The sequence below is a fragment of the Streptomyces sp. AK010 genome, from assembly GCF_014207295.1.
In the GTDB taxonomy this organism is placed as follows: Bacteria; Actinomycetota; Actinomycetes; order Streptomycetales; family Streptomycetaceae; genus Streptomyces; species Streptomyces massasporeus.
In genome coordinates this window covers 1-50,914 of record NZ_JACHCX010000033.1, presented here as the reverse complement: position 1 = coordinate 50,914, position 50,914 = coordinate 1, and the positions used below count along the sequence as shown (strand labels likewise).

Annotated in this window: 34 protein-coding genes; 14 read left to right on the top strand and 20 right to left on the bottom strand. The window is 69.1% G+C overall.

Going from position 1 to position 50,914, the window contains the following annotated elements; genetic code table 11:
* Positions 1-4: 4 nt before the first annotated feature.
* The 5 genes from HDC93_RS35765 to HDC93_RS35745 form a co-directional block, all read right to left on the bottom strand.
* Entirely contained in the window at positions 5-715 is a 711-nt protein-coding gene (locus tag HDC93_RS35765) for a hypothetical protein (protein WP_185014979.1), read from the bottom strand.
* 99 nt (positions 716-814) lie between these two features.
* The gene (locus HDC93_RS35760; protein WP_185014978.1) at positions 815-2,284 is read right to left on the bottom strand and encodes a UvrD-helicase domain-containing protein; all 1,470 of its coding nucleotides are present in this window, start codon (positions 2,282-2,284) and stop codon (positions 815-817) included.
* A gap of 75 nt (positions 2,285-2,359) precedes the next feature.
* Entirely contained in the window at positions 2,360-2,845 is a 486-nt protein-coding gene (locus HDC93_RS35755) for a hypothetical protein (RefSeq protein WP_185014977.1), read from the bottom strand.
* Positions 2,845-3,732, bottom strand: a complete 888-nt coding sequence (locus HDC93_RS35750) for a DUF6083 domain-containing protein (RefSeq protein WP_185014976.1) — start codon at positions 3,730-3,732, stop codon at positions 2,845-2,847. The genes HDC93_RS35755 and HDC93_RS35750 overlap by 1 nt, the downstream gene beginning before the upstream one ends.
* A gap of 159 nt (positions 3,733-3,891) precedes the next feature.
* Positions 3,892-4,155 carry a helix-turn-helix transcriptional regulator gene (locus HDC93_RS35745; RefSeq protein ID WP_185014975.1) on the bottom strand — a complete coding sequence of 88 codons (264 nt, stop codon included), beginning with the start codon at positions 4,153-4,155 and terminating at the stop codon, positions 3,892-3,894.
* 617 nt (positions 4,156-4,772) lie between these two features.
* Here HDC93_RS35745 and HDC93_RS39070 point away from each other — a divergent pair.
* A complete protein-coding gene (locus HDC93_RS39070; RefSeq protein ID WP_260419961.1) occupies positions 4,773-5,438 on the top strand; it encodes a hypothetical protein in 666 nt (221 codons plus the stop codon).
* Positions 5,439-5,557: 119 nt separating this feature from the next.
* Here HDC93_RS39070 and HDC93_RS35735 read toward each other — a convergent pair whose 3' ends face one another.
* Positions 5,558-6,103 (bottom strand): IS1096 element passenger TnpR family protein, encoded by a 546-nt coding sequence (locus tag HDC93_RS35735; protein WP_185014974.1) that lies wholly within the window; start codon positions 6,101-6,103, stop codon positions 5,558-5,560.
* A gap of 430 nt (positions 6,104-6,533) precedes the next feature.
* Between HDC93_RS35735 and HDC93_RS35730 the strand changes: the two genes are divergently transcribed.
* From HDC93_RS35730 to HDC93_RS35720, 3 genes are all read left to right on the top strand, one after another.
* Entirely contained in the window at positions 6,534-8,459 is a 1,926-nt protein-coding gene (locus HDC93_RS35730; protein ID WP_185014973.1) for an ATP-dependent endonuclease, read from the top strand.
* 3 nt (positions 8,460-8,462) lie between these two features.
* Positions 8,463-10,367, top strand: a complete 1,905-nt coding sequence (locus HDC93_RS35725) for a UvrD-helicase domain-containing protein (protein WP_185014972.1) — start codon at positions 8,463-8,465, stop codon at positions 10,365-10,367.
* Positions 10,368-11,489: 1,122 nt separating this feature from the next.
* Positions 11,490-12,101, top strand: coding sequence for a restriction endonuclease (locus tag HDC93_RS35720; protein WP_398987690.1), 612 nt, complete (start codon positions 11,490-11,492; stop codon positions 12,099-12,101).
* Between the two features lie 458 nt (positions 12,102-12,559).
* Here the strand turns inward: HDC93_RS35720 and HDC93_RS35715 are convergent, their stop codons facing one another.
* Entirely contained in the window at positions 12,560-13,096 is a 537-nt protein-coding gene (locus HDC93_RS35715; protein ID WP_185014970.1) for a hypothetical protein, read from the bottom strand.
* 469 nt (positions 13,097-13,565) lie between these two features.
* Here HDC93_RS35715 and HDC93_RS35710 point away from each other — a divergent pair, with 469 nt between their 5' ends.
* Entirely contained in the window at positions 13,566-14,957 is a 1,392-nt protein-coding gene (locus tag HDC93_RS35710; protein ID WP_185014969.1) for a hypothetical protein, read from the top strand.
* Between the two features lie 119 nt (positions 14,958-15,076).
* Here the strand turns inward: HDC93_RS35710 and HDC93_RS35705 are convergent, their stop codons facing one another.
* Genes HDC93_RS35705 through HDC93_RS35695 form a run of 3 tightly spaced genes read right to left on the bottom strand, consistent with a single transcriptional unit; the run spans position 15,077 to position 22,133 of the window.
* Positions 15,077-17,848, bottom strand: a complete 2,772-nt coding sequence (locus HDC93_RS35705) for an RNaseH domain-containing protein (RefSeq protein ID WP_185014968.1) — start codon at positions 17,846-17,848, stop codon at positions 15,077-15,079.
* Positions 17,848-21,141: an ATP-binding protein gene (locus HDC93_RS35700; protein ID WP_185014967.1), complete on the bottom strand. Its 3,294-nt coding sequence runs from the start codon at positions 21,139-21,141 to the stop codon at positions 17,848-17,850. Before HDC93_RS35700 ends, HDC93_RS35705 begins: the two co-directional genes overlap by 1 nt.
* The gene (locus HDC93_RS35695; RefSeq protein ID WP_260419964.1) at positions 21,138-22,133 is read right to left on the bottom strand and encodes a hypothetical protein; all 996 of its coding nucleotides are present in this window, start codon (positions 22,131-22,133) and stop codon (positions 21,138-21,140) included. Before HDC93_RS35695 ends, HDC93_RS35700 begins: the two co-directional genes overlap by 4 nt.
* Before the next feature lie 233 nt (positions 22,134-22,366).
* Between HDC93_RS35695 and HDC93_RS35690 the strand changes: the two genes are divergently transcribed.
* Positions 22,367-22,924: a putative phosphothreonine lyase domain-containg protein gene (locus tag HDC93_RS35690; RefSeq protein ID WP_221517540.1), complete on the top strand. Its 558-nt coding sequence runs from the start codon at positions 22,367-22,369 to the stop codon at positions 22,922-22,924.
* Between the two features lie 139 nt (positions 22,925-23,063).
* Here HDC93_RS35690 and HDC93_RS35685 read toward each other — a convergent pair whose 3' ends face one another.
* The 5 genes from HDC93_RS35685 to HDC93_RS35665 form a co-directional block, all read right to left on the bottom strand.
* Entirely contained in the window at positions 23,064-24,098 is a 1,035-nt protein-coding gene (locus HDC93_RS35685; RefSeq protein WP_185014964.1) for a hypothetical protein, read from the bottom strand.
* Positions 24,099-24,233: 135 nt separating this feature from the next.
* Positions 24,234-25,007, bottom strand: coding sequence for an ATP-binding protein (locus HDC93_RS35680; protein ID WP_185014963.1), 774 nt, complete (start codon positions 25,005-25,007; stop codon positions 24,234-24,236).
* Positions 25,004-26,599, bottom strand: coding sequence for a Mu transposase C-terminal domain-containing protein (locus HDC93_RS35675; protein WP_221517539.1), 1,596 nt, complete (start codon positions 26,597-26,599; stop codon positions 25,004-25,006). Before HDC93_RS35675 ends, HDC93_RS35680 begins: the two co-directional genes overlap by 4 nt.
* Before the next feature lie 487 nt (positions 26,600-27,086).
* The gene (locus HDC93_RS35670; protein ID WP_185014962.1) at positions 27,087-30,296 is read right to left on the bottom strand and encodes an AAA family ATPase; all 3,210 of its coding nucleotides are present in this window, start codon (positions 30,294-30,296) and stop codon (positions 27,087-27,089) included.
* Positions 30,293-31,825: an exonuclease SbcCD subunit D gene (locus HDC93_RS35665; RefSeq protein WP_185014961.1), complete on the bottom strand. Its 1,533-nt coding sequence runs from the start codon at positions 31,823-31,825 to the stop codon at positions 30,293-30,295. The genes HDC93_RS35670 and HDC93_RS35665 overlap by 4 nt, the downstream gene beginning before the upstream one ends.
* 137 nt (positions 31,826-31,962) lie before the next feature.
* Between HDC93_RS35665 and HDC93_RS35660 the strand changes: the two genes are divergently transcribed.
* On the top strand, positions 31,963-32,802 hold the full coding sequence (locus HDC93_RS35660; RefSeq protein ID WP_185014960.1) for a hypothetical protein: 840 nt from the start codon (positions 31,963-31,965) through the stop codon (positions 32,800-32,802).
* A 50-nt stretch (positions 32,803-32,852) separates the two neighbouring features.
* Positions 32,853-33,995, top strand: a complete 1,143-nt coding sequence (locus tag HDC93_RS35655) for a hypothetical protein (RefSeq protein WP_030720191.1) — start codon at positions 32,853-32,855, stop codon at positions 33,993-33,995.
* Positions 33,996-34,699: 704 nt separating this feature from the next.
* On the opposite strand, the gene HDC93_RS35650 is transcribed toward HDC93_RS35655, so the two are convergent.
* A complete protein-coding gene (locus HDC93_RS35650) occupies positions 34,700-35,407 on the bottom strand; it encodes a hypothetical protein (protein WP_185014959.1) in 708 nt (235 codons plus the stop codon).
* Positions 35,408-35,537: 130 nt separating this feature from the next.
* Between HDC93_RS35650 and HDC93_RS35645 the strand changes: the two genes are divergently transcribed.
* Positions 35,538-36,866 (top strand): AAA domain-containing protein, encoded by a 1,329-nt coding sequence (locus HDC93_RS35645; protein WP_185014980.1) that lies wholly within the window; start codon positions 35,538-35,540, stop codon positions 36,864-36,866.
* 311 nt (positions 36,867-37,177) lie between these two features.
* Positions 37,178-37,936, top strand: coding sequence for a DUF5131 family protein (locus HDC93_RS35640; RefSeq protein ID WP_185014958.1), 759 nt, complete (start codon positions 37,178-37,180; stop codon positions 37,934-37,936).
* 35 nt (positions 37,937-37,971) lie between these two features.
* Here the strand turns inward: HDC93_RS35640 and HDC93_RS35635 are convergent, their stop codons facing one another.
* Positions 37,972-39,081, bottom strand: coding sequence for a three-Cys-motif partner protein TcmP (locus HDC93_RS35635; protein ID WP_185014957.1), 1,110 nt, complete (start codon positions 39,079-39,081; stop codon positions 37,972-37,974).
* A 362-nt stretch (positions 39,082-39,443) separates the two neighbouring features.
* Here HDC93_RS35635 and HDC93_RS35630 point away from each other — a divergent pair, with 362 nt between their 5' ends.
* Positions 39,444-40,496 carry a hypothetical protein gene (locus HDC93_RS35630; protein WP_185014956.1) on the top strand — a complete coding sequence of 351 codons (1,053 nt, stop codon included), beginning with the start codon at positions 39,444-39,446 and terminating at the stop codon, positions 40,494-40,496.
* Positions 40,497-40,625: 129 nt separating this feature from the next.
* Here the strand turns inward: HDC93_RS35630 and HDC93_RS35625 are convergent, their stop codons facing one another.
* A complete protein-coding gene (locus tag HDC93_RS35625) occupies positions 40,626-41,951 on the bottom strand; it encodes a helix-turn-helix domain-containing protein (RefSeq protein ID WP_185014955.1) in 1,326 nt (441 codons plus the stop codon).
* Between the two features lie 322 nt (positions 41,952-42,273).
* Here HDC93_RS35625 and HDC93_RS35620 point away from each other — a divergent pair, with 322 nt between their 5' ends.
* Positions 42,274-43,098, top strand: coding sequence for a PIN domain-containing protein (locus tag HDC93_RS35620; protein ID WP_221517537.1), 825 nt, complete (start codon positions 42,274-42,276; stop codon positions 43,096-43,098).
* 363 nt (positions 43,099-43,461) lie between these two features.
* Here HDC93_RS35620 and HDC93_RS35615 read toward each other — a convergent pair whose 3' ends face one another.
* Entirely contained in the window at positions 43,462-45,444 is a 1,983-nt protein-coding gene (locus tag HDC93_RS35615; protein WP_185014953.1) for a hypothetical protein, read from the bottom strand.
* A 1,853-nt stretch (positions 45,445-47,297) separates the two neighbouring features.
* On the opposite strand from HDC93_RS35615, the gene HDC93_RS35610 reads away from it, so the two are divergent.
* Positions 47,298-49,325 carry a DnaB-like helicase C-terminal domain-containing protein gene (locus HDC93_RS35610; protein ID WP_185014952.1) on the top strand — a complete coding sequence of 676 codons (2,028 nt, stop codon included), beginning with the start codon at positions 47,298-47,300 and terminating at the stop codon, positions 49,323-49,325.
* The gene (locus tag HDC93_RS35605; protein WP_185014951.1) at positions 49,326-49,946 is read left to right on the top strand and encodes a hypothetical protein; all 621 of its coding nucleotides are present in this window, start codon (positions 49,326-49,328) and stop codon (positions 49,944-49,946) included.
* Between the two features lie 360 nt (positions 49,947-50,306).
* Here the strand turns inward: HDC93_RS35605 and HDC93_RS35600 are convergent, their stop codons facing one another.
* Complete coding sequence (locus tag HDC93_RS35600) at positions 50,307-50,765, bottom strand: WD40 repeat domain-containing protein (RefSeq protein ID WP_185014950.1); 459 nt, start codon at positions 50,763-50,765, stop codon at positions 50,307-50,309.
* Positions 50,766-50,914: the final 149 nt, after the last annotated feature.

Here is a 50,914-nt window from a genome sequence, read left to right as displayed (position 1 = left end):
CGCCTCAAGGCCATCGAGCGAGAGAACGACGTGGCCTGACACCTGGGGACGTTCGTCCGTACGCAACTGGGGAGAAAAGTCCGTACGCCGACAGCAACCGTTCGGCACGCTCGGGCAGCCCCAGGAAGAGCTGCTCGAAGGAGGCCACCACCCCCTCGAACCGCTCGCGGGACTCCTCCGGTGTGGCACCCGAACCGTGCAGGACACCAGAAGTGTCCCGATAGAAACGGGTCCAGGAGTTGCGCACGGCCTCCACCTCGGCCAGGCCCATCTCCTGGCGCGTCAGTTCCTGCACCAGGTGCCCGATCTGGCGGATGCGCCGCCCACCCGGATTGGCCTCCTCTGCCCGCAGCGCATCTACCGCGGCAGCGAGCTCGTCCAACAGCCCTTCCGAGACCTGGTCGTGGGCGCGCCATGCCTCGACGGTGGACTTGGCGGTATCCGTGACCGCGCCCCTCGCTGTCTCGATGCCCTCGATGTCCCTCGGCGCCAGGTTGAGGATGCTGTCGATCGCTCCCCGGCAGCAGGACTGCGAGACCTCGTACGGTGCGTGCCACCGGCCGGGATCGGACAGGACCGCCGCCGCATCCCGCAGGAGGTTCAACGCCCGCTCACCGTGGGGCCCTTGAGCAGTCAACGCCGTGGACAGTTCAGCAGAGACAGCGAAGCCGGTCTGGCCGGCGTCGCCGCCCGGGGAGTCGTTCGCGACAGTCACCCTGTCACCGTAGCGGCCCTGCGACCACGGCAACGGCCTCGCATCCGGGCGGGCGGAATGGAGCAGCCCTCGGACCCCGCCGAGTGATGTCGTCGCCGGTCACGCCACGCTGAGCGCGGTGGGGTGGGTGTTGATCCACGATAGGCCGCCGAGGTCGAGTTGGTGGCGGGCACGGGTGACGGCGACGTAGGCGAGGCGGGCGTCGGTGTCGTTGACGGGTTCCGGAACGGGGCGGCCTTGGGCGTCGTGTTGGTCGGTGTCCTTGGGCGGGGGGAAGTCGTCGGCGATTTTGACGGTGGGCCATTCGCGGCCTTTGGCGGTGTGGGCCGTGGAGACGGTCACGTCGGCCTGCTGTTCGTCGGTGAGCTGGTCGACGGCGGCGAGGATGGCGTCGGGGCCGTGGGTGTCGATGAGGTCGGCGAAGGGTTGGACGTCGCGGCCAGCGGGGTCGTGTGCGGCGTAGTCCTGTAGTTCGCCCCAGGAGTTGAAGAGGACGAGTTCGGGGTGTGAGGTGCGGCGGCCGCCTTTGAGGTCGCGGGCGGCGAGAGCCAGTGCGGCCAACTGCTGCTTTCCCCGGGTGAGGGCGACACGGTGGCCGGCCGACAGCAGTCGCATGACTTCGGCCATGGCGCCGATGTTGGTGCGGCACAGCACCGCATCGGGGCAGTCGAGATCGCCGACTTCGGTGGGGATGGTCTCCGTGCCGGTCAGGCGGATGGGGGCGTCGGCCAGAGTGAGCCACCGGTTGGCCTCTTCGGCGATCAGCGGGCCGAAGCGGAAGGAGCGGGTCAGGGTGAGAGCCGTGGCGTCGAAGCCGGTCATCACGTCCTGGGCGCCGCGCCAGCCGTAGATGGCCTGGGCGGAGTCGCCGACCATGACGAGCTGGGCGTGGTGGCGCTGGGCGTTGAAGACCTCCTCAAGGACCGGGTTGGTGTCCTGGGCTTCGTCGAGGAAGAGGAAGTCGGCTTCGATTCTCGGCTCGGTCAGGGCCCACATTTTCAGGTAGTGGTCGTGTTCGAAGCGGACCGCACCGCGGTCAGGGTTGTGCAGGTCGGCCCAGGCCTTGAGGGCGAACGGCAGGACCTCGTGGGCGAGTTGGGCGTGCTCGCCGGAGGTGGACAGGCCGCGCAGGTGCGGTACGTGGTGGCGGGTCAGGGTGCGGTCGGCGGAGTAGCAGTAGCGGGTCACGGTGCGCAGCACGGTGTGGGAGAGCGTCCGGGGGCTGATTTCGTGATCGCCGATGCGGACCGGGCGGGTGATGCCGAGTGCCCGGCCGGTCTTCCAGGCCGGCTGGCGGGGGCTGTTGAGCCGGCTCGCATAGCGGTGGCCGACGGCGGCGTAGGCCGTGGCGTGGGCGGTCTTGCACACCACCGTGCGGGGGAAGCGGGTGGTGGCATCGCGCGCGATGTCCTTGTTGAAGGCGAGGTAGCGGCCGCGGCTGAGGGTGCTGGCGGCAAGCAGGCTGAGCGTGCTGGTCTTTCCCGTCCCGGCGCCGGCCTGCAGGACGAGATGGTGGCCGGCCCGGAAGGCGTCGACGGCGTTGGCCTGTTCGTCGGTGGGCGTATGCAACAAGGGCTCCGCGGAAGATTGAAGAGGATCAGGGGGCCTGCAGCCGCCGCGTCGTGAGCGGCGTAGGAGAAGGAGTTATGGCGCTGTGCGAGTGGGTCGGTGCTGGTGGCGGTGCAGGAGGCCGGCCACACAGGCCAGGACGTCTTGGGGGGTGTGCTCGGCGAGCAGCCTCTCGAGCCGAACCTCCAGGCGCCGGGCGCGTTCCTGCTTCTCCCGGGCAAGGGCCGCGGTCACCCGCTGCCGCAGCAGGTCCTGGGGGCGTTGCCCCAGGACTGCCGCAGCCTGGCGCAGGGCCCTGTCGGCGGTGTGGTCCAGGGCGACGTTGAGCAGGACCTGGCCGTGCCGGTCGGGGTAGTGCGCTGTCAGGACGTCGATCGGCAGGCGCGTGCCCAGCCGGCGCCGCAGCGCATGCAGGGCACTGGCGGGACTGCGTGCGCTGTAGACCGTCATCAGCCGGGTGCGGTCCGCACTCGCGGCCAGGGACACGCCGCAGTGTGCATGCCGGAGTTCGCCGGGAGTGACAGGCCTGGTCAGGGCGATCTCGATGGCGTGGTGCGGCATCACGGCCGGGCCGCCTGCCTTGCACTGCCTGCAGTCCTGGGGCGTCGGACGGGGGTGGGCAGGCGGGTATGGATGTGTTCGTGGTGGTGCAGCGGGTCGAAGGGCTCCCAGCCGGCCACCGCCAGGTCGGCGGCCGTGGGCGTGGCGGCGTGCTGCGGGCAGCGCTGGGCGCGCCAGCGCAGTTGCTCGGCGTAGGGGACGCCGGTGAGGTCGTAGAGGGCCATGACCTCGGCGGGCAGGGCCAGTTGGCCGCCCGCCGCGGTGGCGGGGACCAGTCGCCAGGTGCCGGCCGGGGCGTGGGAGGCAAGCAGCGGGCTGGTGCAGCGGTGGCGGCGCCGGGTCTGGGCGACACACTGGATTTCATCCACCGGCCGGGAGGCGAGGTAGCGGACATACAACAGCTGCACGATGGGCCGGGCCGGGCGGCAGACGGGCGGCCGGGGCGCCGAGCTGTCCGTCAAGGCCGGGGGAGGAGTGAAGACCCCGGCGTCGATCATGCGGCGTGTGTGCACGGCCAGCGACCGGCGCAGCCCGGCCAGTTCAGGGAAAGCCGGTGCCGTGTCGCGGGCGGGACAGAGGACGGCGTGCGGCAGACGGCACCAGCTGCTGCCGTCCCCGGCCGGGTGGGCGATTCCGGAGCTGACGTGCCAGCGGCAGGCGGCGGGCACCCGGGTGGCCGGCAGTTCCTGCGGATGGAGACGGACCGGCCGGCGGTCGCTGCGGTGGTACCACTCGATCCGGTTGCCGCAGTCGCGGCACCGGCCGCTCTGTCCACAGCGCAGCAGCCGGCTGGCGCCGTCGGGGGTGACCTGAAGGGAACGGCGCGCGCGGTGGGCGAGGACAGGGCTGCGGTCCCAGTGGCGGGAGGCGGGAGGTGTGGAGCGCATGCGCGTGAACCTGCCAGCCAACACGCCGCATCCGCGGCAGCGGTAGGGCCGGATCGCCCGCTCAGCCGCACATGGTGCCACTGGAGTGCGAACGGACGGTCGCTCGTTCGAGGCGGTCTCGCCGGTTTGGGTGATCCGGGGCGGCCGCCCGGACGGGGGTCAGTCCCCGCTCGGCCCCGGCAGGTCATGCCCGCGGCACAGCGTCGCGAAGAGTTCGTCGAACGGGGTGCCCAGGGCGTGGGCGAGGGCGTGCCAGGTCTTCAGCGTGCCGATGGTGCGGCCCTGCTCGATCTCGATGACGGTGCGTCTGGCCAGGCCGCTGCGGGCGGCGAGCTCGTCGTAGCTCCACCCGCGCGCGGCCCGCAGACGCGCGAGTTCCAACCGCAGCGCGTCGAGGTCCGGATCGGGCGGCAAGATCGTCACCCGTCCATCCGACGGTGCAGACCCCTGCCCTGTCAGTGCAGACCTCTGCCCTAATTTCGCAGGTGGTGACGCCAGCGAAAGGGCAGACCTCTGCACTACGGTGGGCCGCCGCCCCAGCCCCGACGGGACCGGCGCGCACGCAACAGGAGGAACACGCGCCCATGAGGCTGCGCACAACATGCCCAGCGACACCACGCGCCTGGACCGTGGAACTGCGCTCGCACCCCAGCGGGCTCGTCCTCGTATGCCAGCAATGCCCCCACGGCAGTGGACCGGTCACCGCAGCCTCTGCCCGCTCAGCCGCCCTCGCCCACCTCGCACGACACGCACGCGGCGACCTCCTCCCACCCCACCTGCGCACCTGCCAATGCCACGAACGCGGCTGCCGCTGGCACCCCCGCCACCGCGGCTGCGCCGGCCCCATCCACCTCCTCCTCGCCCGCGAACGCGGCGGACGAGTCTGGCGACTCGCCGACGCCTGCAGTACCTGCGCCGCAGCAACAGCACACGCCGCCGTCGTCCCCGACACAGCCCTCGCCCGCGCACCACATCCCACAACCACCCGGCGCCGCAGACGACAGCCCAAGGGCCCAGGCGCCCGGATCCGAGTCCGCGAAATGCTCAGCTACCTCGCCGCCGCCCTCCCCGAAAGCACCCCGGCCGCAGCCCGCCTGCTCGCACTGCAGTGCGCGCTACGCATGAACACCACCATGCGCGTGCGGCTGCCCAAAGGCATGCTGCGCAGCCTCCGCCTCGACAACCCAGACCCGTGGCGCGACCTGGAACACGCACGATGGCTACGGATCGGCGCAGGAAGAGCCGCCAACGAGTTCGTCGCCGAACTGCTCGACGCAGCACTGCTCAGCCAGGCCCCTGCCGGCCCCGACCGAACGCAGGCCGCAGACTGGGCACTACGCGCCACCACGGCCTCGACAGCCGGGGCAACGGTCGGCCCGCAGCTGCAACTGGCAAGCCTCTACCTCACAGCGAACGCCGACCCGGATACCGGCACCGGCCTGGCCGAACCCGGCCAGATGGCACGCGCCTGCGGAACCCATCCCGCGCGCCTGCCCAACACCCTTGATCAACTGACCGTGACGGGTCTGCTCAGCTCCTGGTACGCCTGCCCGAACTGGGGAGACCTGCACTGGACTCTGGCGTACCCAGGGGGAGATCGGCAGCCGGTCCCCTCGAAAGATCCCGAACACCCTGCGGATCGGGCACAGAATCGAACGATCACCCGGCCCTGCGCCCTACAACGACGAGCGCCGTCAACCTGCTGAGACCGCCGATGGGTTGATGTCAGCGGCCAGTTGGATTTCCCCACTCGCGGCCACTTCGTCTCCCCACCACGGCTACTTCAATTCCCCACTGGCGGCCACTTCGTGTACGCAGCGTGAGGTCACCCCCGGCGGTGTTCGCCCCACCTTGGCAGGATCGGAGGCAGGTCGCTGAGGCCGCGGGGCGGCCGCTTCGGCATCGGGGACTCCCCATCGTCCCCGTCCCAACGGCGCGCGTACTGGTCCGGGAGGCTGCCCCAGCCCCAGTAGGGAACCGGGCGGTCGGGCACCTCGCCGAGTTCCTCGAGGGGATCAATGCGCTTCTCCGCCACCGTGCACAGGTGCGCCCAGTCATCGCCCATGTCGAAGACATAGGCGAACTGTTCGCCGGCTTGCAGCCTGCTCAGCTTGGTCACATGGCCGTCCACGGTGCCGTCTGGGGCCTCGCCGTCCCACCAGTCCAGCGGGCTGACGTGGGTGGCGTCGGACAACGTGAACAGGTGCAGGTGAGCCAAGTCCCAGCGTGCGAAGCCGAGATCGATGGCCGAGGCGAGCTGCGCGAAGGAGTGCGACCGAGCAGCGGCGAACACCCGGCCGGGACGCGGCCACAGGTCCGCACCGTGACCGGAGACCAACTCCACCCGGATCGACAGCCAGGTACGAACCACGTCATTAACCCCCTCATGCGCCAGATCCGCGAGCCAGCACCGAGGCTACTGAGTGTGACTGCGGATTGGGGAATCGAGCTGGCCGTACGTGGGGAATTTCTACTGGCCGCCGTCAGGTTGACGGCTGGCAGTGCGACCTTCGCCCTGTCGGCAAGTGCGGCAGTAGACCCGCCAGGAATGGACAGGAGGCGTCGCTCAGAAGCAGTCCGGCCACGTGGTCGCTTTGATCGAACAGGGACGTGGTTCGGGTGGGTGGGTGATTGGCGGCCGCGCACATCGCGCGCGGGTTTCTGTCTGGCTGAGGCGTGTGCGGCAAGTGACACAGTTCTGAAACTGTGGACATAGAGTGAAGGAAAGGTGCTTATGATGCGTCAAAGCCGTCTGCCTGGCCAGGGTTTGGGAGATGAAGGCGGCTTGGAGCGCCTGCGTCATGCCGGACGTGGGAACGCAGGAACCATCGGGGGGCCGCTTCGTGTATCTGGCATGCCTGTCTGCCGAAAACTTCCGGATCTTCGGTCCCGCTCCCAAGCAGGGTGGTGATACAGACACCCGCCTTCGGATGGGCTTCGGCCCCGCCACCAACGTCCTGGTCGGCGAGAACGGCAGCGGGAAGACTGCGGTCATCGATGCCATCCGCCTGTGTCTGCAGACCACGGCGGGGGATTACTACCGGATCACTGCCGACGACTTCCACATCCGCAACGGCCACCGTGCCGACAGCTTCACCCTCACCTGTGGGTTCAAAGACCTCACGCCGCAAGAGCAGGCCGTTTTCCTTGAACTGCTGACCACCGAAGAGGACGGCAGAAGTTCCCTGTACGTCACCGTGCGGGCCCAGCTGATCGACCCCCTGCACTCAAGCAGGGTCTCTCTCGTCACCCGCACCGGCCCCGACGGCCAGGGTCCCACCCTCGACGGCACTGCCCGAGAACTGCTCAAAGCCACCTACCTGCGCCCGTTGCGGGACGCTGAAGCGGAGCTGCGTTCTGGCCGTGGCTCGCGTCTGGCGCAGATCCTCGCCGGCTATCCCACCATCAAGGACCAGGGGACAAGCGACTTCGACCCGGTCGAAGACACCGCCACGACCCTGGTCGGCATCCTGCAGCGCACCGAGCACCACCTCAGCGAGAACAAGGCCATCATCGCGGCCCGCGACGACATCAACGCCAGCTACCTGCAGAAGTTCGCCATCGGCTCCGACGTCCTGCGCGGTGAGATCGGCGTCTCCGGTGACGCCACCCTGGCCCGTGCCCTGGAGCGTCTGGAACTGCGTCTGTTCGCAGGCTCCAAGGAGTGGACCCGGCACGGACTCGGCTACAGCAACGCGCTGTTCATGGCCGCCGAACTGCTCCTGCTGAATAACAGCGAACTCGCTCCGCTGCTGCTCATCGAGGAGCCCGAGGCCCATCTCCACCCGCAACTGCAGACCCGCATCATGGACCTGCTGCGCGAACGCGCCGGAGAAGCCAGCGACAAGCCGGCCCTGCCGGTACAGGTCATCTGCACCACCCACAGTCCCAACCTCGCCTCCGCCACACCGGTGGAACACCTCACGCTTGTCTCGCGTGGTGCGACCTTCAGCCTGGCCCCAGGGCAGACCCGGCTGCACTCCGATGACTACGCATTCCTTTCCCGCTTCCTCGACGTCACCAAGGCCAACCTGTTCTTCGCCCGCGGCGTCGCCATTGTGGAGGGTGACGCTGAGGCCATCTTCTTGCCGGCCCTTGCCAAGGCGGTGGACCGCTCGTTCAACGAATGCGGCGTGAGCATCGTCAACGTCGGCAGCGTGGGTCTGTTCCGCTACAGCCGCATCTTCCAGCGTGACGGCGCGCAGATACCCGTCACCGTGGCCTGCATCCGTGACCGCGACCTGGTACCCGCAGGCACCCCCCAGGACATGCGTGGAAAGCTGAAGTGCTCGGCCGAGATGAGCGCCGAGCAGATCGAGAAGCATGTGACAAGGCTGACGGCCGAGGACAGCGGCAATGTCCGCACCTTCGTCTCCGACCACTGGACCCTCGAGTACGACCTGGCCGCAGCCTCCTGGACCATGGCCACCCTCATGCACCAGGCCGTCCGCTCCGCCGTCGCCTCCAAGAACAAGTGGCCCACCGCGGAAAGGCTCGCTGAACTCGACAATGAGGCCCAGCTCGAGGTGCAGCAGTGGAAGGACAGCGGCACATCCCTGGCCGACGCCGCGGTGGACATTTACAAACCCCTGCGCCTGGACGAGGCCAGCAAGACCATTGCCGCCCAACACGCCGCCCGACTGCTGCAGTCCACCCCGGTCACGGACGAGGAACTGCCTCCTTACCTGGTGGCCGCGTTCGATTACCTGTGCACCCCGGCGGCCTGACCTATGACTCTTCCCTTCGCCCCTGACACCTTCGCCAAGGACAAGGCCGAGGCCCTGGCTGCACAGCGCGGACTTGAACTCACCCACCCGCAGCAATGGGACTTCCTGCAGAGCGCCGAGTCACTCGATCTGCAAGCTGCTCCCGGGTCGGGCAAGACCAGCCTCATCGGCCTCAAACTCACCCTTCTCGCCCAAGGATGGTCCTCAGCGACCCGCGGAATCTGCGTCCTGTCCCACACCAACACGGCCAAGGACGAGATCACCCACCGCCTCTCCGACTCCCCAGCCGGACGCCGCTTGCTGGGATTCCCTCACTTCATCGGAACCATCCAGTCCTTCACCAACACCTTCCTCGCCCTGCCCGCCCTGCGTTCCCGCGGCATTGACATCCAGACCGTCGACGACGCCGCCTACGAACATGCCGCCCTGCGTCTGCTGGACAACCACCGTGGCTACTTCAAGCTGAAGGCATACACCGAACGCCGCCGTGACGGACGGGACCTTGTCGCTGGCGCCCACTACATATGTGACGCCGGCGAAGTCACCGTCACAGGACCAACCGGGACCCTGCCCTTCAAGAGCACCAGCCCCAGCGGACAGCAACTGATCCGCCTCAAAAACGACCTCGCCGACCAAGGCCTGTTCCGCTACAGCGACATGTTCGCCATCGCCGAGCACCATCTCCTGCGCCACCCCGACATCGCCCAGGCCACCGCGCACCGCTTCCCGTTCGTCCTGCTCGACGAGATGCAGGACACCAGCGACCTGCAGCAGCACCTCCTGGACCAGGTCTTCGGCAAAGTCGGCACCGTCGTACAGCGAGCCGGTGACGTCAACCAGGGCATCTTCACCGACCGCACCCAGGCGCCGTTGCTGCCCTCGGCCTTTCCTCACTCCTCCGCGGCCCAGCTCCCTGTCAGCCGCCGCTTCGGCACCCAGATCGCCGACCTGGCCAGCCGGCTGACCGTCCAGCGCCGACAGACCATCGACGGTGCCGGCCCCCAGGGCACCATCGCTCTGCTGCTCTTCGACGATGACTGCGTACCCGGCGTCATCCCCGCCTTTGAGCGCCTGACCCGCGAGACTGTCCCCGATCACCTGCTGGCCACAGCACCACCACGCATCCTGGCCTCACGGCTGGTCCCCGGAAAGGCCGAAGCCTTCCCCCAGTCGATGACCTGCTACCTACCCACCTTCACCTCGCACACTGCTGCACAACCCGCCCTCGAGCTGATCACCACCGTCCGCGCAGCGCGCGCCCTGCTGGCCACAGGTGACCGGCGCACCGCAACGGTCCATACCTGGGACGCTGTGCGCAGAGCGTTCCGGCAGGGCTCCGGCAACGCCCTGCCCGCGATCCAGCGCATCGAACGCCGTGCCGACTCGGCAGGCCTGCAGATGCGCGTACTGCTATACGACCTGCTCAGTGCGGACACCGACGACCCGGCGCAGTGGAACGCTCTGATGGGGCGCCTGCGAGGGGTGCTGCCGCAGCTTGCCGACCTTTCGCCGCTCACCGCGCCCCGCATCGACGACCTCCTGCGCCACATTCCGCCGCTCGTTCCCCGAACCGAAGCGGTTGTGGAGGAGGCGGCTCCGATGATGTCGGTGGCCACTTCCATACAGCGGGCCAAGGGCGAGACGCACGCGGCCACCCTCATCCTGGAGTGCCTCGACAGCCGCGGCCGTAAGTACGACGTCCACGAGACACTCGCACTGGTGGCCCAGTCGAAATATGTGGCCGACGCCCCGATCACCGTGCGCAAAGCGGCTCAGTTGCTCTTCGTGGGAGCGACTCGCCCCACGCATCTGCTGGCCTTCGCTGCGCACCGGACCCGCATCGCACCCCATATCGAGGCACTACAGGCCCGGGGGTGGCTGGTGCGGAGCGTGGCCCCTGGGCGGTGAGGTTCCAATCGCCCGAGCGGGCAGCGCAGTTCCCCGTTCATGGCCGGACCTGTTGGGAATGAACGGCAACGGCGCGCCAGACCTCGCGCCCCTCCGCTTGCCCGCCGTCGAACGGGACCCGAACGGCAGTCACTTCACTGCCACGGCGTGCGCTGCGTGCGTGGCGGTGGCACCGCGGAGATGGTGCTGGCCCGCCGCTTTCCCCCGTAGCGGCGGGCCACCCTTTTGTTCAGGGCGCGAGGGCGACCTCAGTGGGACGCGCTGGGCGCGCACGGAGCAGGCCTGCTGAGCGGCCCGCTCCAGGGTCGATCCCCAGACCCCGGGCAGCTGACTCTCATTTTTCGCCACTTGGGCGCTGTACACCGTAATGGCCGGATCGCCCTCCGTTTGCTCGGTCACTGACCGGCCTGCAGCCGGGATTCTGCCCTGCCATGACGTTCGGCATGGTCCGACTGCCCTGGTGAATCAGCCTTCCGCGACCCTGCAGCGTGTACCCCAGTGCACTCGTGCATCCCGACGCGGGGCTCGGACAGTAGGGACCCGACAGCAGGGCATCCCGTTCGGCCTGTCTTGAACTGGCCGTGGAACCAGCAGAGTTGAGCCACTCAGGTTGATCGACTGTCAGTGGCGGCCGCCAGCATGGCAGAGATCGCGGGGAACTTACGAGCCCTTGGGGGAGGACCACATGCCAATTGTCCGGCCGTACGTGCGCTCCGACGGAACGCCAGTACGCGGGCACACCCGGTGGGCGCCGGGTGCGCGGCGGGAGATGACCGTCTTCGCCGTCTTCTGCCTGGCAGTACTCGGCTTCGGCAACACCTCGACCGCGGACGGAACGGACAGCCAGTCGCCCACGCCCTCGGTGACTTACCCGATCCGCTTCGACCACACCACCAACGACGCTCCACGGGTGGCTGTCCCGCACCCGACAGTGTCGTACCCGATCAGGTTCGACACGCCCACGCCACGAACGGCCGCGCCCGCACCGAGCGTGTCGTACCCGATCGACCTCTCTGCCCTGGGAGGTGGGCGATGACCCGGCGCCCGCCCGCCAGGCGACGGACCACCCGGCGCCCCAGCCGCCGGCGCAGCCGGCAGGACGCACCGATCACCGTCCTGGCCGTGGTCGCTGTGGCAGCGGTCGGCCTGGTGGTGATGGTGGTCAACTGGCTGCTCGCGCACTGGTGGCTGCTGCTCGTTGGGGCCGTCTTCGCTGTCCTGGCCGGCATCGGGTGGTGGCAGCAGCGGACCCAGCGTATGCAGTGGGAGCAGACGCGGGCGCGTGCCCTGCGCTATGGGCTGGCCCAGCTGGATGCGCTCTCCCACCGGCAGTTCGAATACGCCGTCCGCGACCTGATGAACCGGGATGGCTGCGCCGACGCTGTCCAGGTCGGCGGGCAGGGCGATCTGGGGGCCGACGTGAAGGCGACCGACCCGCAGGGCCGGCGCTGGGTGATCCAGTGCAAGCACCGCCGGCACGGTGAGCGGGGCGCTGCGGTGGGCACCCCGGATCTGCAGGTCCTCAATGGGACGGGCCGCCCGGTCCACAAGGCGGATGTCGTGGTGATGGTGACCAACGGCAGGATCTCCCGGCCCGGTCGCGTCTTTGCCCGGCAGCAGCGGTTGCACCTCGTCGACCGCCAACTGCTCGGTTCCTGGGCCGCGGGATCGCGGCCGCTGTGGGAACTGCTGCCCGCGCTTCCTCCGCCCCGCAAACCCTCCCAGCTCTCCTGAGTCCCCCCGCTCCTGCAAAGATCGCAAGAAGATGTGCTGCCGGCTTCCGCCCGAAGCACTTCGGGAAGCCGACTGTTTGTTTCTCGGACTCACCGGACGGGTTCAGGTGAGGCGTGCCGGGTTGTGGAAGTCGCGGCGTGCGCAGGTGTGATGCTCTTCCGGTGGGCCAGCGGGCGGTGGAACCCGATTCCATCTACAGGATGTCGTGACGCTCTCGGCGACTGGGCGGAGGTGCTTATGACAGCCAGGCGCAGCCGCCTCTGTGCGGGTGGTGGAGGGATTCCGCGGGCACGTGAACGCAGCGTGGTGGTGCATCCACGTAGGCACGTATGCGGGCAGCGCCCTGGCAGTCCGTTGTGTGCGTTGATCCGAGGGAAGCCGGCGTGTGCCGGTTGAAGAGGCGTTACCGGTCGCAGTGGAGCGCGGCCTGCGTACCGCAGTCGGTGCCGGGGCAGCCGTCAGTCGGGGATCCACCGGACGCGGTAGCGGGCCTGAAGCTCTTGGGCCGACATGCCGCGTCGTTGTGCCCGCTCCCGTTCGTCGGCGGCCCGCTGCGCGTCGTCAGGTTCGTTGCGGGACAGCGCAACGTCGACGGCGAGTTCGGGTGACTCCCAGTCAGTGTGGGCGTCCTGGAGCGGACCGAACGGGGCCGGGCCGATGCCGGAGACGCCGACGAGGTCGGGCGGTCCGCTCGTGGCCATGAAGGTGCCGGACCGGCCATCGGAGAGGGTCAGCAGGCCGGGGGCGGCATCCCACAGATCGTCATCGGTGTCTGTGTGAAGGCTTCCCACCCAGGTGGTGTGACGGTCGTAGGTGAAGCCTGGCACCGTCTCGGGATCGAGCTTGAGTACCAGGGCGGCGACGACCGGAACATCGCGCCCGTCGGCGAGCGTGACCATTCCTGTGCCCACGTAGCGGGTCTTGCCATCTTCCCACGGCATCGCGACTTTCCTGCCTTGCTCCCGCAGCGAGTGTGGACCGCGATCGTTGCGCATCGGTTGGCATGGCGGCAACCCGATCGCAGCGCGTGCCGTGGTGAAGCCGATGACTCGGACATCCGCACACCCGTGCGCCGGCGCTGCGGCCGGCCCGGGCGGAACTGCCACAGCGTCACATGTTTAGGCGCCTGGCACTGTGACCGCAGAAGTTCGCTGGGTCGGTCGTTGTGGCGCTGAGAAGCGCGGTGCCCTTAACGGCTCAGGCCCTGACGGCGTGCTCTTCGTGATCGGCTGGCACTGTTCAACCTTGCCGAATCGACGGGTGAGCCAGCGCCAGCCGGGGTACGGTGTTGTGCAGTCAGGCCCGGGCCGTCGTTCGCAGCGATGGCACCAGCCGACCCCATCAACTTCCTTTCCACCGCCCGGGGATGCGCTCGTACCGCGTCAACCAGCGGGTATCCCATTTCCGTGCCCGGCACGCCCGCCGTTCGGGCCGTGCACGGACATGCCATGTGGAGACTTCGCTATGACCGCATTGCCCCGTACAGCCCAGGCCGTCGACTTCCTGTGCGAGCACACCCCCAGCAAGAGCCGCGTGATGGCCCTGCTCGACCACGACCACGGCCCCCGTTCCCTGGCTGCGGTCCTGACCTGCAAGGACCCCGACCACGCGCACGAGGCCGTCGACATCCTGCGCCGTGTCCTGGCCAGGCGCGAGGCCACGTGCGCCGACGACGAACTGCGGGCATTGACCGCCGTCATGCCCGACGCGCCGGCCGGCTCGCTGCGCCAGGCCGTCACCCACGCCGCGACCGGCACCTGGCCGACCGGCCCTGGAGTGCTCTACGAAGTCGTCGAACCCGAAGACCCCGAATCCGCCGGTGCGCAGGATGCCGCGCCCGTGCCGTTCGAGCCGTCCAGCCACCCGCGGCTCAAAGACCTGCCGGGGAAGGTCGTGCGGATCGCCCGCCTGTATGAGTTCCATGTCACCGACGAGGACGCCCTGATCCGGGCCGCCACCGATCGCGGATGGGAGCCTTTGCAGGCAACCGACCTGGGAGACGACGACCCGCGTGACCTCGTCGGCGCCGTCATGACGCTCACCGACGATCTGAATGTCCCCGGCGCACAGACCCTGGAGGACCAGAGCGTCGCCGAAGTCCTCAGCCCCGAGGACGGGGACGAACTCGCCGACTGGAACCCGTCCCCGGTGGCGATCCGGTTCCACCACGGATGGCGGCTGCGCTACGAGCGCAGCCGCCCCGCTGCCAAGACGCCGACACCGAACTTCGCGGCGCTGTTCCCAATCCGCGAGTGCGACTGCGCCGGCAAGTCGGAAGACTGCGAGACCTGCGGATGGCAGCTGACCCCTCGCACTGCTGACCTGCTGAGCACGGCCCTGTCTGTCCTCGCAGACCAGGCCTTCGACGACGCCGCGCGGCTGGGCGATCAGTACCTGCCGGACGCTCACTCCACCGGCTGGGCCGTCTTCGACCGTCTCCCCCCGCTGACCCGGTCCGCTGATCACCGCTGGCGTCGGCGGATGGCCAGGGCCTTCGACGACCTCGCTGACGACCTGAACAAGGGCCGCTGGCCCGAACCCACCTGCACCGCCGAGGAAATGGCCCTCCACCTGGCCATCGAGGACGCCCCCACCTACCTGGAGGACCGGCTCGCGGACGATGAACACCACACCCTGCCCCGACACGAGGACGACTACAGCTGGGATGCCTGCTCCGACCTCCTCTTCCAAGACCACGACGTATTGATGCTCTTCGACGCCTCCCTTGCCGGGATCGAGGCGCCCGGCAACCCGGCGCACCAGCGCCTGGGAGCGGGGGACCTGCGTGTGGACTCCTGGTTTGAGCCCTTCGACAACGGTGTGGCCCGCAATCCGCAACGAGGCTTTCGCCGATAGCAGACCCGCAGTTTTCTCCGGCCTCCAGCCCGTTTCCAGCCCCGCGCAGCCGGCCGCACCGGCCCTGTCGCGGTGGCATGCCGCCACCGGTGGCCGCGCGCATGCATCGCTTCCGTGGGTCATCCGCTGGCGTCGTCGCTGTCCCAGTCGATGGTGCGCCGGTATTCGGGGTGGTTTTTGTCCATCTGGATGGCGGCGTGGATGGGCAGGGGGTGGCGGGTGCGGTGTTCCCAGGCCAGGGCGTGGTTGCACAGCCTCGCGGCGGTCAGGGCGTAGGGGAGGGCTTTCGCGTTGTCGGGGTGGTGGATGACAGCGATCTCGGTCGCGGTGAGGTTGAACCAGGTCTCGGCCTGCTGCTCCTTGTCGTCGCACGCCCAGCGCCCCTGCGTGCGGCCTGACTTGGCCGAGGGGGTCTTGCCGTCCATCTGGTGCGGGCGGCGGCTCATGAGGAACGTGGTGGCGGTGCCGTCGAGTTGGAACAGTGCGTTGCTGGTCTTGTCGCCGTCGCTGACGTTGCCGTCCTCGTCGATCTCGTGGAAGAGCGCGGGCAGCGGGATGCTCGGGTCGGCGCTGGAGGTGGTGCGGATGACCGCTTGCGGCCGGTGCTCGGGAGCGAGGGTGGCGCCGGGCAGTGCCGGCCTGCCGTTGGCCAGACCGTCGTTGTCGGGGAGCAGGTCGGCGTTCTTGTTCGCCAGCAGCGGCCAGACGGGCCGGGTGGAGTCTCCTGAGACGTAGAGGACGTAGCCGCACTCGAGGTGCCGGCTCAGCTCGTACAGGGCGTGGTCGATGCGGCGGGGCAGGATGACGTCGCCGCGGCTGCCCTCGGGGATGGGGTGGCTGCGCGACAGCGCCTGGGCGCGGGCGTAGTTGAACCAGCCGCCGCTGCCGCCTCGATGGGCGGGCAGGTAGGCCAGCGCCTTCCAGTGCCCGCCGACCGGCACGAACGCGGTGAGGATCCACATGAGCTTGGGTTCCTCGGTGCGGTTAACGTGCCTGTCGCCGAGCTGGGCGCGCATGTGCAGGCCGAGGTGGGCGACGCGGTCCTTGAGGCCGCCTCCGGTGGAGATCGCGCGGGTCAGGCGGGGGTGGACCAGGCCGGCGGAGCGCAGCATGTCGCCGATGGCGTGGTGGCCGGGGAAGTCCGCGGCCAGCTCCATGCCGAGGGCCTCCAGCGGGGATGCGGCCTCGCGCTCCTTCTTCTTCGAGCGCCGCTTTCTGGTTTCGGGGGTGAGGAACTGGGCGAGTACGCCGTGACGGGCCAGATGCCGGGAGACCTCCGGCTTGGCATCCAGTGCGTAGGGGTCGACGGCGCCTTCCTCCTCGCGGCGCGCGGCGCGTCGCCGGCGGCCCCACTCCTTGGCGTCGTACTCGGTCTCGACCAGGGCCACGACCCCGGTGTCCTCGGCTGCGAGACCGGGCAGGGCGTCGGTGAGCTCACCGCGACGGTCATGGTGCTCGCTGTGGCACAGCAGCTGAGGGGCCCGGTGCAGCAGCACCTCGGTGTGGCAGCCGAGTTGAACGATCTCGTCGTCAGGCATGCCGTCTGCGAGGTCGGGCCGACCGAAGTGGTAGGCCAGCAGACGCTGCATGCGGGTGCGCATCTCCTGGTGCTGGTACAGGGCCAGGACGCGCAGCTTCGAGCAGCCCGCGGCGGCCATGATGTCCTTGAGATCGGTGTCGTCGAGCAGCGTGGCGTCACGGCCGTACTCGGTCTTGCGGGGAGCCACCGAGAGGACCTTGGCGACCTGGGTGCCGCTGACGAGGTCCTGGCCGGTGACGGCGGACAAGTGCTCGGCGAGGGCGGTGACGGTGTGCAGGCCGACGCCCTTACCGAGAGGGAACGATTTCGAGAAGGGGATGAGCGCACGGAAGTCGCCGGGTTCGCCGGACAGATCCATGGCGCTGACGGGCAGGAACTCGGTGTCCTTGGGGCCGCGGGGGAATACCGGCTCGTCCATCAGCCGCACCCACGCGTCGAGAGCCAGACGGCTGGTGTGCTCGAGGTGGGTGTACTTGCCTTTGCCGCCCAGGTTCAGGCAGAGCAGCGGGCGGCTGGGGGAACGAGGCGCCCACCACGCGGTGCGAGCGCTGTTGATCTGATTGCTCAGCCGGGAAACCCGAGGCGTCATGACCACCAGCGGTACAGGAAGCGAGTGCAGCGACTTCATCGCTACCTCCACCCGCAGCGCGGCGTAGTGCCGCCGGATCTTCCACTCCTCCGGCTCCTGGGCCTCCTCGGCATCCCTCTCGAGGCTGTCGTTCTTCTTGTCCTTGGCGGGGCGGGCGTCGAGCCAGTTGTTCGACCACAGGTGCTCGGCGTCCCAGACCATGACGTTGTTCTCGGTGTCCGGGCGCAGCGCGATGATGCGGCCGTCGACCGCCAGGCCGGTCCCGGCCACCACCGAGGCAAGGTTCCAGCCGGCCGCGTCCCACACCCAGCCGTCCGCGTCCACGGCGTGCGGGCCGAGGCGTACGTGGTCCCACACCGCCACCTCTTCGGGCTCCACCGAGGCGAACAGATCGGCGAGGTCACTGTTGTACGCCAGAGAGATCTCGTCTGCCGGCGTCTGCAGCAGGGCTTGCTCCCACAAGGCCACCGCGGCCCGCAGATGCGCCGGTGACAGCCTCTGGGACAGGGCGAGGAACTGGGGCGGCTTGCTCTTGCTGGTCGGGTTGAGTGTTGCGCTGGTGGCACCGCTGGCTCGCAGCACCATCAGCAGTCCGGCATAGGGCAGGTTGGCCTCCGACCCGGTCTTGCCGCGGTAGACGGCACGCAGCCTCTTCCACTCATGCTCGATCTTGTCCGGGAAGCGGTACAGCCACACGGTGCCCATCAGCGCGCTGGTCAACGGCGCGGCCAGCATGGACATGCGGGTGTCATTCGACGGCATTACTGGGGTCCTTGAGCATCCGGGGTCGGGGCGGGGATGAGAGTGACGGGGTTGGGCAGCAGGTCCTCGCTGTGGGCGAGGTCGAGCCAGGCGGTGAGGGTGGAGCCGTAGACGCGGCGCAGGATCTCCTGCTCGTCCGCATCCAGCTGGCCGTAGTAGGAGCGCAGCAGCCGGGGGAAGTCGCAGCCCAACTGCTGGTTGAAGAAGGCGTGGTCGACCAGGTAGAGCTCGACGGGGGTGCCACCGCGGCGTGCGCGCCCGGCCAGCTGGATGAGTTCGACGAGGATGCCCGCCAGGATCTCGGTCTTGAGGAACTTCGGCATGCGGGAGAACCGCGGGTCGGTGCGCAGCAGCAACTCCCGCTGGCGGACGGCGGCGGTGCGCTGGGAGGCGAGCATGCCGGCGGGATCGGCGCTGACGGTGCCGGAGGCGATGCCGCAGGCGTTGATGCTCGCGTACATGACGGCCGGCTCGTGCAGGTGCGTGAGGGGGCGCACACCCACCCACACGGAGGCGAGCGCCGAGCGGTCGGTGCGGGGGATGAGGATGTTCAAGCCGCGGGAGACCACCGACAGCGGCGCGCAGACCACCTTCACCCGTGGGTGGGTGGCGGGCAGGTCCTCGAGTTCGTCGATGGTCACCCGCACCACGCCCTCGGGCAGATTCACGGCCTTCCCGGAGGGGGTCTGGTTGCTGCTGACGAGGACCGCGACCCATTCGGGGCGGCCGCACGCGGCCGCGATCCCGGCGGCCATCACCGCCGCGTGGAAGTAGGAGTTCCCGGCCAGCAGTGCCAGCTCCCGCAGCGGGTCGTTGCGGGCGATCTTCTCCAGGTGTGACGACATCTGGGTGTGCCACAGCCGTTCGGCCAGCTTGCGCAGCTCGGAGGGTTTGCGTTTTTCCTCCACGCCGCCGATCGAGATGGGCTGCCAGCCCAAATCGGTGGACGACACGCTCCCGGCGTGGGCGGTGACCGCGCCGGGAGCGGCGTCGGTCATCACATAGGCGGGCAGGGTGTGCACGTGCTGCAGGGCGGCCTTGGGGAAGAACGCGGTGGCGGACAGGCCCAGGACGCTGCGCCGTACTCCGGCGGTGGCCAGCGCGACGGTGTCGCCGAGGCGGACGGTGGAGGTGTGCGGGTCGCCGCCCAGGGACTGCAGCGAGAGGCGGCCGGTGCCGCTGGCGTTCTTGTCGAGCTTGAATCCGTACAGGTTCTGTCCGAGCGGCCCGTAGGGGATCGGCTCGTCGCGGGGGAGCAGCCCCATGGTGGAGACCAGGTCGGTGGCCGCGTTCAGCTGCCCGAGCAGCGGCAGGATCGACCACTTCAGTGTGTGGAGCTCGTTGTGGAGCGCACCGAGCCAGGCCCGCACGAGGAGATCGTTGACCACAGCGGCGCGTTTGGAGGCGGGCACGTTGAACGGCGCGTCGGCCAGGATGCGGGCGATGGAGTCCTTGAAGACCGCAAGCTTTCTGCTGCGGCGGGTGCCTTTGACCTTGCCGGCCAGGGCCTGGCGGATCTGATCGGCGAGCGGCTGCCAGCCCGCCAGCAGCTCGGCACCGGACCGCTCGCCCGGGAAGAGGGCCAGGTAGGCCTGGTGCACCGCTTCGGTGATCTCAGCGTCCGCAGAGGCGCCGGTCAGGACACGGCACAGCTCGGCATCCTTCTTGCCCACCATGTACCAGCCGGAGCCCGGGCGATTGTGGCGCTCTTGCTCGGAGTCCAGGTAGAGGTGCCCGGTAAGGACGTTGTCCAAAAAGGTTTCGCTGAGCCGGCGCGCCTCCATCAACGGGCCGGTCACCAGCAGGTTCTCCAGCGCCGACAGGCCGCCTCGGTGCCGGTCGACCTCTTCCAGCCGCCCTGCGTGGCCCCGGCCGCGGCTGATGAGGGTGAACTCCTGCGCGCCCTGCGTGCACCAGGTCGACTGGAAGGCGTCGACCTCGTCGATGATGACGACGCGGCAGCGCCGCAGCACGAACTCCAGCACGCTCATGTCATGGACGATCCGCTCGCCGTCCACCTCGACGGGCACCTTGCAGCGTCCACGGATCAGGTTGTGGTGGTTGGTGACGATGATGTCGGCATCGGCGGCCTGCCGGATGTGCTCGAAGCGCCGACAGACGCCCATGCGCGGGCACAGGTGCTTGCCGGCGTGCTCCGGCTCGACGGGACCATCGACCCACTCCAACTGGGCGCAGGGAAGCCTGGTGCGGTCCAGCCGTGGGCCGTCCACCTGCCAGCCGGTCATCTCGCAGCCGCCGGCGAACTGCTCGAAGCGGTCCTCGCGGCCCTGGGAGAATGCGAGCGCTGCCTGGCCGTCGTGGCGTGAGGACGCCACCCACGACACCACCCGCAGCGGCTTGCCGGCCCGCTCGGCAGCGTCCCGTACAGCGGCGGCCGTCTCCTCGACCAGCCCATGGTCTGCGGCCAACTGCTCGGCGGTCCCCAGGCCTTCACGGATGCGGCCCACCACGATGAGGACCGGGCCCTGACCGCTGGCGGCCAGCAGGTGCGCCGCATCCCGCATCAGCACGCTCTTGCCCACTCCGGTGGGCGCATTCAGCAGCGTCATCGGCCCCGCGGGCAGCCGCAACTCTGCCGCCGTGCGTCCGTACGCGTCGGTGAGCCGGTCGAAGAACCCCTGAAGCAGACCGGGTTTCCACCCGAACTTCTCCGGCAGGGCAGTTGCCTGGCCCACCACGCGGTCCATTACCGCTTCCCGCGGCAGCCTCACCTCCTCAAGGAACGGCTCGGTGCGCAACCGGACCGGGGCCACGAAGGCGTCCTTCTCGCTGGCAGGAATCTCCACCGTGTACAGACGGTCCCGCCCGAAGGTCCACAGGCCCTCGCCGGCCGTCGGCAGTGCCCTCTGGAGCATGGCCCGGCACTCCTCGGCCTCCTGGACGAGATGCTCGGCCAGGACGAGGGGCTCTTGCGCGTGGCAGGCCACCAACCAGTGGGTCTCGTCTGCGTTCGATTCCCCCGGAATCCGGAACAGCGCAGTGGGAGCCACCGCGTATTCCAGGGCCGCCTCGCGGAAGGTGTCCGGCTGGGCCAGGTCCCCCTCCTGCTTGAGCGCCTGCCACAGCCGGCCCACCAGCTCGTACTCGGCGCGCGGCAGCGACAGCCACCGTCCCCATGCATCGGTGCGCCGGGCGGCGAACATCTGCGCGAAGTCCAGCGGCACACCGCGACGGCCATCGACGGTCCCGAATGCGAAGTACTGCTCGGACAGGGCGAGATACACCGCAATGGCGCAACGCTGCAACGCCTCACGGACATCGCCGCTCTTCACGACTCACCCCGGCACCAGCGAAGAACCTTGGCGACGAAGTCCTTGTCGGTCGTCACTTCAAGGTCCGGCCGCCCGGCAAGGCGCGCCTGCAGCAGCGGAAGGTCGGACCGCTGCCGGTGGGGGACCACGATCGTCAGCGGCACCGCTGCGCCCAGCACGGGACGCTCCAGCAGGGCGTCGGCCAGGGCCCCGAAGGACCGCCAGGCCTTCGCATCCACCCGCCACTGCCTGGCCACCAGCGGCTCGGCGGCCGTGATGCGCAGGTCGTAGCGGTCACCGCCGGGGTACATGAGGACGTCGAGACCGGCGATCCCCGTCAGCGCATCCCGGATCGCGAATTCCATGCGCCCCGGCAGGGTCATATACCGCCACACCGTCCGGGAGACGGCCAAGTAGTCGCCGGCGGTGGGGAAGCCCTCCACGCGACGGGCTGAGCCACCGCCGCCCTCCAGGACCGGAGGGCCACTGCCGCCCCGCACCTGGCGGTAGGTGTACTGCACCCCCTCCAGCAGATGGGCGTCGCACGCCACGGCGAAGACCCCCTGCCCGGCGGGCTGCGCGCGCATCGGCCAGGCACAGGCAGGACACGGGAAGCACCAGCCCGCCGCGTTGCACCACGGCCAGGACGAGACCGGCTCGAAGAACCCGAACCGCCCCCACAGCCCGTCCCACTTCTCCCAGAGCACGCCCTGCTCCGCCACCGGATCACTCGCCAGCAGCTCGCGCACCTTCGCGTAATCGTCCGGCGGAAGGCGCCGGATCTCCGCGTACAGCTGCTGCTCCTCCTGCTCGGCACGCAAGCGCGCCCAGGGCCAGTACTCCATCAACGCCTGCTGAGGCACGAGGTGTTCGCGGCCCAGGTCCTCCACTGCGTCACACAGCAGACCATCCTGGTCCAGCAGCTTCACCTCGCCGAGCGGGTCACCGTCCTCGCAGCAGGCGGGCAGGAGAGGCGCGAGCCCGTGGCGCAAGCCGCGCCGCAGCGCGCGCATATCCACGGCGGCGGCTGCGCCGGCGCCGTGTGCCGAGCGCAGAACTCCCAGACAGTCGATGAGGCGAGCTGCTCGCTGGCCCGGATCGCCTGTGCGGTCCGCTTCCGCGACGGCGGCAGCGCAGCACGCGGTCAGCGCCAGGTCACGGCGCCATCGGAGGGTGTTCCGTTCTACGAGACCCATAACGGTTAAATAAGCGAAAAAAAGAATAAACCTCGCATACAGTGCCGATGGTGATCGCCAAGACCGCCCCATCGGCCCAGCAGGACGCCCCCTCACGCGAGACCACCGAGCACTGGCTATGGGCCGCCGCCCCGGACACCTCCCTGACCGAAGACGACCACCCCTGGAGCGGCAAGTGGCTCTGGTTCACCCCGCTCAGTCTCCTTGACCGCTCCTGGGCCACGATCCGCACCGCAACCGAAGACGGCCTTCTCGGCTACTGCAGCAAGGCGGCTACGCTCCTCAACACCCGCACAAAGAGCGACGACACCCGCCGCCCCATCTGCGTCTATACCCGAGACTGGCGCAACATCGACGACGTCCAACGCGTCCTGACCAACCTGCGGGCCCTCGGCATCGTCGACGTCCTGCTCTACAAGACCGACAGCGACACCCGCAAAGGCCGCTACGGCACCGGCGCCAGCACCTTCGTAGCGCCCGCCACCAAGATGAAACTGGTCATCCCCAAACGCACCCGTGAAGCGCTCGAGCACCAGCACGCTGCTCGAGCCCAGGCCCGCAGGACTGCCGCGGCGCGCAGAAAGGTTCCAGTGCCGAAGCGCACCTGAGCAGGCGGCCTGTGCTCCCGTGTTGAGAGAACAGGCGTCGCGCCAGGGGCCGGCCACACAGCGGGCGAAACCTCCGACATCACCGGCATCAGCGCTGCCGTTTCCCTGCTGCGCAGGGCGGGCGGTCGCTACGCACAGCTCAAGGGACGAGGACGCCGGCGGGCAGGGACAGGTCGAGCCGGGGCAGGTGTCCGGCATGCGCGCGCAGATGCCGGGCTTCGGCGACCATGACGGGAGCGAACATGCCGTCCTCGGGCCGGTGGGGTGTCAGACGGTGGTGGGCGCGGGCGGCGGCCAGCAGCGGGCGTGCCCAGGCAGGGATGGCGTGCAGAGGGCAGTACCGGTGGCCGACTCCGTGGAGCTTGATGGCGGAGATGTCGCTGGTGCTGTCGAGGTCGCGGGTGAAGCGCAGGCTGCCCAGGCCGGCCCGGGTGAAGGCCAGCACGCTCAGTGCTCCGGCGATGAGCGGGTGTGCGAGAGCGGCCAGAGCGGCGGCCTCCGCGGACGCGATCTCGATGGCAGGGGCGGCCTGGACCAGCTGCGCCGTTGCCATCGCGCCGGTGCAAGGGGGAGCCGGCCGCCCGGGCCTCAGCGACGCCGACCGAGTCTCCTGCGGCTGCCGGGCGGGTGACTGCCCCGCAGCCACCGCGGCTGGCCCCGCCATCGGTGCAGCGGGAGGGAAGGACGGGCGCGCGGGTATCGGTCCCGGCTCGGCGAGCAGGGCCTCGAACTGGTCCCGGCCGCTGATACGGCGCTCCACGCGGGCCAGCGCCGGCGGCAGTGCGCGCGGGGCCTTCTGCCACAGCAGGGTCAGTTGAGCCCCCGTCAACTCTCGCCAGGCGAGCAGTTGGTCGATGCGCCGGATGGTCAGCAGATGAGCCCTGGGGACCACAACGTGCCGCACCCCGGTCGCGACACCCCAGGCAGCCGCGGCGAGCCAGGCCGCGTTCACCGAGTCCAGCCACACATCGGGGGAGTTGGGCCCGGGGGCCAGCCGCTTGCCCAGCGCATACAGCATGTCGTGCGCCAGCGCGGCCGGGCTGGCGCTGGCCGGCGTCGGCTGCACGGTGATGCGGCCTTCCCCGGGCCGGTGGGCCTGCAGCGCCGCCCGGGTGTAGAACAGGTCGTCCCGCTCGTCCACCACGATCGTCACCTCGCCGTAGACCACGGCCACCGCCTCCCTTCCGGCCGTGCACCGCACAGACCGGCTCCGGATGCGGAGACGCAAGGGCCGGTCTGTCTGTGCGGAGTGCGAGATTGTCGGCGACGGCCCGGACTCGCCGGGGCCGCCGCGGATGTGCGGCCGTTGCTACATGCCGCCCAGCTTGCTGTACACCCAGTTGACGAGATCCTGCTTGACCTCGGTCAGGCCCTTCTTCTTCATGCCGTTGAGCATGTGTTTGGTGATGGTGGCCCAGTTGCGGAAGTTGCCGTGGGCCGCAGCCCGGTCGATGTTGCGGATCATCTGCGGGTCCACCCCGGCCCACAGGGAGTGGAACGCAGGCAGCGTGCCGACGACTTCGGCCTCGGGCATGCGCGTGAACTTCTGCCAGATGAAGATCCGTGACGCCAGCATCGGTTCCCGCTTGAGGACCTTGTAGCAGCCATCGCCGCCGGCGAAGATCACCGCGATGTCGGTGTTGCGGTCGTCCCACAGGTGGCGCCAGTACTCGAACGAACTGCGGCCCATCCACTGGGCCTCGTCGCACACCAGCACGCGGAACGTCTGCGACAGCGTCTCCTTCAGGAGGGTGTCGAATTCGATCGGCCGGGTCGGCGGTTCCCCGGGCAGCCCCAGGGCGTTGAACAGTCCGTGGCGGATGTCGCGGGGGGTCGGTCCCGAGCGCAGCTCCAGGCGGTAGGTGTTGTCGGGGGCGATCTTGCGCAGTGCCGAGTTCACCGACATCGTCTTGCCATATCCGGCTGCTCCGTAGGCGACCATCATGGCCTTGGCGTCGATCGTCGCCTGGACGTCGTCCAGGGTCGTCATGAGCGTGTCGGTGGCCACCAGGTGCGCATCGAGGCGGTGGAAGTGGTCGTCGTCCTCTGCGGGCAGCCTGCCGTAGTCCATGTCGCCGCTCACGCGTTCTCCTCAGAGGGGTCGTTTCCCGGCTCGGCCGCGGCCGGGGGGACCGGGCGTGCCCAGCCGTCCGGGACGGGCTGGTGCGGGATGTAGCCGGGATCGGCCCGCCGCAGGTCCGCGGCGTCCGATTCGGCAAGTTCCGCCTCGGCCTCCGCCTCGGTCAGCGCACCCAGACGCTCGGGCGGGGCGGCGCTGGTGACGGCCTCGAAGCGCTCACGGCGCAGCCGGGCGGCGGCCTTCATGTCCGCGCGAAGCCGCCGCGCCTTGGCGGTGCGGGCTTTGCGGACCTTGCTGACCTGCTCTTGACTGGCCGCCTCGGCCAGGACGGCGCTGCCCAGGTGTACGCCGTCCAGGCCGAAGACCTCGATGGTCAGGTCGTGGTGGGGCAGGTGGCGCACCGCGACGCGGACGCCGGCCTGGCCGACCATCCAGGGGGCGATGTAGTGGCGGTTGCGCCACCGCACGCCCTGCGTGGTGATGGTGCGGGTGCGTCCGTCGTCCTCGAGCCCGAAATGGGCCAGCTGCTCGGCGGCAACGTCGTGCAGGGGAGTGGGGTCGCACGACCACGCCTGCATCGGGGTGCGGCCGCCCAGCGCCCTGGGCTGGTGCTCGGTGTTCCACCAGTGCACCCACTTCAGCAGCAGTTCCACGAACGCCTCGAAGGAGAGCGCGGGCTCGTCCGGATCCGCGGTGCGCCCGCCGGTGAGCGTCTGCCGGTGCACGTAGCGCGGCATGGAGACGAACAGCATGTCCTCGACCGCGCCGTTGAGCGCCTCGATGGTGCCCTTCAGGTGCGGGCTGTAGGCCGGGAGGTCGACGACGGGCACGGCGAAGGCGCCCAGGGCCGAGGCGACGGTGGCACACAGGAACTCCTTGCCGCGGTCCACCCTGATCAAGCCCGGCAGGCCGCCGGCAGGGCCGAAGGGCTCGGCACGGTCCAGGGCCATCCGCAGGGCCGCCAGCACCGCATCCGCGCTGGGAGCGTGGGGGGTCACGGCCACTCCCGTGATGACTTTGGTGTGGCAGTCGATGAACCAGGTCACCCATGGCTGCACGAGCTGGTCCTCGAGCAGCACGCGCACGGGCACACACTTGTGGTCGCCCTCCCAGGCGGCGTTGCGGTGCGCGGGCGGGCGCTGCCCGAACACATCGAAGGCCCGCCGGGCGGCCTCCCCCTTGGCAAGCCCGGCCCGCTCCCCGGGCGTCAGATCCCGGCGCAGCGCCCGGTGGATCGTCGACAGCGACGGGGCCGCAGGCAGCCGGGGATCGGCCAGGGCCCGCTGCTGAAGCTCACGGTGCACGGCGGAGGCGTTGCCTCCCCACACCACCAGCAGCCGCCGCAGTTCAGGGGTGACGCTGAACCGTGTCCGGGACGCCGCATCGACGTGGCCGGTGGCGCGCGCCTCGGCGACCCACCGCCACACCGCCCGCTCCGAGCGGCCCACGGCCGTGGCGACCAGCTTCACGTGCGCGCTGGTCAGCTCGCCGCTCTGGTCCAGCGACAGCAACCGTGGCAGCGCGGCCAGCCGCCCGGTGCGGGCGGTGAACACCGCTTTGCCGGCACCCTGCGTGCCGGCAGAAGAGTTACTCATGCGGTCTGCTCCTTATATGGATACGAATCGTGGATTAGGGCCGGAAGTGCCGCGTTGGTGCCGGGAGTTGGCGGTGTAGGTGGACGGCACTGGCATTCCCCGGCGTTTGGCAGGGCCGTGATGAGGCGTCATGCCGGGGGAGGGGCTGCGGCGCCGTCATCCCGCACCGGCTGCGAGCGTCGGCAATTTCGCTGGGAGGGGGCGTGCTTGTCGAAGGCCCGGCTGCGCCAAGGGGCAGGCCTATGCCGGGGCATCGGGGGCGGCTCGGCGCTGGCCGGTCCTGTTGCGGCACCTGGGGTGGAAGGCCGCGGTCGGCGCTGAGCTGAACGCTCGTCAGCGCCGGCCGCAGGGCTTCCTGGCGCGCCTGCATGCGCCGGCAGGCACGCGATTGGCCGGGCGCAGGAAGGGAGGAGAGCTACCGGTGTCCCAAGGTGCTGCCCTGGGGCGGACGGCTCTTTGGCGCCACTGATGGCCGGCCCGGTGTTGCTCAGGCGTGTTCCAGCATGCGCCGGATCCCGTCGCGGATGATCGTGGCGCGTTCTTGCGGCGTGAGCCAGGTGGCTGTGGAGCCCTGGGCGGTCTTTTCGACGAACAGCACGTCTTCGACGGCGTCGGCCACCGGGTACAGGTGGCTGATGACTGCGAGGGTCTTGTCCTGGATTGCAGCGTTGCTCAGGACGGGAAGGGTGGCGTCCAGTCGGTCGGAGTCCAGGGAGGCGAACCCTTCGTCCAAAAACAGGCTTTCCAGCTTGCTGTTGCTGCGGTTGTGAAGTTCCACGAATGCCAGTGCCAGCGCGAGGGAGGTCTGGAATTTCTCCCCGCCGGAGAGGGTTTCTCGGCCGCGCGTGAGGTTCGTGGCGGACTCCACGATCTTGAAGTCCTCGGTGAAGGCATAGAGCCCGGTGGAGATCTGCTGGAGGATTCTGCTTCCGTAGCGGAGCAGCGCCTGGGTGCGCTGGTCTGTGAGATAGGTGAGGAACTTCGTGTCGGTGAGCTGGTCCCTCACTTTCCTCCACACTGCGGCCTGTTCATCCGCGGCGGTGATGGCAGAGTCCAGTGCCTCGGCGTAGGGAATTTGGGACCGTGCGGTACGCAGATCGGACTTGGCCTTGCCGAGCGCCGTTTCCGTCTCGCTCGTCTTGCGGCTGAGCGGGTCGAGAACGGCGGGTGCCAGCAGGTCGCTCTTCTCCGGCACCGGGAAGCCCGGGTCATCGTCGGTTTCGTCGGCGGCGGCCCCGGCTTGGAGAGTGAGGTCCTTCTCGAACGCGTGGATGGCGTCCGTGGCTCGCTGCCCGGATTGTTTCAGTGCGCCCGCCAGTTGCCGACTCAGGGAGGCGAGGGCCAGGTAGTAGTCGTCGACGAAGGCCAGGTCGGATCCGTCTGGGACAGGAGGCAGTTCCTTGGGCGCCTCGCCGTCAAGGAGACTTTCCGCGTCGGTGGCAGCGTCCGCCCAACGCTCCAGCCTCTGGATGAGATTGCGGGTGGGAGTCTCCACCTTGCGCTGGCGCCGTCCGTCCAGTGCCTGCCGGTGCTCGGCGTGCTCGGTGAGGGCCTGCTGTGCTTCGTCACGTGCCTGCGCTGTCTGCTCGAGCTGCGCGAGGCGCTGACCGGCTGTCTCCAGCGCTGAGGCGATGTCCTTCGGGGAAGGGAGGTCCTGCGGTGTGTCCTGGGCGGGTCGTACCGAGGCCGGGAGACCGGCGACCTCGGTCAGCAGTGTCTGCAGGTCGCTCTCGTACTGCAGTTGGGTCTTCTCCAGCCGTTTGCGTTCGCGCTGCAAGCGGCCGCGCTGGCGTTTGAGGTCGGCCCGGGCCGCCTCCTTCTCGGCCTGCGCGGTCGCCAGCTCTGCCTGGGCGCTCGTGTGGGCCGCGAGCGTTTCTGCTTCCGCAGCGCGCAGCGGCTGGACGAGTGTCTTGACCGCACGGGTGATCTGGGCCCGGTTCTTGGGGTCGCTGCCCGCGAGGGCACGCGCCTGCGCGGCCGTCTGTCGGCTCAGCATGTCCAGAGTCGTGGCCACACCCGGCACGACGTCCGGCCGCATCGTGTCCACCAGCTCCTGCAGCTGAAGCAGTGCAGTGTCCATGCGCTCGAGGGCGGCCAGATGCGCGCGCTGGTGCTTCTGGGCCGTCTGCTCGGTCGTGCTCAGCTGGGCCGTTGCCTGCGCTGCGGTGGTTACAGCTGTGTTCACGGCTTTCGAGGACTTGGTGAGCTGACCTCTGGCTTTCCCAAGCGCCTTGCCGTCCAGGGGGGAGGGGGGAGTGAAGTCGGTCGGGAGGGGCCGGACGCAGACCGGGCAGGCGTCCCCTGGTGCCAGAGCGGAACCCGCCGTGTGGGCGGCTTCGCCGCGCTGCACCGCAGCAAGTGCCTCCTCGGCTTCTTCCCGTGCCCCGCGCAGCTGACGTAGCTCAGCTTCGAGCTTGTCGACGCGGCCGCGCTGCTCCTCGACTGCCTCAAGCGCCGTGTTGGCCGACTGCAGATGTGCCGCCGCGGCGGTGGCTTCCTGCAGCGGGCCCCGGACGGCCTCCTGGATCTGGTCGGTGTGGGCGCGGGCCTGGGTGACGGCATGCTGTGCCAGGTCGGCTTCCTCGACGAGAACCGCCAGGCGCTGCTCGTATTTGGCCAGTTCCTGCTGTGCTTGCGTGTGCTCCTGCTCATGTTCGCCGTGCTGCAGCTGCTCCTGTTCGAGGCGCTGCATCAGGGCGTCCAACCCGGCTGTACGGCGCGGCAGGCCGGAGAGCACAGTCACCGCACCGGACAGGGACCGGACCGTGTCACCGGCCTGCGTGGCTGCCTCCAGGGCGGCCTGCGCCGCATCCAGCTTCTGGCTCAGATCGCGTCCGGCCGCTTCCTGCGCTGCGGCTTCGGCATCGATCTCCGTCTTCGCCTTGGCCAGCGTGGCCAGGGTTACAGCCGCATCCGGGACGCTGCGCTCACGCAGCAGCCGTGCCGCCTTGTCCAGAGCGGCCTTGCGGTGCTTGTGCGCGACGGCCCGCCCTTGCGCCGCGCGCAGAGCGGCCAGCCGCTCGCGCCGGCTGGCCACGATGCCACGCGTACGCTCCACGTCCAGCGCCGCCTGTGCGGCGACGGCATGGGGATCTCGCAGGAGGTCCGCCCGGGCACTCCTGGCATCGAGGATGCCCGCGCTCAAGCGCTCCAGTCGAACGCCGGCGTGCTTGCGGACACGTTCCAGTTCGTTGATGCCGAAGACGTGCCGCAGGATGTCGGCACGGTCGCCTCTGTTCGCCTTGAGCAGGTTGTCGAACTTCCCCTGGGGCAGCAGGACCGTACTGACGAAGCCCTTCCAGTCCAGCCCGATGAGCTGGGTGACGGCGTCTGTAACCGCGCGCATGTTGTCGACCCGCAGGTCGGCGCCGCCTTCGGCCATGGACTCCAGAACAGCCTGCGGCTTCCTGCGGTTTGCATACAGGGTGCGCCGCACCCGCCACGGGCGGCCGTTCACGGAGAACTCGAACGTCACGTGCATGCTGGGGCTGCCGGTGCTGATCAGCTCGTAGGCTTCGTCAGCTTTGCTCGACCACGAGCTCGCCCCGTACAGGCCGAAGGTGAACCCCTCAAGGAGAGTGGACTTGCCGGCGCCGGTATGGCCCAGGATGGCGAACCGGCGCTTCCCGGTGAAGTCGATGGTGCAGGTGCCGGGGTAGCTGCGCATTCCGCTGACGATGAGCCGGCTGGGCTTCACGACGCCTCCGTCCAGGTGTTTTCCAGCGCAGCGCGGAGCATGTCCTCGGCCGGGACCGGGGTCAGCGTCTCGTCGTCGAGCTCGTTGAGCAGGTGAGTGAATGCGGTGACGGTGGACTCTGCGGCAGCGCCGCTCAGCCCCTCGGATGCCAGGTAGGTGCGGAAGGCGTCGGGGAGCTCCGGCTCCTCGCCGGGATCACCGTCCATGACAGCCTCGGCGGCCGCCTCCCGTGCCGGTACGGGGTTGACGAGGATCGCGTTCGGGACGATCTCGGCGATCTTCTGGCTGAGGAGCCCGTCGGGCTCTTCGCCGGCGATCACCGCTTTGAGGAAGGTCCCGTCGTACTGGGCAGCCGCGGCCTTCAACTCCTCCAGAGTCCCGGGGAAGTGGGCCAGCCGTCGGCCACTGGAGAGCCGGCGGGGCAACGCCCTCACCGGTCGTCCCGGGTCGGCGTCGACGATCACGACGCTCTTGGATTCGTCGGCTTCGCCGAAGTCCATGGCGAGCGGACTTCCCGCGTAGCGAGCGATGCACCTGGCGCCCCGCACCGGTTGCGGGCGATGGATGTGCCCGAGAGCGGCGTAGGAAACCTCCGGAAGATTCTCGGGGCCGGTTTCAAAGCGGTCGTCCACCGCCCGTCCGCCCCGGGAGCCTTGGGCGCCGGTGACGTACACGTGGGCCGCGAACAGCAGGATGTCCCGGTCAGGCTCGTACCCCTCGTGCATGGCCCTCATCAGCTCCGCCTGCAGCCCGCGCATCCCCTCGGCGTAGTCGGCGTACGACGTGCCGGTCGCTGAGTGCTGCCAGAAGTGGTTCGGATGCACGAACGGCAGGACGGCCAGACGGATTCGCTGCTCACCGCCGCAAGCGTCGAAGGTGAGGACACCGCCGTCGTCCGCGGGGCGGAACCGATCGGCGAAGAACAGGCCCCGGCCCCGCAAGGGACCGTTCATGGAGCCGAAGAACTTGAAGTATGCGGGGGAGTCGTGGTTGCCGGCCAGGACCACGGTGGGGGCGATGGCGGCGAGTTCGATCAGGGCGTCCATGGCGCGCGACATGGCCCGGATGGTGGGACGGGAATGGTGGAACAGATCGCCGCTGTGGACGATCAGATCCGGCTGGCTTTCCTGGGCGATGGCCACGATCTCGGCCAGGACGGCGTCAAAGTCCTCTTCGCGGGCGTGCCCATGAAAGATGTGGCCTAAATGCCAGTCGGAAGTGTGGAGCAGTCTCATGCCTTCGTGCGCCCTTCTGGGAAGCGAGGCGTAGGAGAGCACCAGTGGTGCCGTATGAGCCCGGGACTGTACACCAAATTCCCTGGAGTAAAACTGGGCGTCCCGAGTGAATGCCGTCGTCCGGGCATCAACGAACGCATGATCGCTCTCAAGGAGCGCATGCAGCAGCCGCAGGAGACGGCCCGTCGGGCGCTCACGCAACACAATACTTTCCAAGTGCTCAGTCCATGCGCAGATTTGACACGCACTCGACGCACCTGGAACGTTCTGTACGGGCTCAGCGATGTCCCGCACACGGCCCAGCCGACATCACGCCTACAGCCAACGAGCCTCACCTGGCCGCGCCTGTACGCGACCAGATCTCCAGGAGCCGTCCTTCACACTTTCCTGGAGTGAAACTGGGATACCCGAGGGACTGCTAGCATGCGGGCATGGATGAGCATCTGGTCGCACTCGAGAAGCGCATGCAGCAGCTGCAAGAGGCGCTCCGGCAGGCGCTCACACAACACGACACCGCCCAAGTGCACTCCCTGGGCGAGGAACTGACGCGCACTCGACACGCGTGGAACGTTCTGTGCGGAATCAGTGAGGTCCCGGACACGGCCCAGCCGGAGGGGCAGCCAGGGGTCCGGCCAGAGCCCGCGCCAGCAGTCGCCGAGCCCAACCAGGACGTGCCCGTACGCGACCAGGTCCACCAGGCGCTCGCCCTGCTCACCGTCCCCGCCTCGCCCAAACTGCTCAGCCAGGTCCACCAGGCGTTCTTCTCCACCCCGCTGAACACGGCCCGCATGACCACCCTGCGCCGCGACGAGGAACGCTCCTTCCGCTCCGCCCCCTACGGCCGCGCCTACTACATCTGTCCCGCGCTGACCTCCGACCTGCTCTCACCAGCCCGCGCGCTGCTCGCCCTGAGCACCTGGCCACTGGAGCAGCGCCTGGTGGGACCGCTCACCCAGCGCGTCCACTTCCTCACCTCAGCTGTGCGGCTCGCGGACGCCGCCGAACACCTCGCCAGCGACGCCGGGATGCCGCAACCCGTCCAGCAGCTGCTGCTGCACTACAGCCGCAACATCCACGGCGACGCCCCCCGGGGCCCGCTCGACCTGGACGCGCTGCGCCGGGCCGCCGCAGCGGAACTGGAGATCCACGCCGACGACGACGCCGACACCCGCGCCGAAGCGGCCCAGCGCGCACGTCAGCAACTCGGCGACGCGGAGCAGATCTTCGGCAACATCCTGCGCAACACCGCCCGCCTGCGCCGCACTTCCTAAATCCACCTCTGCAACCAGCACGGCTGTGCCCTGTCCCGCCAAGGAAATCAGTGAGCTCGCTCGACGAACGACTGGGCGTATTACGCGGAACCGCTGCGCCCATCCCGCACAATGCACGCACCCTGGCGGCGCTGACCGCCAATCCCAGCTGCGATCGCCGCTCGCTGCTGGATGCGGCCGGTATCGACAAAGACGCCCTCGCCGCCCATCTGGGCCTCCCGCGGCCGCTGAGAAAATCCCAGCTCGCCCTCGACTACGGCATCGCCTTCGAACGCCAGGTCACCGCCCAGGCCGGAGCCCCTTTGGTGCCGCTGCTCCGCCAGGCCCTGGGCCTGAGCGTGCCGGAGGTGTCCTACGAGGACGTCAACAGCGTCGGCAGCGATGACGACAAGTCCCCTCTGCGGCTGCGCCGCATCCACACCCGCTCGCGTATCCGCAGAGCAGCACACGGCAGGTCGGACCCCCGCACTCTGCTCGACCACCCCGTACTGCGTCTGACCGTCGCCGGCCACCAGGCCTACCTCGAACCCGACGTCATCGCCTTCCAGCGCGAGGGCGTCTTCTATGTCGTAGAGATCAAATCCTTCCCCGTCATCCACGGACAGCCCGACCCCATCAAGGCCACCGCAGCGCTGACCCAGGCCGCTGCCTACGTCCTGGCCCTGCGGGAACTCCTTGCTGAGGAGGGTCTCCCGCCAGAGCGCGTCTCCGACACCGTGGTCCTGGTCAACCCGCGCAACTTCACCCGCCACCCCACCGCCACGCCCTTCAGCGCCCACAAGCAGATCAAGAACCTGAGCCGCCACCTCGGCAGACTGCGGCGCCTGCCCGAACTGCTGGACAAAGTTCCCCCCGACACCACCTTCGACCTGGCGCCCGGCCCCGACCAGAAACCGACCCGGCCCCGCGGTGAACTCGTTGCCGCGCTCGCCACCGTGCGGCCCAACTACACCCCCGGCTGCCGCCACCACTGCGACCTGGCCTTTCACTGCCGTGCCGAGGCCCGCCACCAGGGCAAGACCGCCGCTCTGGGCACCGCAGTCCGCGAAGACCTCGCGGGAATCGACACCATCGCCACGGCCCTGGCCCTCACCGACGGGCACCTGCACCCCTCACGAGGCCAGAAGGACCTCACCCAGGCCCTGCGCCACGCACAGCGCATCCACGCAGACCTCCAGACGGACAGCGCATGATCCGCCTCACCACGCTCCTGCGCTTGCGCGCCGCCTCCACCGGCAACGCCCAACGCGCCAGCCAGCTGCGCCACCTCCACCTCAGCGACCAGCCGCTGATGCTGCTGGCCCTGAAACAGACCGGGCCCGCCGCACGACCGCTGGCCGTCATGCTGGGCACCGATCCCCGCCGCCCCCAACTCCTGCTCGCCCCGCCCTCAGGCAGCACCACTCCCATGCTCGCTTCCCTGGCAGACACCATCACCGCCTACATCGACGCCTGCCAGCGACACAGCGAACACCTGCCCGCCACCTCCAGCAAGCCGGCCCGCCGCCGCTACACCGACGCCCCCCAGATCCTCGTCCCCAACCCCCAGACCGTGCAGCACCTGAAAGACCTCGGAGCCGACCTGCGGTTCCGCAGCGTCGACGACCACCATCCCGGCTCCCGGGCCGTTCAGCGCCTGGGGCACTGGCTCACCTATCTCACCGACCGCGCCGACCTGGCCGGCTCAGCCGCCCTCATCCCCATGACCAGCTTCCTCTCCATGCACTGGATCAGCGGCCAAAGCCCCCTCGAGGACGAGGGCCTGGCCACCCTGCTGGCGTGGATCGACCCGCCCCGCCACGCAGCCTCTGGACGCGACGCCGCACTGGCAGCAGAAGACCCGGCCACCCACCGCCCTGCGGGACCAGCCACCGACGCCGCCTTCGACAACGACCACCTAGTGCCCCTGTTCGACGCCTACGCCCGCGCCCGGCGCCAAGCCCTGGCCCAGGAGCAGACCCGCACCCTGCAAGAACTCGATCGCCTGCTGGCCACCTACCTGCAGCCCACCTGGGACCTCATGTGGCAGGCCTACGCCCTCCTGCAGGCCCTCCCCGAAGCCAAGAGCACCGCACGCCGCTGGGACCACGAACGCGAAGCCTTCACCGACGAATGCCTGCACGTGGCCCAGGACGGACGCCCCCGGCCGGCCCGAGACCACGCCGTAGGCGCCGCCGTCCGCCTGGCCCACATGGAACACGCGGCCGCCGCCTTCGCCGCCGAACGCACCGCCGACGACCCCTTCGCACGAGCCGAACTGCGCACCATCGGCGAAGCCTTCGGTGGCACCGTCACCGCGATCGACTCCAAGCACACCCTGCGCGGGCCCACCGGACGGCCACAATGGCGGCCCCGGTTCACCGTGTCCACGTCCGACCCGCTGCGCATGGAACCCGGCCAGCTCCTGGCCTGCCACACCTACCGCAAGGCCGGCTACAAGATCAGCGAGATCACTCCCGCCGACGGCGACACTCTCGTCGAACTCGAGATCACCGCAGGCATGGGCCACGCCGACCGTCCCACCTACGACGTCCTGCCCGAAGCCGGCGCCTTCCTCGTGTTCACCATCGCACCGGATTCCTACCGGATGCCGGAATTCCCTCACGAGACCAGACCCCCTGGACCCATGGCGGGCCTCCTGCCAACCACCCGGACGACAGCGACGAGGACACGGACGAGGGAGACGGCGAGGAAGAACAGTGACACCTCCCCACCAGCCCTCGCCGCAGCAGCAGATGGACACGGCCGCCCGCGCCATCCTGGACCAACTGCCCACACTCACCCACCGCGGAATCGTCGTGCACTCCCCGCCCGGCGCCGGCAAATCCACCCTGGTCGCCCGAGCCGCCGACGCCCTCGCGCAGTCCAACGCCCCGTGCCCCGTCATCGCCCAGACCAACAGCCAGGTCGACCAACTCGTACGACGACTCGCCCGGCACCACCCGCATCTGCGCACCGCACGGCTCACCGCAACGGAACACTCAGTCCCGCACGACCTGCAGGCACATTCCGGCATCCGTATCGCTACCCGCATCCAAGCCCTCGAGAAGACGGCCGACGTCATCGTGGGAACCGCCATGAAATGGGCCACGATCACCGACCGCCGATGGCCGTGGGCGATCATCGACGAGGCCTACCAGATGCGTTCCGACATGCTCTTGTGGACCGCCGGCCTCTTTGACCAGGCCCTCTTCGTCGGAGACCCCGGCCAGCTCGACCCCTTCTCCACGGTCGAAACCGACCGCTTCCAAGGCCTGCCCCATAACCCCATGAACAGCGCGGTCGCCGTCCTGCTCGGCAACAACCCCGAACTGCCCGTCCACACCCTGCCCGTGTCCTGGCGCCTGCCGCCCTCAGCCGTCCCCCTGATCAACGACGCCTTCTACCCCTTCACGCCCTTCCACGCCGGAAGCCGTGAAGCCGACCGCACCCTCACGTTCTCCATCCGCGGCATGCGTACCCCCACCGACGAGGTCATCGAACACGCCGCCCGAACCGGATGGGCACTGTTCGAACTACCGGCCCGCATCACCGGCCAGCACGACATCGAAGCCTTCCAGGCCGTCCTCGGCATCGCCGAGCGGCTGCTGGCCCGGCAGGCCATCACCACCTGCGAGGAAAACCCCGAAGGCCACGTCCTGCAGCCGGGTGACATCGCCATCGGCACCGCCCACCGCAGCCAGGCCCACCACATCCGCACGCTCCTGGCCCGCCACTACCCCCAACTGCACGGCATCACCGTCGACACCGCCAACCGACTCCAAGGCTGCGAATTCCGCGTCACCATCGTCCTGCACCCCCTCTCCGGCCGCGGCGACGCCTCCACCTTCCACCTGGAAGCCGGCCGCCTGTGCGTCCTCACCTCACGCCACCGCCACGCCTGCATCATCGTGGCCCGCGCCGGCATCGCCGAACTCCTCGACGCCCACCCCTCCAACGACCCCGCACACCCCGGAGCCGCCTCCAAGGTCGCCGACGGCTGGGAGGCCAACCACACCGTCCTCGCCCACCTGACCGAGCACACCGTCCACGCCTGGGCACAGCCCGGCCGCCGACGCGGATGAGCAGTTCCCGGCACGCGCCCGCAGCCTGCGCATCAGCCGAGCTGCGGGCACGGTGCATCAGGTTCTGGCCGTCAGCAAATGCCGTCAACAAGCCGGAACCGCTTGCCGACCGTTGGCAGGGTGGCTGGTTTGCGCTGGCCCACCATCCCCAAAAATTAAGACAAACGTTCTATTATTGAGTTAGTGGCTACCGTGCGCCGACCAGGTGGTTGGATGCCGGTGTCCGGTGCTGCGACACGTCGTTGGGGATGCAGCGCCTGTGACCGGGCCGCCGACGTGAGGCACGGTTCGAGGGGATGGAGGGCCGGCCAGTGAGTGACCGCAGCGCGATCGAGTGGACCGAGGCGACGTGGAACCCGACGACGGGCTGCGACCGCATCTCTGCTGGATGCGATCACTGCTATGCGCTGACGCTGGCGAAGCGGCTGAAGGCGATGGGCTCGGCCAAATACCAGGCCGACGGTGATCCGCGTACGTCAGGGCTGGGCTTCGGGCTGACGCTGCATCCGGATGCCCTGCGGGTGCCGTACGGGTGGAAGAGCCCACGGACGGTGTTCGTCAACTCGATGAGCGACCTGTTCCACGCCCGGGTGCCACTTGACTACGTCCGGCAGGTCTTCGAGGTGATCACTGAGACGCCGCAGCACACCTACCAGGTCCTCACCAAACGGGCCCGACGCCTGCGGCAGATCGCCGGGAAGCTGGAATGGCCGGCGAACCTCTGGATGGGCGTCTCGGTGGAGAGCGCGAAGGAACTGCCCCGCATCGAGGATCTGCGCCAGGTGCCGGCCGCAGTGAGGTTCTTGTCGTGCGAGCCCTTGCTCGGCCCGCTGAGCGGCCTGGATCTGACAGGCATCGACTGGGTGATCGTCGGGGGCGAATCCGGGCCTGGGGCCCGCCCCATGGACCTGGCCTGGGCGGCGGACGTGGTGGCCAGGTCCCGGCAGTCCGGCTGCGCTGCGTTCGTGAAGCAGCTCGGGTCCCGTTGGGGCAAGGAACACAAGGAGATCAGCCAGTTCCCTGCCGCTCTGCGGGTCCGTGAATACCCTGAGGAACGCGTCCACGTCTGATCTGCGGACCAGAGTGCCCCTGGACGGATGCCGTTTCAGGCGGGCAGGCTGACCTGGCTCTTCGTCGTGAGTTTCCCACTGGAGAGCAGGGTCACCTGACCGTTTTGTCGCATCTCCCGTATGGCCTGCAGGGCGTGCTTCGGCAGCCAGCGCGAGGTCTCGGCCAGCAGCCACTCGCCCACCGTCTCCACCGTCGCCGGTCCCATCGACAGGCGCTGCGCGACCAGTTCCAGAAGCTCGGTGTCGGCGAGCCCAGCCGCCTGGAACAGGTCGATCTGGCCGTCAGGGATGGCCCCGCGCGTGCGCGGGTCGCGGAAACTTTCGCCATCCCGGTCGTCGACCTTCCACATGGCGTCCTTCATCGCCTTCAGGCCGGCCGTGCTGCCGGTGCCGAAGACGAGGTAGAGAGGCTGTCCGGTGCGGGGGACGAGCTCGAACTGCAGCTGGTACGGGAAGCCCGACCGGCGCAGCGCGTCCCGGTAGGTCGACAGCCACACGCGCCACCGCTCGTCGGGGCGCAGTTCAGCATCCGCGGGCGCCCAGAACGCCCGGCCGCCGAAGACCGTGTCGAGGACATCCGGGTTGAGGTTCTCGCGACGGCTGAACCAGTTGGGTCCGAAGGTGGTGACGACCTCGCTGGAGGGATTGCGGGCGATGCGCCTCATCACGTCCAGCGGAACATTGACACTGCCCCAGCTGTCGAAGATGCCGAGGATGGGGTGGCCCCAGGCACCCAGCCGGGTCAGCAGGGGCATGCTGTCGGTGCCGGCGTCACCGCGCTGGACCTCGAGGTGGACCGGCAGGTCCCGCAACGGACCAAAGTGAGCGTGGAGTTCGCTCATCAGATGCTTGTGCCGGGCAGGGTCCTTCTCGATGAAGATCAGGTGCACACGCCGCGGACTGAGGTGCATGCGGTCGACCGCGCTGTGGTTCAGCAGACGTTCAAGGATGAAGACGGGCGAGCCCGGCTCGCCGTCCTGATAGCGGCCGGGACCGGCAAACGCGTCAAGGAGCGTGACGCGGGGGCGGGCATAACCAGTGCGCTGGGACGTCTGCAGCAGAATGGGCCACCAGGCATCCAAGTAACGCTGGTACAGGCGGTGTTTGGCGGCTGTCGCCGGTTCCAGCTTCCATAACACACCCATCCCGGCCCCCTCCAGGTCGATGGGCGGGCATGTGCCGGCCGCACCCCTAGGCCATTGATGGTGAGAGCAACCCGGTTCGGTGTAAAGAGCACGTACGAGCCGTCCGCTCCTGTTTGTGTGCTGCAGACGCCGAAGCACGGCGATGCTTCGATCGGTGGTTCGTGAAGGCGGCAGGACAGGCCAACAGGCTCTTGCTGTGCCCGGGCAGACCCGCTCGGGGACGCCGCCGGGCCGGTGGCCTCACCCGCGGCCGCGCACCACACCACAAACGATCATTATGCGACGTGCCGACCAGTCGCGGCTCTCGTTGTCAGTTCCGCTCCGTAGCCTTGGCACAGAGTCATCTGCGACAGGAGGGCAATGTGGCCCGCAACTCCATCAATCAGCGCGCGATCGAGAAGCACCTCAAGGAGATCGCCAAGGGTTATGAACGCGCGGCCCGGCGAAACCCGATCCGCGTGCCGATCCAGACGGAGGCGTCTGCAGAAGGAGGCGCGTTGCCCGGCCGTGAGACCGCCGAAGGCGCTCCGGTCCTGTCCCGGCTCCTGCTCTGGCTGGGGGAGCAGGCCCAGCTCAGTTCCGGAAGCTACGTCAACGTGACCCGGTTCGTGGAGGAACAGCGACTGGATGGCGAGGACCCGTTGGTGCTTGCCTTCGAGTTGGAGAAAGACGACCTGGTCCAAGTGCTGCGCGCCTATGGGGGCATGCCTCACGTGCATCTCACCGACGCCGGACGCGCCGCGATCCACCGGTTGAAGAAGCTGCGGACAGACCGCGCCGCTCGTCTCCGCTGCACCATGGACGCCTTCCAGCGGTGGCTGTTCGACACCGCCGGCGACCAGCAGCCCGCCGACCCGGCGCTCTTCCTCACCTCGCCTGCTGCTTATTTCGCCGGGTCCGCCATTTCCAGCGACGATCTGCACGAGGCTCTCGCCCACCTGGTAGAGCACAAGCTGATCGAACTCATCGACACCGACCCCGCCACAGTCGCCATCACACCCCAGGGCGTCAGCTGCGCCCTGGCAGGAGGAAGCGTGCAGGACCACATCAACCAGTCCCGCCCCGGCACCACGTACAACAACTACATGCCGAACGCCAAGGGCATCATCATTGGCGAACAGCAGCACTTCACCCAGACCAACACCGACGGCGTCGACCCGACGCTGTTCGCCCAGCTCGCCGGGTACATCGGCCAGGTCAGCACCACCCTGGGCATGCCCGAGGCGGACCGAGCCGAGCTGGAGCGCGTCGCCCGGGACCTTCACACTGAGGCGACCTCCGCGAACCCTGAGCCGGGCCGCCTGCGTCAGTTCGCCACCCAGCTCAAGGACAAGCTCCTGGAGGCCGGTACCACCATCGCGGCCACAATGGGCGTCCAGATGGCGGAGCAGGCCCTCGCCGCGTTGACCCAGTAGACCCGCCAGAACACCGAAACTCCCGGGGATCAACCACATCCCCGGGGCCCCCGGCTTGGGACCGCGTGGTTCAACGGGCGCCGGCATCATGGTGCGCCAACCGGGCAGGGCGACCGGGCCGGAGGCCCGCTACCTCTTCGGCAGCAGCTTGGCCGTGCTCACGCGGTCCCCGTCGACGAACGGGTTGACGGGGACATCGAGACCGAAGAGCGCGTAGATGTGGCGTAGTGCTTCGTAGGCATCGCGTTCCGGATCGCCCAGGGCCTGCCAGCTGTGGTTCCAGTCGTCGCTCGTGGCTGGCTGCGGAGCACCCCGCAACGGGAAGGCCGGGTCATCACCGGCGGCGAGTACGCATCCGGGCGACTGGGTGAAGTCCGAGGCGACGATGCGATGTGTCCATGAGCCGTCGACCAGCGGCAGCACATGCCGGTCGACCAAGCGGAAGTACTCCAGCGTGATCTCGGTCAGCACGAACACGCTGATCCTGCGTGCTCCGCCGTCGGAGTAGCGCTCCATGGCCCAACCCAGCATTTCCGAGGTCGCCGACGCGGCCCCAGTGACCGCCCCGTCCGACTCGACCAGCAGCCCGCGACGGGGAGCGTCGGCCAGCAGGAGGCCACCCTCACGAGGCTCCGGACGCCTGTACACAGAAGCCCAGTTGAAGGCATTGGCGTCCCGGAGCGTGTCCTGCTTGTCCAGGACGTCCCGCAGACCACCGTCGGCATACATGCCGGGGACAAGGCCGCGCGGGTGATCGGGGACGCTCTGGAAGAAGAGCGCCGGCGTCTCCTCCATACCCAGTGCGGCACGCAGGTCCTCCCGGCTCTTGACGCGGTCCGCGGCCGGAGCGGGCACGGCGGAGCCAGCTCGGCCATGTCGCACGCGCAGGCCGTCGTTGACGAGCCGGTACACCTCATCCGGCGGGAGGAAAGCGGTGGTGTCGCCGTTGCGGATCGGGATCGTCCAGCTGTTCTTGATGAACTGGCCGTCGTCGTTGATCCCGCGGGTGACGAGTGCCCACCGTTCGGACTCAGGCAGCGCCGGTACCTCGAGGACGAAGTAGTGCCCGGCCGCCCCCGGGTCGCCTTGGGGGTGGTCGTACCAGAAGAACTTGACCTTGAGCAGCGGGCGTACGTACTCCGTGAGGACGTCCTTGTAGGAGTCGGTGTTCACCACCTTCTTGTCGAAGGGCGTCACCTTCTCCACGACCTCGTGGAGCTCGTTCGGCCGCTTCTTCGCCTTGAAGCCGCACACGATCAGGCCGCCGCCGGCGTTCGCGAACGCTGCGACATCCTTGGCGAGTTCGAACTTGCCCTTGTGGGTGCTCAGGTCGTACGGCCCGTTGGGAGGGACGCTCTTGAAGTCGACCCACTCGCTCTCCGGCGTGCCCACGATCTCGTACGGCTGCTGTGCAGTGAGGAAGGAGACGAGCTGAACCATGCTGTCGGCGGCCATGCCGCCGGAGCCTACGCGCTCGAAGCCATCGTCCGCACCGAGTTGCACGATGCGCCGACCTGCGACAACTGATGCGTATACGGGCGCGACAACGGTTGCGCGAGCCGAATGTCCGCTGGGGAGTCCGCCCACGTCACCGCAGGCGTACGGGCCTTGTGGGGAGCCGGTCTTACGCGCTGGCGTCGCTGCCCCTGCACCAGCCCGCCGCCGTCTCGACGCGCTGACGGGAGGGTTTGTCAGCGGCGTGCGGCATCATCGGCAGATGGCCTCCACACCTGCCCCGCCGACGTACCTCGATCGCCTCCGGTCGGACCTGGACCTGATGGAAGCGGACTTCCTGCAGGTCCTCGCGGACTCACAGATCCGAAACGTTGATCCCAACCGCCACTCCAACGGCATTGTTCACTTCGGAGCGCCGAAGTGGGGCTGGGTACCCAGCAGTCCCGAACTCGAAGCCCGAAGGATGGAGCTGCTGGGGCGAGTTCGGGAATGGGAACCGCTGTTCCGGCTCCTGTTCCCGCACCCGACACCGGAGGTCACCAAACGCCTCGACAAGAGCCTGGCCCTGCTGCAGCGCTGGCTTGAGCGCCCCCGGGACACCACCATTCCTGCCACCATCGAAGGGGCCGCCGACAAGATCAAGGAAGCGGCGGCCACGCTCCGGAAGCTGGGCGAGCTCCTACCCGAGGACGAATGGCCGGTGCGCGTCACGGTCGACACGAACATGCTGCTCGATGACCCCGATGTGGCGCTCTACACGTCCGTGCTCGGCAAGCGGTACATGGTCCACCTGTTCCCGGTGGTCCTGCGGGAACTGGACGACAAGAAGCTCGCCGGCCGCACCCCGGATCTCCGGGACGCCGCGAAGAAGGCGGACCGCCGCCTGAAGGGGCTGCGGACCAACGGCAACGTGCTGCGCGGCGTACGGGTGGCCGGCGACGTGCACGCCATCTTCGAGCACATCGAACCCAAGGGCGACACCCTGCCGAACTGGCTCGACCTGGACGTGCCGGACGACCGCTTCGTGGCCTCCACGTTGTTGCTGCAGTCCCGGCACCCAGGTTCTGCGGTCTATGTGGCCACGAGAGACATCAATCTTCAGACGAAGCTCGCTGCCGTCGGATTGCCGTTCTTCGAGGCGCCTTGATGGAAATGGGTGGCCCCAGCCTGGGGGACCGGGGCCACCAGCTCCGCCGGGTCAGCGCTGCCGGATCCCCGGAGAATCCGCCGGTCGAGCTGGCGCCCAGGGCGCCGGCGGCACCGCGGACGATGCCGTGGCCCGCTGTATGGGCGAGAGAGCGCAGGCGATGGCGGCGCCGCCGTCCACGAGCTGCCGCAGCCGGGCCCGGGCCGTTCGTGTCGTCCCGGGGGCGGCTGGCCGGGCCGTGACTCCTCGATGGTGCTCATCGGTGGCCCGATGTCCGGCCCGGGTGTCTGCCGCAGCCGATGGACCGCAGGAAGGCGGTACGGCCAGCAGACGCCCGGACCGGAGGGGAGGTGTGGCCAGAGATCAGGTGGCGCGCAGGCGGCTCACGGTGCCGGTGAGGTCGAAGAGCTGGTTGCGGGTGCCATCGAGCCACTGCTGGGTCACGGTGCCGGTCGGGCCGAGATGGAGTGCGTAGGCGGTCAGCGCCGTATCAGCGAGGGTCAGCTGCTCCGAGACGTTCGTCTCGTGCTGATCATTCGTGATGATCTTCTCAGGGCGCCGGTTGTGCCAGGCATGACGCAGCCACTTGTCGGTGGCGGGCACCGGTTCGCCGTTCTTGGTGACCGGCTCGTAGCGGGTGCCGTTCGGCGGCGGGCTGTCCTGGACGACCTGGGGCGGGATGACAGCGCCCTGGGACTGCCAGTAGGTGGCGACGATGGCTTCGGCCTGGCGTCGGCCCCATGCGGCTCGCGGAGCGGCGCCGTCGGTGAGCATGCGGTTGACGAAGGCACTGGCCTGGCCGCGCGGCCGGGTGCTGGCCTGGGAGCCGTAGGCGGCCTGCAGAATCCCGCTGGCGGTTGCCGCGATCAGCGTGCGGACGCGCGCCTCGGCCAGAGCCGCCGTCCGCAGCCGCGGCGTCGGATTGCCGGTGATGTCGTCGATGACTTCGCGGAACGATCGCTGCACGGGCTCCGTGGGCAGGCTGTTCGAACCAACCAGCAGGGACTGTGCCGCGGCCGCGTGATACTCGGCCTTCGCGCGGGGCAGGCAACGCCGCACAAGGTGTGCGACGACCTCACCCCTGTTGTGCACCTGCGGGCTGCCGGCGCCACCGTTCAGGCCGAGAGCCTCGTAGACACGCTGGGCGGCGGCCGTCCTCCGGCTGAACGCCCACACCGCGAGCAGGGCCAGGTACTCCAGCTCCAGTCCGGCAGGGCGGCCGGAGGGAAGCTTGAGGTACCGCGCGATCGTCCGGCCGTAACCGGGGACGGCATCCAGGACTCCGGCGTCGGCGAGTTGGTCCACGGCCTGCTCGGCGAGCCGCGCCGCCCCGGTCCCGCCCGGCAGCGAGGTGGCGTCGTTGTGGATGGACTCGTAGCGCCGGGTGATGGACGCGGAGAAGTCTGCGCGCTCCTGCTCCCGGTAACCGGCAACCACCACGGAGGCCGTGGTGGTCCAGCTGTTCACCGCCTCCAGAGCGAGCCTGGCCGGGATGCTGACCTCCCGGTCCCGGCCCTTGTGCCGGACGGTGAAGTCGACAGTGCCGGACGACGTATCCGTCTCGTTCAGCGCGGCCCGCGCGGCGCGTACCGCCGCGCCGAGGTGGTCCAGAACGAGGATCTGCTCCTGAGCGGGCAGGGTCGTGAATGCCAGGACGTCATAGGGGAGACCGGTTTCCTGGTAGAACCGGCACAGGGCGTCCAGCTTGGCGGCGACCCGGCCGTGGCCGTCGATCACCAGCAGGCCCCTTGCCAAGATCTTTCCGGAACTGTCCACGACGCGGGCCAGGGCTACGTCTGCTGGTCGGCGCTGGCCTTCGGTGGTGACCGTCGCGATGGAGCGGCCCGCCATGCTGAGCCGTACCTGCTCGAGCGCCCACCGCTGCCGTGCCGCAGTCCAGTCCAGCGCCTGCGGCCCGGAGGCCAGGAGCTCCAGGACCGCAGTCTTGTCCGGTGCGGTCGCAGCAGGGAAGGGCCGCGCGCCGAGGATCTCCTCGGCGCCGCTGTAGTCGCTCTGCTCCAGGTCCCGGATGTTGGAGACGAGCAGGAGATCGAGAGTGTAGAGCCGGGTACTGGGGGCGAGGACCTGCCGGACACCGGCCAGTACGCCGCCGTTGAGGAAGCCCAGTTCCTCCCCGGTGCCGGCGAAGTCCGCGGGGAACAGCGGGCGTACGGCGCCCGGTTCCACACATGCTCGAGCGAAGATCGCGCTGCCGTCGTTGTCTGGAATCCAGTCCGCCTGAAAGACGGCGGGACAACCGCGGATGTTCTTCTGCAGGTGCTCAGTGGCGTCCGTGGGGGCCCGCTCGGGGATCGTGGGCAGGACCATGTTGGCCGTGCTGTCCATCGGAGTTTCTGCCTTCGGTCGGCAGGACCGGAGCAGCACGTGCCACCCGGTCCGTGACGTGGAAGGGCGCACAGGGTTTTCCTGTGCTCCCGGCCAGATCGGATCCCGGCCGTAGCCGGGCCTGCGCCTGGGCCGGCCGCGTACGGAGGCATCAGGGTGCGATTCCGGCCTTGGCCGGACCTGGCGATCCCGAACCGTGCCCGTACGGGGCGCGATGAACGGCGAGCTTAGCGCAATAGCTGTGTGCTCCGTACTCCATTTCGATCAGCGGGAGTTGAGCGTCATCGCGGGGGCGAGCGGGCAGAACCTGTCGCCGGATCCCGGACGTTGTCCTTCCGCTAGAGCAGCACCGTGGGGCCCCGCCGCTGTGATGGCTTACGGGGGAGTAGCCATGCGCGGCCGCCAAGGCCCAGCCCGAGCACATCGGCTCGAGGGCGACCGAGTCTCCATCGTGTGCTCCTGACGATGAGCCCGAGACGAGACCGATAGACAAAACGCAGACCGTTGAGCGGGCCGCTCTCCGCGCTCGACTGAAGGCCATGGCGGAACCTGTCACCCATGGAGCGGGCCGCCGCTCACGCCTGACGGGCCCCCGGGCTGAGGGCCTGCCGCACCGTCACCCCCCGGAGCCAGGACCAGGCCCCGCGATCACACGAGACCCCGACCGCAGCGTTGCATAATTCAGCGGCGAGCGTTACATAACTTCGGGCGAATATTATGTACCGCCAGCTAGACTGGGTGGCAGCGTTACATTTTTGACGGCACGGTCGCTCCGCACCCCCTCGGCGGCCCACTGCCCGACCTGTCCCTCGCAACCCGCTTACCGCTTCTGCTCTTGGAGTCCCTGGGTGTCCTCCTCGCGTTCATCCCGCACTGCCGGTGAGGCGTCTTCCGGCGCTGCCGTGCCGGACAACTCCGCCCCCACTGCCCCGCCCGCAACCTCGACGGAGCCGTCCGACCCGGCTCCGCGCTGGGCAGGCCACTGGCCCCTGAGTTTCCCTGAAAACGCCGGCCGCCGACACGACGAGGACACTCAACCCGAGTCAGCTGAGGGCCCGTTGGACGAGCGGAGAACAACCTCCACCACCCCTGACGCGGGAACACCACACGCCCTGGCGCCCACCCGCCCTGCGACGCTGCACGGGGCCCGCAACGCACTCAAGCAGCTGATCGACGCCGCCATCCAAGGGCACCCCACCCCCTTGACGCGCGGCCCGCACCACGCGCTGCTCACCACCCCCGCCCACGCAACCGAACTGGGCTGGGACCTCATCCAAGCCCCCACCCACAGCATCGCGGACGCCCGCAGACAGCTCGGGGATCTGGTCCAGTACGGCGCCGAGGGCCACCCCCAGGTGTTGTGCCGCCACAAGACCCCCGTCGCCGTACTGATCGCCGCGGCCGCGGACGGCACCCCCGCCCCGCCCGCACCTCACGCCGAGCCCGCGCCTGACACAGCGGCCCCGGCGGCAACATCAGCCCCGGACTCCACCCCACCCCCCGAGGGCCTGCAGACAGTCCAGAACCCCCTTCCGGCCACACCAGCAGACGAAGCCGCCAAAGACCTCGCACCCGCGCCGGCAACTCCCTCTGCCGAAGCGGCCATTGCCCCCACCACGTCCTCGGAACTCCAGCCGGAACCGGCAGCCCACGACACGCCTGCACCTGCCGATACGCCCCCCGCCTCACCCGGCACCACCCTAGCCCCACCGACCGCCCCCACGGGCCCGCCAGCCGCTGCCGACCCCAGCCCCGCCGCTCCTGCACTCCAGCACCCGGTCACACCGCCGACCGCCCTCCCAGCACCGCCCTCGACCCCGCCCGAGCCGAGCCCGCCGGCCCCTGCTCCCGCGATGCCCGGCACCGGCCACGAGCCCGCCCTCCCGGCCGGCGGCACACCAGCCATCGCTGCGCCGCGCACCCCGCGACGCCTGGCCGCGCTCGCCCAAGCCCTCGACACCGTCCTCCCGACCACCGCCCCCACCGGTGAAACCACCACACCCACACCCCTGATGGGCCTGTCGACCGGCATCCGCGCCCTGGACGACGTCCTCGGCGGACTCCAGCCCGGCCGCTTCTACCTCGTCGCCGCCGCCCCGGGCGCCGGATCCAGCCTGATCGTCACCGCCGCCGCCCGCACCAGCGCCCTCGACCAGCACCAACCCGTCCTGTACGCCGCCTCCGGACTCACCCGCGCCGACATCGCCGCACGCATCGTCGCCGCGCACCTGCCCGTCGACTACCGCCGCCTGCGAGCCGGCCGCCTCACCCCCACCGAACAGGACGACACCGCGGCCCTCCACCACCACCTGGCCCAAGCCCCGCTCTACATCGACGACGGCACCGACCTGACCACCGACGCGATCGCCGAGAGCGTCCCGGACCTGCCCGGCCTGGCCCTCGTCGTGGTCGACCGCCTCCAGACCACCGAGGACCCCCGGCTGCCGCTGTCCGGCCCGGCCCAGATCACCGACGCCGCCCAGGCCCTCGCCCACCTGGCCCGCACCCACGAACTCCCCGTCCTCGCCGCCGTCGACACCGACGACCCCCAGCTGATCGCCGCGCTCAGCCTCGACATCACCATCACCCTGACCCGCGACGCCGACCAGATCCACGCCACCGTCACCGAACGCGACCTCGGCCCGCAGGCCACCCTCACCCTCCACGCCGACCTCGCCCACGCCCGCATCACCGACCCCTACGCCAGTCCCCTCACCCCCACTTCAGCACCCCAAACGCCCCCGCACGCCCCCGCGCCGACCCCGCAGACGCCTCTCCAAGCCCCCACCGGCCTCTCCCCGGACCCCACGGCCACCCAGCCCGCCCCGACGGCCCACACCGCCGCCGCCCCACGCAGGTCAACGCCCCGCCGCACCACCGCCTCACCCCCGCCCCAGGGTGGCTACGCAAACCGGGACTACAGCTACTTCACCGGCATGATCACCCGTGCCGTCGACGAAGCCCTCCACGACCACGACGGTGACATCACTGCCGCGACCGAAGCCCTGGTGAAAAAGGCCGTACCGCACGCCATGGCCCTGTTCGAAGCGACCCGCGTCGGCGGAAATTACGAGCACACCGTCTATCCGGAAACCCTCGAATTCCTTCGGAAGAAAACCAAGGACGGCGCCGACGAAATCTGGGAAGGCCGCCACAACTGGACCAACACCCACCTCATGGAAGCCCTGCAGAACGACACCCACCCTCCGATCACCGTCAACGCTCTCGACACCAACGCCAGCTTCCTGTCCGCCTTCAAGACCCACCTGCCCATCGGCGCCCTGGTCCACGACCCCCACGGCGGCTTCGACCCCAAACGCTCCGGCATCTACCGCCTCCCCGCCCGCCCTACCTGGCACCACCCCGACCTGCCCGACCCGATCGGCAACCGCCGCGAAGACGGCCCCGTCCTCCTCGACGACGCCACCATCCGCCTCCTCATCCGCTGCGCCCGCCTTGGCCTGTGCGAGGCCCCGCACATCACCGAATGCTGGACCTCCGGGGCCAGCGAAGGACTCCTGGAAAAATTCCGCCGCGTCCTGACCGAGGCCCGCACAAAAGCCATCGAAACCGACGACATGGTGACCGTCGAATACATCAAAGCCATGTACTCGAAATTCACCTCCACCATCGGAGAATCAAGCGTCAACCGCGACATCCGCCGACCCGACTGGATGCACATCATCCGCTCCCAGGCATTCGCCAACCTCTGGTATAAATCCCACCGAGCCCGCAGCAACGGCCTGACCGTCGTCCGCGTCCGCGGCACCGATGAACTCCACGTCGCCGGCGACTGGCGCACCGTCTTTACCGAAGGCCGCCTCACCACCCAGATGAAACAAAAAGACCAGTACCCCCTGCCGAGGAAGAACGCCCGATAGATGTCGACCGACGGATGGAAAAACTTCGGCAACTACGGCGCAGATCGCGACCCCGGAAACGTCGACGGCAAAATCGCCCTCGCCCGCGCCCTCGAAGACGCCCTTGAACGCATGATCATCGACGGCGGAATCAAATCCCCGGTCAACACCCGCCGCGGCCTGAAAGCCCGCATGCGCTACCTCACCACCACCAAAGGCGGCCCCCAGGCTCTGGCCGACGCCGGCATCCACGCCACCCCCACAACGATCCGAGCCTGGACCCGCGGCACCCAGCGCCCGCGCCCCGCCAACCTCGAAGCGATCGACACCGCCTACTGGAACCTCCGCGCCCACAACGTGCTCGCCAACCCCGGCGCCCTCAAGCAGCACCTCAACCGAGGCGGCCGCGGCACCCGCATCGAGATCCACCCCGTCAACCAGGCAGCCGTCGACGAGCCACGCCGCCGCGACAACCTGAGGATCCAGCACCGGCAGGTCCGCTACATCTGGGACGACGCCGTCGACGCCCTCGTCGCCAGCGACCTGAACACCATGGAAGACCTCTGGGACGACATCATCGCCGAACTCGACTCCGACTGGGGCGCCTACACCTACGTCTCCTACATCGGCATCGGAGCCTGACACGACCGCCTGCGCCCAGCCTGGTCGGCCCAAAGCAGCGCTCGGCGCCCCGTGAGGCCGATGCTGCCAGGGGATGTCATCCTCTGAGTGCCAGTGGCGCAAGCGCGGTGACCTGGCCGTTTATGCTGCCAGAGATGCCCCCCACTCGTTACCGGAGTGAGTGACGAAGGACCATGCCATTTTCACGCCAACCACCACTGGGCAGCAGATTCTGAAGGAAACACCTTTCCTGTGATCGGGGGGTCAGGTCACGGCCAAGGCCGAACCTGGCCGATGCCCCCGCCCTGCGATGCCTGGGCACGCCTTCTCATGCCTGATCAACACATGATGGATACTGTTTGGCCGCCTTGGCAGCAACTTCTAACTGGTGCCCGTTCGCCGGAAGACCGCGACATCACGTCGCAGCGAAACAACGAGACTGCCGTCCTGAGCCACTGCAGTCTGCGCAAGGCTCGGCACGACGAAACTCTCCACGAGTTTTCGTGTTCGCAGGTCCCAAACGCCCAGCGTGCTGCCGGCGCTGATTACAGCGAGGGGGCGCCCGTCGAGGACGATGCAAGCCACGGAGGACACCCAGCCGTGACGTCCGGTGGAAAGGAGGTCCGTGCATCGGTCCGTGGCTACATCGTGCATATAGGCCCGCCCGCCGGCGCCGATGACGGTGATGGGGCGGTCGTCGAGGGCGGTGCAGGCCAGGGCGTACACCCGGCCAGGGAGGCCTGTGAGAGGTTCACCGATGGGGAGGCCGGTGGCCACATCGCGCACGTCCACGCGACGGTCGCCCTTCTTCAAACCGGTGTCGCTGCCGATGACGGCCACAGGGCGATCGTTGACGGCGGTGCACGCGATCGCCGTGACTGGCCCTGCGAATCCACTAAGGGGTCCTTTCACTATGAGCGTCCGATCAGGGCGCGTGGTCTGGTGCCGTGCGTCGCAAGGCGCCGGGAAGCCCTCGTAGCGGAGCTACT

Excerpts from the sequence above, each read along its gene's own strand:
- HDC93_RS35755 (WP_185014977.1), bottom strand. The coding sequence starts at position 2,845 with ATGCCGCACCACGCCATCGAGATCGCCCTGACCAGGCCTGTCACTCCC.
- HDC93_RS35750 (WP_185014976.1), bottom strand. The coding sequence starts at position 3,732 with ATGCGCTCCACACCTCCCGCCTCCCGCCACTGGGACCGCAGCCCTGTC.
- HDC93_RS39070 (WP_260419961.1), top strand. The coding sequence starts at position 4,773 with ATGCTCAGCTACCTCGCCGCCGCCCTCCCCGAAAGCACCCCGGCCGCA.
- HDC93_RS35730 (WP_185014973.1), top strand. The coding sequence starts at position 6,534 with ATGCCGGACGTGGGAACGCAGGAACCATCGGGGGGCCGCTTCGTGTAT.
- HDC93_RS35725 (WP_185014972.1), top strand. The coding sequence starts at position 8,463 with ATGACTCTTCCCTTCGCCCCTGACACCTTCGCCAAGGACAAGGCCGAG.
- HDC93_RS35715 (WP_185014970.1), bottom strand. The coding sequence starts at position 13,096 with ATGCGCAACGATCGCGGTCCACACTCGCTGCGGGAGCAAGGCAGGAAA.
- HDC93_RS35710 (WP_185014969.1), top strand. The coding sequence starts at position 13,566 with ATGACCGCATTGCCCCGTACAGCCCAGGCCGTCGACTTCCTGTGCGAG.
- HDC93_RS35705 (WP_185014968.1), bottom strand. The coding sequence starts at position 17,848 with ATGCCGTCGAATGACACCCGCATGTCCATGCTGGCCGCGCCGTTGACC.
- HDC93_RS35695 (WP_260419964.1), bottom strand. The coding sequence starts at position 22,133 with ATGCGCGCGCTGCGGCGCGGCTTGCGCCACGGGCTCGCGCCTCTCCTG.
- HDC93_RS35675 (WP_221517539.1), bottom strand. The coding sequence starts at position 26,599 with ATGAGTAACTCTTCTGCCGGCACGCAGGGTGCCGGCAAAGCGGTGTTC.
- HDC93_RS35660 (WP_185014960.1), top strand. The coding sequence starts at position 31,963 with ATGGATGAGCATCTGGTCGCACTCGAGAAGCGCATGCAGCAGCTGCAA.
- HDC93_RS35645 (WP_185014980.1), top strand. The coding sequence starts at position 35,538 with ATGGACACGGCCGCCCGCGCCATCCTGGACCAACTGCCCACACTCACC.
- HDC93_RS35635 (WP_185014957.1), bottom strand. The coding sequence starts at position 39,081 with ATGGGTGTGTTATGGAAGCTGGAACCGGCGACAGCCGCCAAACACCGC.
- HDC93_RS35625 (WP_185014955.1), bottom strand. The coding sequence starts at position 41,951 with ATGGCCGCCGACAGCATGGTTCAGCTCGTCTCCTTCCTCACTGCACAG.
- HDC93_RS35620 (WP_221517537.1), top strand. The coding sequence starts at position 42,274 with ATGGAAGCGGACTTCCTGCAGGTCCTCGCGGACTCACAGATCCGAAAC.
- HDC93_RS35615 (WP_185014953.1), bottom strand. The coding sequence starts at position 45,444 with ATGGACAGCACGGCCAACATGGTCCTGCCCACGATCCCCGAGCGGGCC.
- HDC93_RS35610 (WP_185014952.1), top strand. The coding sequence starts at position 47,298 with ATGCCCGGCACCGGCCACGAGCCCGCCCTCCCGGCCGGCGGCACACCA.
- HDC93_RS35605 (WP_185014951.1), top strand. The coding sequence starts at position 49,326 with ATGTCGACCGACGGATGGAAAAACTTCGGCAACTACGGCGCAGATCGC.